At 69.0% G+C, this 57417-nt stretch carries 50 protein-coding genes and 1 pseudogene (2 of these 51 running past the window's edge); 34 read left to right on the forward strand and 17 right to left on the reverse strand.

The window, feature by feature from the left end; all coding sequences use genetic code 11:
* Window positions 1–1090 carry the 5' portion of an ATP-binding protein gene (locus GD429_RS18565; protein WP_152858793.1) on the reverse strand. It extends 287 nt beyond the left edge of the window, so only the first 1090 of its 1377 coding nucleotides appear in the window; the start codon lies at window positions 1088–1090; the stop codon falls past the left edge of the window.
* Window positions 1091–1816, reverse strand: coding sequence for a response regulator (locus GD429_RS18570; protein WP_152858795.1), 726 nt, complete (start codon window positions 1814–1816; stop codon window positions 1091–1093).
* Window positions 1817–2062: 246 nt separating this feature from the next.
* Between GD429_RS18570 and GD429_RS18575 the strand changes: the two genes are divergently transcribed.
* The gene (locus tag GD429_RS18575) at window positions 2063–2809 is read left to right on the forward strand and encodes a MipA/OmpV family protein (protein WP_152858798.1); all 747 of its coding nucleotides are present in this window, start codon (window positions 2063–2065) and stop codon (window positions 2807–2809) included.
* 321 nt (window positions 2810–3130) lie between these two features.
* Window positions 3131–3460, forward strand: a complete 330-nt coding sequence (locus GD429_RS18580; RefSeq protein WP_152858801.1) for a hypothetical protein — start codon at window positions 3131–3133, stop codon at window positions 3458–3460.
* Between the two features lie 46 nt (window positions 3461–3506).
* On the opposite strand, the gene GD429_RS18585 is transcribed toward GD429_RS18580, so the two are convergent.
* Window positions 3507–4739: a transglycosylase SLT domain-containing protein gene (locus GD429_RS18585; RefSeq protein WP_152858804.1), complete on the reverse strand. Its 1233-nt coding sequence runs from the start codon at window positions 4737–4739 to the stop codon at window positions 3507–3509.
* A gap of 429 nt (window positions 4740–5168) precedes the next feature.
* The gene (locus tag GD429_RS18590) at window positions 5169–6059 is read right to left on the reverse strand and encodes a LysR family transcriptional regulator (protein ID WP_152858807.1); all 891 of its coding nucleotides are present in this window, start codon (window positions 6057–6059) and stop codon (window positions 5169–5171) included.
* A 112-nt stretch (window positions 6060–6171) separates the two neighbouring features.
* Between GD429_RS18590 and GD429_RS18595 the strand changes: the two genes are divergently transcribed.
* Together GD429_RS18595 and GD429_RS18600 are read left to right on the forward strand one after the other, a co-directional pair.
* The gene (locus tag GD429_RS18595) at window positions 6172–6597 is read left to right on the forward strand and encodes a VOC family protein (protein WP_034183320.1); all 426 of its coding nucleotides are present in this window, start codon (window positions 6172–6174) and stop codon (window positions 6595–6597) included.
* A 121-nt stretch (window positions 6598–6718) separates the two neighbouring features.
* On the forward strand, window positions 6719–7309 hold the full coding sequence (locus tag GD429_RS18600; RefSeq protein WP_152858809.1) for a flavin reductase family protein: 591 nt from the start codon (window positions 6719–6721) through the stop codon (window positions 7307–7309).
* 33 nt (window positions 7310–7342) lie between these two features.
* Here the strand turns inward: GD429_RS18600 and GD429_RS18605 are convergent, their stop codons facing one another.
* Window positions 7343–8239, reverse strand: coding sequence for a LysR family transcriptional regulator (locus tag GD429_RS18605; protein ID WP_152858811.1), 897 nt, complete (start codon window positions 8237–8239; stop codon window positions 7343–7345).
* 97 nt (window positions 8240–8336) lie between these two features.
* Between GD429_RS18605 and GD429_RS18610 the strand changes: the two genes are divergently transcribed.
* Genes GD429_RS18610 through GD429_RS18620 form a run of 3 tightly spaced genes read left to right on the forward strand, consistent with a single transcriptional unit; the run spans window position 8337 to window position 11344 of the window.
* Window positions 8337–9635: a CitMHS family transporter gene (locus tag GD429_RS18610; protein ID WP_152858814.1), complete on the forward strand. Its 1299-nt coding sequence runs from the start codon at window positions 8337–8339 to the stop codon at window positions 9633–9635.
* A gap of 39 nt (window positions 9636–9674) precedes the next feature.
* Entirely contained in the window at window positions 9675–11033 is a 1359-nt protein-coding gene (locus tag GD429_RS18615) for an acyclic terpene utilization AtuA family protein (protein WP_152858816.1), read from the forward strand.
* Window positions 11033–11344 carry a hypothetical protein gene (locus tag GD429_RS18620; RefSeq protein WP_152858925.1) on the forward strand — a complete coding sequence of 104 codons (312 nt, stop codon included), beginning with the start codon at window positions 11033–11035 and terminating at the stop codon, window positions 11342–11344. The genes GD429_RS18615 and GD429_RS18620 overlap by 1 nt, the downstream gene beginning before the upstream one ends.
* A gap of 34 nt (window positions 11345–11378) precedes the next feature.
* On the opposite strand, the gene GD429_RS18625 is transcribed toward GD429_RS18620, so the two are convergent.
* Window positions 11379–11588: a hypothetical protein gene (locus tag GD429_RS18625; RefSeq protein ID WP_227791683.1), complete on the reverse strand. Its 210-nt coding sequence runs from the start codon at window positions 11586–11588 to the stop codon at window positions 11379–11381.
* Between the two features lie 154 nt (window positions 11589–11742).
* On the opposite strand from GD429_RS18625, the gene GD429_RS18630 reads away from it, so the two are divergent.
* Complete coding sequence (locus GD429_RS18630; protein WP_152858818.1) at window positions 11743–13572, forward strand: methyl-accepting chemotaxis protein; 1830 nt, start codon at window positions 11743–11745, stop codon at window positions 13570–13572.
* 102 nt (window positions 13573–13674) lie between these two features.
* Here GD429_RS18630 and GD429_RS18635 read toward each other — a convergent pair whose 3' ends face one another.
* Together GD429_RS18635 and GD429_RS18640 are read right to left on the reverse strand one after the other, a co-directional pair.
* Window positions 13675–14604: a phosphatidate cytidylyltransferase gene (locus GD429_RS18635; RefSeq protein WP_152858820.1), complete on the reverse strand. Its 930-nt coding sequence runs from the start codon at window positions 14602–14604 to the stop codon at window positions 13675–13677.
* 37 nt (window positions 14605–14641) lie between these two features.
* Entirely contained in the window at window positions 14642–15271 is a 630-nt protein-coding gene (locus GD429_RS18640) for a lysophospholipid acyltransferase family protein (RefSeq protein ID WP_152858822.1), read from the reverse strand.
* 463 nt (window positions 15272–15734) lie between these two features.
* On the opposite strand from GD429_RS18640, the gene GD429_RS18650 reads away from it, so the two are divergent.
* Genes GD429_RS18650 through GD429_RS18665 form a run of 4 tightly spaced genes read left to right on the forward strand, consistent with a single transcriptional unit; the run spans window position 15735 to window position 20018 of the window.
* Window positions 15735–16340 (forward strand): CDP-alcohol phosphatidyltransferase family protein, encoded by a 606-nt coding sequence (locus tag GD429_RS18650; protein WP_072436404.1) that lies wholly within the window; start codon window positions 15735–15737, stop codon window positions 16338–16340.
* 59 nt (window positions 16341–16399) lie between these two features.
* A complete protein-coding gene (locus tag GD429_RS18655) occupies window positions 16400–18169 on the forward strand; it encodes a bifunctional alpha/beta hydrolase/class I SAM-dependent methyltransferase (RefSeq protein WP_152858824.1) in 1770 nt (589 codons plus the stop codon).
* Window positions 18166–19566 (forward strand): phosphatase PAP2/dual specificity phosphatase family protein, encoded by a 1401-nt coding sequence (locus GD429_RS18660; RefSeq protein ID WP_152858826.1) that lies wholly within the window; start codon window positions 18166–18168, stop codon window positions 19564–19566. The genes GD429_RS18655 and GD429_RS18660 overlap by 4 nt, the downstream gene beginning before the upstream one ends.
* Window positions 19566–20018: a hypothetical protein gene (locus GD429_RS18665; RefSeq protein ID WP_152858828.1), complete on the forward strand. Its 453-nt coding sequence runs from the start codon at window positions 19566–19568 to the stop codon at window positions 20016–20018. The genes GD429_RS18660 and GD429_RS18665 overlap by 1 nt, the downstream gene beginning before the upstream one ends.
* Window positions 20019–20187: 169 nt before the next feature.
* Here the strand turns inward: GD429_RS18665 and GD429_RS18670 are convergent, their stop codons facing one another.
* Window positions 20188–20391 carry a hypothetical protein gene (locus tag GD429_RS18670; protein ID WP_152858829.1) on the reverse strand — a complete coding sequence of 68 codons (204 nt, stop codon included), beginning with the start codon at window positions 20389–20391 and terminating at the stop codon, window positions 20188–20190.
* A gap of 498 nt (window positions 20392–20889) precedes the next feature.
* Between GD429_RS18670 and bcsB the strand changes: the two genes are divergently transcribed.
* The 9 genes from bcsB (at window position 20890) to GD429_RS18715 (ending at window position 35923) form a co-directional block, all read left to right on the forward strand.
* Entirely contained in the window at window positions 20890–23226 is a 2337-nt protein-coding gene (gene bcsB, locus GD429_RS18675) for a cellulose biosynthesis cyclic di-GMP-binding regulatory protein BcsB (protein ID WP_152858831.1), read from the forward strand.
* A 3-nt stretch (window positions 23227–23229) separates the two neighbouring features.
* Window positions 23230–24459, forward strand: a complete 1230-nt coding sequence (gene bcsZ, locus GD429_RS18680; RefSeq protein ID WP_152858833.1) for a cellulose synthase complex periplasmic endoglucanase BcsZ — start codon at window positions 23230–23232, stop codon at window positions 24457–24459.
* Window positions 24444–28358, forward strand: coding sequence for a cellulose synthase subunit BcsC-related outer membrane protein (locus tag GD429_RS18685; RefSeq protein ID WP_321574706.1), 3915 nt, complete (start codon window positions 24444–24446; stop codon window positions 28356–28358). Before bcsZ ends, GD429_RS18685 begins: the two co-directional genes overlap by 16 nt.
* 294 nt (window positions 28359–28652) lie before the next feature.
* Window positions 28653–30623 carry a cellulose biosynthesis protein BcsE gene (gene bcsE, locus GD429_RS18690; protein ID WP_321574707.1) on the forward strand — a complete coding sequence of 657 codons (1971 nt, stop codon included), beginning with the start codon at window positions 28653–28655 and terminating at the stop codon, window positions 30621–30623.
* A complete protein-coding gene (locus tag GD429_RS18695) occupies window positions 30620–30841 on the forward strand; it encodes a hypothetical protein (RefSeq protein WP_111017312.1) in 222 nt (73 codons plus the stop codon). Before bcsE ends, GD429_RS18695 begins: the two co-directional genes overlap by 4 nt.
* Entirely contained in the window at window positions 30838–31617 is a 780-nt protein-coding gene (gene bcsQ / locus GD429_RS18700; protein WP_152858835.1) for a cellulose biosynthesis protein BcsQ, read from the forward strand. The genes GD429_RS18695 and bcsQ overlap by 4 nt, the downstream gene beginning before the upstream one ends.
* A complete protein-coding gene (gene bcsA, locus GD429_RS18705) occupies window positions 31614–34151 on the forward strand; it encodes a UDP-forming cellulose synthase catalytic subunit (protein ID WP_152858837.1) in 2538 nt (845 codons plus the stop codon). The genes bcsQ and bcsA overlap by 4 nt, the downstream gene beginning before the upstream one ends.
* Before the next feature lie 27 nt (window positions 34152–34178).
* Window positions 34179–35744, forward strand: a complete 1566-nt coding sequence (bcsG, locus tag GD429_RS18710; protein WP_152858839.1) for a cellulose biosynthesis protein BcsG — start codon at window positions 34179–34181, stop codon at window positions 35742–35744.
* A complete protein-coding gene (locus GD429_RS18715; RefSeq protein WP_152858840.1) occupies window positions 35726–35923 on the forward strand; it encodes a hypothetical protein in 198 nt (65 codons plus the stop codon). The genes bcsG and GD429_RS18715 overlap by 19 nt, the downstream gene beginning before the upstream one ends.
* 62 nt (window positions 35924–35985) lie before the next feature.
* Here the strand turns inward: GD429_RS18715 and GD429_RS18720 are convergent.
* From GD429_RS18720 to GD429_RS18735, 4 genes and pseudogenes are all read right to left on the reverse strand, one after another.
* Window positions 35986–36875, reverse strand: a pseudogene (locus tag GD429_RS18720) (pirin family protein).
* A gap of 33 nt (window positions 36876–36908) precedes the next feature.
* A complete protein-coding gene (locus GD429_RS18725) occupies window positions 36909–37301 on the reverse strand; it encodes an OsmC family protein (protein WP_152858842.1) in 393 nt (130 codons plus the stop codon).
* A 48-nt stretch (window positions 37302–37349) separates the two neighbouring features.
* Window positions 37350–38930 (reverse strand): cation:proton antiporter, encoded by a 1581-nt coding sequence (locus tag GD429_RS18730; RefSeq protein WP_152858844.1) that lies wholly within the window; start codon window positions 38928–38930, stop codon window positions 37350–37352.
* 25 nt (window positions 38931–38955) lie between these two features.
* On the reverse strand, window positions 38956–39216 hold the full coding sequence (locus GD429_RS18735) for a XapX domain-containing protein (protein WP_152858846.1): 261 nt from the start codon (window positions 39214–39216) through the stop codon (window positions 38956–38958).
* A gap of 281 nt (window positions 39217–39497) precedes the next feature.
* Here GD429_RS18735 and GD429_RS18740 point away from each other — a divergent pair, with 281 nt between their 5' ends.
* Window positions 39498–40184, forward strand: coding sequence for a hydrolase (locus tag GD429_RS18740; protein ID WP_152858848.1), 687 nt, complete (start codon window positions 39498–39500; stop codon window positions 40182–40184).
* Between the two features lie 59 nt (window positions 40185–40243).
* Here the strand turns inward: GD429_RS18740 and GD429_RS18745 are convergent, their stop codons facing one another.
* A complete protein-coding gene (locus GD429_RS18745; RefSeq protein WP_152858850.1) occupies window positions 40244–41167 on the reverse strand; it encodes a LysR family transcriptional regulator in 924 nt (307 codons plus the stop codon).
* 126 nt (window positions 41168–41293) lie between these two features.
* On the opposite strand from GD429_RS18745, the gene GD429_RS18750 reads away from it, so the two are divergent.
* The 6 genes from GD429_RS18750 (at window position 41294) to GD429_RS18775 (ending at window position 47027) form a co-directional block, all read left to right on the forward strand.
* Window positions 41294–41461: a DUF1427 family protein gene (locus tag GD429_RS18750; protein WP_152858852.1), complete on the forward strand. Its 168-nt coding sequence runs from the start codon at window positions 41294–41296 to the stop codon at window positions 41459–41461.
* A gap of 18 nt (window positions 41462–41479) precedes the next feature.
* Window positions 41480–43375 carry an amidohydrolase gene (locus GD429_RS18755; RefSeq protein WP_152858854.1) on the forward strand — a complete coding sequence of 632 codons (1896 nt, stop codon included), beginning with the start codon at window positions 41480–41482 and terminating at the stop codon, window positions 43373–43375.
* Between the two features lies 1 nt (window position 43376).
* Window positions 43377–43838, forward strand: a complete 462-nt coding sequence (locus tag GD429_RS18760) for a DoxX family protein (protein WP_152858856.1) — start codon at window positions 43377–43379, stop codon at window positions 43836–43838.
* 26 nt (window positions 43839–43864) lie between these two features.
* Window positions 43865–44779, forward strand: coding sequence for a glyoxalase (locus GD429_RS18765; protein ID WP_152858857.1), 915 nt, complete (start codon window positions 43865–43867; stop codon window positions 44777–44779).
* The gene (locus tag GD429_RS18770; RefSeq protein ID WP_152858859.1) at window positions 44776–45471 is read left to right on the forward strand and encodes a YoaK family protein; all 696 of its coding nucleotides are present in this window, start codon (window positions 44776–44778) and stop codon (window positions 45469–45471) included. Before GD429_RS18765 ends, GD429_RS18770 begins: the two co-directional genes overlap by 4 nt.
* 74 nt (window positions 45472–45545) lie before the next feature.
* Window positions 45546–47027, forward strand: coding sequence for an alginate export family protein (locus GD429_RS18775; RefSeq protein WP_152858861.1), 1482 nt, complete (start codon window positions 45546–45548; stop codon window positions 47025–47027).
* Between the two features lie 105 nt (window positions 47028–47132).
* On the opposite strand, the gene GD429_RS18780 is transcribed toward GD429_RS18775, so the two are convergent.
* Window positions 47133–48719, reverse strand: a complete 1587-nt coding sequence (locus GD429_RS18780; RefSeq protein WP_193727140.1) for an acid phosphatase — start codon at window positions 48717–48719, stop codon at window positions 47133–47135.
* Between the two features lie 222 nt (window positions 48720–48941).
* On the opposite strand from GD429_RS18780, the gene GD429_RS18785 reads away from it, so the two are divergent.
* From GD429_RS18785 to GD429_RS18795, 3 genes are all read left to right on the forward strand, one after another.
* The gene (locus tag GD429_RS18785) at window positions 48942–50291 is read left to right on the forward strand and encodes a cytochrome-c peroxidase (RefSeq protein ID WP_152858865.1); all 1350 of its coding nucleotides are present in this window, start codon (window positions 48942–48944) and stop codon (window positions 50289–50291) included.
* A gap of 142 nt (window positions 50292–50433) precedes the next feature.
* The gene (locus GD429_RS18790; RefSeq protein WP_072444405.1) at window positions 50434–50820 is read left to right on the forward strand and encodes an RT0821/Lpp0805 family surface protein; all 387 of its coding nucleotides are present in this window, start codon (window positions 50434–50436) and stop codon (window positions 50818–50820) included.
* Window positions 50821–50828: 8 nt separating this feature from the next.
* Window positions 50829–51302, forward strand: coding sequence for an NUDIX hydrolase (locus GD429_RS18795; protein WP_174420520.1), 474 nt, complete (start codon window positions 50829–50831; stop codon window positions 51300–51302).
* A 136-nt stretch (window positions 51303–51438) separates the two neighbouring features.
* Here the strand turns inward: GD429_RS18795 and GD429_RS18800 are convergent, their stop codons facing one another.
* Window positions 51439–53148 (reverse strand): glutamine--tRNA ligase/YqeY domain fusion protein, encoded by a 1710-nt coding sequence (locus GD429_RS18800; RefSeq protein WP_152858867.1) that lies wholly within the window; start codon window positions 53146–53148, stop codon window positions 51439–51441.
* A gap of 253 nt (window positions 53149–53401) precedes the next feature.
* On the opposite strand from GD429_RS18800, the gene GD429_RS18805 reads away from it, so the two are divergent.
* Complete coding sequence (locus GD429_RS18805) at window positions 53402–53611, forward strand: ornithine acetyltransferase (protein WP_006497729.1); 210 nt, start codon at window positions 53402–53404, stop codon at window positions 53609–53611.
* 167 nt (window positions 53612–53778) lie between these two features.
* On the forward strand, window positions 53779–54327 hold the full coding sequence (locus GD429_RS18810; protein ID WP_152858869.1) for an RBBP9/YdeN family alpha/beta hydrolase: 549 nt from the start codon (window positions 53779–53781) through the stop codon (window positions 54325–54327).
* Between the two features lie 34 nt (window positions 54328–54361).
* Here the strand turns inward: GD429_RS18810 and GD429_RS18815 are convergent, their stop codons facing one another.
* Window positions 54362–55582, reverse strand: coding sequence for a CaiB/BaiF CoA transferase family protein (locus GD429_RS18815; protein ID WP_152858871.1), 1221 nt, complete (start codon window positions 55580–55582; stop codon window positions 54362–54364).
* 254 nt (window positions 55583–55836) lie between these two features.
* On the opposite strand from GD429_RS18815, the gene alaS reads away from it, so the two are divergent.
* Window positions 55837–57417, forward strand: partial view of an alanine--tRNA ligase gene (gene alaS / locus GD429_RS18825; RefSeq protein WP_152858873.1) — the 5' portion only. The gene runs 1044 nt beyond the window's last position; the window shows 1581 of its 2625 coding nt (coding positions 1–1581); its start codon is at window positions 55837–55839; its stop codon lies off the right edge, out of view.

Raw genomic sequence — 57417 nt, forward strand, 5'->3', positions numbered from 1 at the left:
CGGGGCCGTCGTCGTCCACGCTCAGCACGAGTGCGCCGGACCGGTCGCGGGCTGCGGACAGCAGCACCTTGCGCGACGCGTAGCGCGCGCCGTTGCGGATCAGGTTCAGCAGCGCGCGGGCGACGAGCTTCGGATCGCACACGTGGGTCGCGGGTATGCCGAGCGTCGACACGTCGAGCGCGATTCCGCAATCGGCGATGTCGTTCGCGACGTTGCCGGCGACGCTGTCGATCAGCGCATCGACGACGATCTCCATCGGCACGAGTTGGCTCGCACCCTGTTCGAGCCGGCCGATCGTCAGCAGTTCGGTGACCAGCTCGTCGAGTTCGCGCACGTCGCGCCGCAGCGCGTCGCGGCGTTCGCGCATCCGCTCCGTATCATCGGGTTCGGCGAGTAGCGCGAGCCCGAATTCGAGCCGCGCGAGCGGCGTCTTCAGTTCGTGCGAGATGCCGTGCATCATGTCGCGCTGCTGCTTGATCGATGCTTCGATGCGCTCGGCCATGTCGTTGAACTGCTTCGACAGCTCGTCGATGTTCGACTTGCCCGACAGCTTCACGCGCGTCGACAGCGTGCCGGCTCCGAATGCGCGCGCGGCTTCCTGCAATTTGCGCAGGTCGCGCCAGTGATAGTGAATCCACAGCACCACCGCGAACAGCGTGGCGAGCGCGAGCAGCAGGTACGCATAGATCTTGATGTCGAGATCGGATGCCTCGATGGGGCGCGCGTGCAGCACCGAGCCGTCCGCGAGCGGCATGTAGTAATCCTTGCCGTTGTAGCTGATCGCGATCCTGCCGGCATCGAGATCGCGCAGCGGCGCGCCGCTCAGTTGCGCGCGGGCGTCGGCCATCGACAGGAAACCGAACCCTTCGTTGCCGTGTTTCGCGAGCTCGCGCAGCGCGAGCAGGCGCTGCCCGCCCGGATGGCGTTCGAGGTAGTCGTTGAGCACGAACGAGTAGGTCGTCAACGAATCGCGCTGCGCCTGCGTGACGCGCTCGTAGAAGATCCGGTCGAACGACAGCTGGATGAACACGATCGACGCGGCGACGAACAGGATCACGACGAGGTACAGCCTGATCAACGGACGCAGCATTTATTCGTCCCACGCGGAAGGGCTGAACAGGTAGCCGCGGCCCCAGATCGTCTTGATCTTGTGCGGCTCCGACGAAGCATCCTCGAAGCGGCGGCGCAGCTTCGAGATGCCGGAATCGACCGAGCGGTCGAGCCCGTCGAACTCGATTCCGCGCAACTGCTTCAGGATGTCGTCGCGGCTCAGCACGGTGCCGGCCGCACGCGCGAGGATCAGCAGCAGGTTGAATTCGGCGGTCTTCAGGTCGACCGGCTCGCCGCGCCACGTGACGGTGCGGTTCGGCGGCGAGATCGACAGTTCGCCGAACACGAGCGATTCGGGCGCGGCAGCCGGCGCCTCCACGGCGGCCGGCTGCGCGCGGCGCAGCAACGCGCGGGCGCGCGCGACGAGCACGCGCGGCTCGATCGGCTTCGTCACGTAGTCGTCGGCGCCTGTCTCGAGGCCGGCGACCTGGTCGTAGACGTCCGCGCGCGCGGTCAGGATCAGCACCGGAATATTGGTGAACGCGCGGATGCGCCGGCAGACTTCCATGCCGTCGAGGTTCGGCAGCATCAGGTCGAGTATCACGAGGGCCGGCTGGTGCTCGCGCACCGCCGCGACGGCGAGGTCACCGCGCCGCACGACCGTTACCGCGAATTCATAGCCGTCGAGGTATTCGCGGACGAGCTGCGCGAGGCGATCGTCGTCTTCGATCAGCAGTACACGGTATTTGAGCGGATTGTCGTTCATGGGCTCCTCAGGATGCACGCGCGATCTCGGACCCCGGCAGACCGGTATGCGGCGCGGCACGCGAATTCTATCCGGCGTACCGGCGGCAGTGGCAGCGGCACGACAATCTCGAACAATCGAACACAATTGAGCACAGATTCGCCGCAGATTCGGGACAGTCTCGGCGCAGGGCGACACCTAGACTGCGGGCTCCGTCACTCTTATCTCGATATTGTGCGCCCAATACTCCGCCGCTACCGTTATTGCATGCCGCTCGCCGGCCTGACCCTTGCCGCCGCCGCCCACGCGGAAAACCAGTATTCGATCTCGCTCGGCGGCGGTTTCGCGCCGCGCTACCAGGGCAGCAACCAGTATCGCGGCGTCGTCGCGCCGTCGTTTTCCGCGACGTTCGGCAATGGCTTCTTCATCGACGCTAAGCAGGGCGCCGGCTACCGGCTGGACCTGCCGCACGGCGTGTTCGTGTCGGCGGCCGTGAGCTACGATGCGGGCCGTGCGGACGAGAACCGCTTCGACCTGCCGGGCTCAGACTACCTGAAGGGCATGGGCCGGATTCCGGGCTCGGTGCTGGTCGGCGTACGCGCGGGCGTGACGCTCTTCAATGCGGCCGAACTGAGCGTCACGATCGACACACCGGTGACGCACACGTCACGCGGCGTGTCGGGGCACATGGATCTCGCGGTGCCCGTGTTCAAGACCGCGCAGCACGAGATCGTCGTGACGGGCACCGTGCATGCGGGCTCGGGACGCTATACGCAGACGTTCTACGGCGTGACCGACGCACAGTCGATGACGAGCCGGTTCCGGCCGTATTCGACGAGCGGCGGGATCGACAGCGCATCGATGGCGGTCGCGTGGAACTGGAACCTGTCGCGGCACTGGTCGGTGCTCGCGACCGGCGGCGTGACGCGGCTGCTCGGCCGCTACGGCGACAGTCCGATCGTCCAGTCGCGCAGCAACTACTACGGCATTGCGGGCGCGACCTACAAGTTCTGAACCGGTCGCCGATGGCGATCCCGAATGCCGCATTGCGTCGGCGTGCATGGGCAGGTGCGATCGATCCGCGCACACCGCGCAATGCGTCGGCGCCGCGCCGTGGCGGCCGATCGCGTGCGGTAACATGCAGGCGGTTTCGGCGTCAGGTCGAGCCCGCGACGCCGGTACGCCGAATCGGCGCGACCGGCGCGCGCGAGGCCGCGGTTCGCTGGCCGGCTCCGTCGGGAGATGGCCGGCGACGCGCGGAACCGATCATGCATGCGACGCCCGGTCGGCGAGGAACGCCGCATCTGTCCCGCCGGGTGCAAAAGGGAGAAATCGATGAAGAAGACGATCGCGATGATGATGGCACTGGTTGCGGGCGCAACGTTTGCGGGATGTGCGGACATGAACACGAAAATCACGAGCGCGGGCAACCCGCCGGCGAATGGCGGGCAGGCAGGTGCGTCGCAGGCATGCAAGGCGGATGCGGGGCAGGACGATGCGCTGGTCGGCAAGACCGAGGCCGATGCGGCCGCGCAACTCGGCGGCTGCCTGTGGCGCGTGCTCGAGCGCGACGGCAAGGCGTTGCCGGGCACGATGGATTACCGACCGGAGCGCCGCAATCTCGGCATTCGCGACGGGAAGGTGATCTGGGTGCGGCGCGGGTGATGGGGTGCGCCGGTGTGACGCGCGCGAATGCGCAAGCTAGCGCGCGTTACTTCGAGATGTACCACAGCGCATCGGTACTGACGCGCGAAGGCTGAGCCGTTGCAGCCGGTGCCTGCGCCGGTGCGGCCGGCGGCGTGTTCGACGTCACGGCCGTCGGCAGCGTGGCCGGAATATTCGATGTCGATGGCGATGCAGCCGCCGATCCCGACGTCGACGGCGTGTTCAGATACCAGAGCGCATCGGCCGAGGCCGTGCGTTTCGTTGCCGGATTGGCGGCCGTCGTCGCTGCCGCATCGACGGACTTCTTCGAATTCGACGCAGTAGCAGCAGCCGTCGCCGCACCGGGCCGCTGCGCCGTCGTACCCGTCTGCGCGGTCATGCCTGCGCCCCCGGCCGCGCCACGCTGCGCGCGCGCCTCGAACGGCCCGAGCTGGAAGATCAACGTTTGCGCGGGGCGCGTCAAAACGGCATACGGAAACTGCAGCTCCCACGACATCAGCACGCGGCCCGACGACGTTTCGGTGAAGATCGCCGGCACGTGCTTCATGTCGCTGAACTGCACGTAGATCCGAGCACCGTCGTCGAAGACCTGGGTCGGCTTCGCCTGGTCCGCGCCCGTGACCGACCATCCGAAGTTGTACGTACCGGCCGGGCCGGCGGGGCCGCCTTGCGGTGGCGGAGGCGGCGGGGCCGACGATATCGTGCGCGGACGCGTGACCTGCTGCGGGGCGGACACGCTCAGGCTCGCGAACGGGTTGTACGCCTGTTGCTGTTGCGGCGGCGTAAAGGACGGTGGAAGGATGGGCATGGGAGTATCCGGCGAATCCGGCATGGTCCGGATTGCATCATAGACCTTGCGCGCATACGCGAGGCGCTTGTCGGGCGACGCGGAGTTGTACGCGCCGATCGCGTTCCAGTTGGGGCCGAGCTGGCGGATGTTCTGCGACAGGATCCACGCGCCGACATACGCGTTCGTGCATGCATCGAACAGGCTCTCCCGCGTGATGCCTTCGCGCGCGAGCGTCGGCAGCCATGTGCTGTTGATCTGCATCAGGCCGATGTCGACCGTGCCGTTCGTATTGGTGTTGACGGCGTTCGGATTCATCCCCGATTCGACCTGCGCGATGCCGCGCATCAGGGCGACGCTCACGTGCTGGAACGCGGCCGCGTCGTCGAGGCAATCGGCGCGCGCGACGCCGTACAGCACGCACGACATCGCAATCGTCGAGGCGACCTTCAGCGTTTCGCGGCTGATCGAACGGGTTGTCTGACACGGCATGGCAGGATGGGGCGGAATCCGGCCGCCCGATGCAAGGAAATGACGAGAGACGCGAAGTGTGCCATAGCGAGCAGACAAATGGCTCGCGTCAAACTTTCCTTTGCAATTGCCCATGCGCTCGTCGCGCATTTTTATCGCGTCGGATCACCGGTCGTGACGAAGCTCGATCGGTAAAAATGGCCGTCTTTTCGGTGCATGCGAGTGCGTGGCGACGCCCGGAATAATGACGCGCCGCGTCAGTCATTCCGGGAAAACGGTGCTGAATCAAACGGGACGGGAATCGCCCGGCAGTCGGTATCCGGGCCGGAAAGGGCGATGAAAATGCTATCCAGAGACAACGGCGGCCGACGCCGCCGTGCGGGGGGAAGCGATTCCGGCCGGCCGCGCGGCGCTGATCCGCAACGACCACGGCGTCGCCGGGCGCGCGACTCAGGCCGCCCGCGACGGCGAGCGCCGCCGCGACGCCTCTTCAATCAGCCCGGCCAACAGTTGCGCCGGTTCCGACATCGTCCGCCGCGCGCGATGCACGAGCCCGATGTCGCGGTGGAACGTGTGGTGTCCGAGGTCGATCGCGCGCACGCCGGCCGGCCAGCGGCGATACACGGCGGTCTGCGGCACGATCGCGATGCCGACGCCGTGTTCGACCAGCTTGACGATCGCGTCGAGTTCGTCGAGTTCGCAGGTGTCGCGCACCGCGATGTGCATCTTCCGCAGGAAACGATCGACCTGGCGGCCGCCGAACGACGCGCGGTCGTAGCGCACGAACGGCTCGCTCGCGAGCAGCGCGGCCCATTCCTTGCCCTTCACGCCGCGCGGCACGATCAGCCGGAACGGTTCCTGCGCGAGCGTCGTCCAGTGCAGGTCGCTCTGCAGCGAAAACGGCGGCCGGATGATCGCGGCCATGTCGATCTCGCCCGCGTCGACGCGGTTGACCAGCTCGATCGACAGCCCCGGTATCACGCGCGTGCGGCACGCGGGATGCCCGCGATGGAACTCGGCCAGCGCGGCCGGCAGCAGCGTGCTCTGCACCGACGCGATCGCGCCGATCGTCACGCGCACGGTGGCCGGCGAGCCGGGCGCGGTCGAGCTCAGGTTCTCGTACAGGCCGATCAGCGCCTGCGCCTGGTCGAGCACGTGATGGCCCATCTCGTTGAGGCGAGCCGACCGGCCTTGCCGGTCGAACAGCGCAAAGCCGAGCTCGGCCTCGAGACGCTGCATCTGCGCGCTGACGGCTGCCTGCGTCAGCCCGATACGGTTGCCCGCGGCGGCGAACGTGCCTTCGCGGGCGACGGCGACAAGGGTTTTCAGCTCGCGGATCATTGATCAATTCCGTTTGTGAATCGCAAAACTATATATTGATTTAATTTTTGCTCGCCGTTGTCTACCATGGTGCCGTCCTCGCGCCACGCGAGCGTTCCTTCACGAGGCAACCATGAGTCTTTCCCCGTTTCACCTGGCGATTCCGGTCTACGACCTGCCGGCCGCGCGCGATTTCTACGGCCGCGTGTTCGGGCTGGAAGAGGGGCGTTCGAGCACGCAATGGGTCGACTTCGACTTCTACGGGCACCAGCTCGTGATTCACGAGCACCCGAAGACCGCATCGCAGGAAGGCGCGCATACGAATGCCGTCGACGGTCACGACGTGCCGGTGCCGCATTTCGGGATCGTGCTCGACTGGGCGAGCTGGGAAGCGCTGGCCGAGCGATTGAAATCGTTCGGCGTGACCTTCGCGATCGAACCGTATGTGCGGTTCAAGGGGCAGGTCGGCGAACAGGCGACGATGTTCCTGTTCGATCCGTGCGGCAATGCGCTCGAGTTCAAGGCGTTCCGAGACATCGGGCAACTGTTCGCGAAGTGACGGATCGGGCGAGTCTGCGCCGATCGAGAATGCGGCCTCGTACCGGGCCGCGCATAGGCGCGCCGGCAGGCGCCGCGCCGCACGGCATCCGTCCGTGCGCGCCGTTCTCCAAGGAACCCGTATGGACAGTCATATCGCTCCGGTGGAGCTGAAGAAAGCCTACCGTCTCCTCAATCACGGCCCGACCGTGCTCGTGTCGGCCCGCCACGACGGCGTCGACAACGTGATGGCCGCCGCGTGGGCGTGCGCGCTGGACTTCCTGCCGCCGAAGCTGACGGTCGTGCTCGACAAAGCCGCGAAGACGCGCGAGCTCGTCGAGCGCAGCGGCAGGTTCGTGATCCAGGTGCCGACGGCCGCGCAACTGCAGCTCACGCATGCGGTCGGCAGCCACAGTCTCGCGGAGCGGCCGGACAAGCTGCGCGAAGCGGGGGTCACGCTGTTCGATGTCGACGGCCACGACCTGCCGTTCGTCGCCGGCTGCTCGGGCTGGCTCGCGTGCAGGCTGATTCCCGAGCCGCACAACCAGCAGGCCCACGACCTGTTCATCGGCGAGGTGGTCGGCGCGTGGTCCGACACACGCGTGTTTCGAGACGGCCACTGGTATTTCGAATCGGCCGATCCGGCGCTGCGCAGCCTGCACTACATCGCGGGCGGCAATTTCTATGCGATCGGCGAATCGCTGCACGTCGATCCGGACGCGCAGCAAGCATAAAGCGAGTGTTCTTTCCCGACCCCGGCGCGCGGCTCACGCGCGCTTTTTCAATTCCGCCAGCATCGCTTCGGCGAACGCCTGCGCGACGCGCGGCAGCGTGCGGCCGCGTTTCGTGACGAGCGCGATCGGCCGCACGAACGCGGGATCGTCGATCGGCTTCGCGACCAGTTCCGGTTCGGCGCGCACCTCGCGCGCGGTCGCGGGCAGGATCGTCACGCCGAGGCCGCCGCGCACCATCGCGACCGCCGTCATCATGTAGGTCGGCTCGCACGCGATGTCGGGCGTGCAGCCGGCCGCTTCCAGCGCGGTGTCGACGACGCTGCGCACGCTGGTGCCCTGCGCGGTCAGCACGAGCGGCACGCCCGCGATGTCGGCGGTGCTCACGCGGCGCTTGCGCGCGAGCGGATGATCCTTCGGGCACACGGCGACGAGCCGGTCGGCGCCCGCATACAGCACTTCCAGCGATGCATCGAACGTGTCGCCGCCGGTCAGCCCGAGATCGGCTTCCTCGTTGCGCACGAGCGAGGTGACGAGGCTCGCGACGCCGTCGCGAATCTCGAAGCCCGCGCGCGGCACGTCGCGCCGGAACGACTGGATCAGCTCCGGCAGCACGCTGGACGCGAAGGTCGGCAGGCACGCGAGCCGCACCGTGCCGCTCGTGCCTTCGCCGAGCGCGCGCGCATCGCGCAGCACACGCTCCATGTCGTCGAGCGAGCGCTGCAGCAGCGGCAGCAGCTCGCGCCCGGTCTGCGTGAGCGCGACGCTGCGGCTGTTGCGGTCGAACAGCCGCGCGCCGACGATTTCCTCGAGCCGGCGGATCTGCACGGTCAGTGCCGGCTGCGACAGGTGCAGCCGCGCGGCCGCGCGCGTGAAGTTGCCGGCGTGCGCGACGGTGACGAACGCGCGGATGTCGCGAAGATTCAGATCCATAATGATTCGTGATTACTGCGATCAAATCATTTCAATTGTGCTATTGCTGCGCCGACCTTACGCTCGTCCTCAACAAAAGACAAGGTAGGAGACACGGATGCTGCCGTTACTCGGGCTTGGCACGATCGTCGTGCTGCTGGCCGCGATTCTGTCGAAGCGGATGTCGCCGCTCGTCGCGCTGATCGTCGTGCCGATCGCGGCGTCGCTGCTCGGCGGCTTCGGGCTGCACACCAGCAAGTTCGTCATCGACGGGCTGAAGGGCCTCGCGCCCGTGGTCGGGATGTTCGTGTTCGCGATCCTGTATTTCGGCACGATCACCGATGCCGGCACGCTCGACCCGATCATCGACCGCATCCTGCGCGCGGTCGGCACGCGGCCGACGCGCATCGTGATGGGCACGACGCTGCTCGCGCTGCTGATCCATCTCGACGGCTCGGGCGCCGTCTGCTTTCTCGTGACGATTCCGGCCGTGCTGCCGCTGTACGACCGGCTGAAGATGGACCGGCGCGTGCTGGCCGCGGCCGTGTCGATGGCCGCGGGCATCAACTTCCTGCCGTGGACGGGGCCGATGATCCGCGCGTCGGCGTCGCTGCACCTGCCGGTGTCGGCGCTGTTCAATCCGCTGATCCCGGTCCAGGCGATCGGGCTCGTGTTCGTGTTCGGCGTCGCGTACTGGCTCGGGCGGCGCGAGGAGAAGCGGCTCGGCCTCACGCGCGACGATGCGTCGATCCCGCTGCCGAAGCGCGAGCTGACGCCCGACGAGCAGGCGCTGCGCCGGCCGCACCTGTTCTGGTTCAACCTCGTACTGACGCTCGTCGTGCTCGGCACGATGGTCGTGATGGGCGAGAAGATCCCGCCGGCGATCATGTTCATGGTCGGGCTGTGCATCGCGCTGATGGTGAATTACCCGGACGTCGACATGCAGAGGAAGCGGATCGACGCGCATGCGCGCGCGGCGCTGATGATGGCCGGCATCCTGCTCGCGGCCGGCGTGTTCACGGGGATCATGCAGGGCAGCGGGATGCTGAAGGCGATGGCGCAGGCGGCGGTCGGTTTCGTGCCGCCGTCGATGGCCGGCCATATTCCGGTGGTGCTCGGCCTCGCATCGATGCCGCTCAGCATGCTGTTCGATCCCGATTCGTTTTACTTCGGCGTGCTGCCGGTGATCGCGGAGGTGGCCGGCCAGCTCGGCGTGCCGGCCGTACAGGTCGGACAGGCCGCGTTGCTCGGCCAGATGACGACCGGGTTTCCGGTCAGCCCGCTGACGCCCGCGACGTTCCTGGTCGTCGGCCTGTGCGGCATCGAGCTGGCCGAGCATCAGAAATTCACGTTCCCGCTGCTGTTCGGCGCCTCGATCGTGATGACGATCGCGTGCGTCGTGTTAGGCATCTTTTGATTTTTCCCGGCGGCGCTCCCGTCGGACGACGGTACGGACATGACAGCAAAGCAACCTGAACGGCGCGTGCGCATCGGCGCGGGCGCCGGCTACTCGGGCGACCGGATCGAGCCCGCGGTCGAACTGGCCGAACACGGGCAGCTCGACTATCTCGTCTTCGAATGCCTGGCCGAGCGCACGATCGCGATCGCGCAGCAGGCGCGCCGCAAGGACCCGGCGCTCGGCTACGATCCGCTGCTCGACGCGCGCATGCGTGCGGTGCTGCCGGTGGCCGTGCCGAAGGGCGTGCGCATCGTGTCGAACATGGGCGCGGCGAACCCGCGCGCAGCGGCAAGACGTACCGCGCAGATCGCGCAATCGCTCGGTATTGCTCAATTGAAAGTCGCGGCGGTCGAAGGCGACGACGTGCTCGACGTCGTGCTGCGCGGTGCGTTCCGTTTCGAGGAATCGGGCGACGAAGTCGCCGCGTATCGCGACCGCATCGTGTCCGCGAACGCGTACCTCGGTGCCGCACCGATCGTCGACGCGCTCGCGGCCGGTGCGGACGTCGTGCTGACCGGGCGCGTCGCCGATCCGTCGCTGTTCGCGGCGCCGCTGATCCATGCGTTCGGCTGGCGGATGGACGACTGGGACACGCTCGGGCAGGCGACGGTCGTCGGCCATCTGCTCGAGTGCGCGGGACAGGTGACGGGCGGCTATTTCGCCGATCCCGGCTACAAGGACGTGCCGGATCTCGCGCGGCTCGGGTTCCCGATCGGCGAAGTCTCGGCCGACGGCTCGGTCGCGATCACGAAGGTGCCGCACGCGGGCGGCCGCGTGAGCGCGGCGACCTGCAAGGAACAACTGCTCTACGAGATCCACGATCCTGCGCGGTATCTGCAGCCCGATGTCGTCGCGGATTTCACGCGTGTCGCGGTTGCCGAGGAAGCGACGGATCGCGTGCGCGTGACGGGCGGGCGCGGCACCGCGCGGCCCGATACGCTGAAGGTGTCGGTGGCGTACATCGACGGCTATATCGGCGAAGGCCAGATCTCGTACGGCGGCCCCGGCGCGCTCGAACGCGCGCGTCTCGCACTCGACATCGTCCGCGAGCGGCTGGCGCTGACCGGCGTCGCCGCGACCGAGTTGCGCTTCGACCTGATCGGCGTCGATTCGCTGTATGGCGATGCGACGCCGGCCGTGCGTGGCGAGCCGGCCGAGGTGCGCGTGCGGGTGGCCGGCCGTGCGGCGCGTGCCGATGAAGCGGCGCGGATCGGCAATGAAGTCGAGACGCTTTATACGAACGGGCCGGCCGGCGGCGGCGGCGCGTTCAAGTCGACGCGAGAGGTGATCGCCGTGCAGTCGGTGCTGCTGCCGCGCGCGGCCGTGACGCCGTCGTTTTCATTCGTGGAGGCATGATGCAACTGCGTGAACTCGCGCATGCGCGCACCGGCGACAAGGGCAATACGCTGAACGTGTCGGTCATCTGCCGCGATCCGCGTCATTACGACCATCTGCGCACGCATCTGGATGCGGCCGCGGTGAAGGCATGGCTCGCGGGCATCGTGCACGGCGACGTCGTGCGCTACGAATTGCCGGCGCTGGGCGCGTTCAATTTCGTGCTGCGCGATGCGCTCGGCGGCGGCGTGACGCGTTCGCTCGCGCTCGATGCGCACGGCAAGTCGGTCAGTTCGGCGTTGCTGGCGATCGAGGTGCCCGACCCGGCGTGACGGACGACGTCGCCGCCCGGGTGCGGGCACGAGGTCACGGAATCAGCAGCTCGCGACGCCCGTCAGCGTGCTCGATGCGCTCGCCGGCGATGTGCAGGCGCTGATCCTTTCGATAGTCGTAGACCGCGTGCGACGCGGCGAGCCGGTCGAAATCGAGTTCGACCGCGTGACGCGATTCGGTGCCGCCGGCTTCGAAGATCAGGTTGTCGAACGAACCGACCGCGAGGCTGCCGCCCGCGAACACGACATCGTGCGTGCTGTCGCCGGCCCGGTTTCTCTATTTTTTTCACCGGTCTGACCAGTCGAACCTCAAGTTGCGTCTCGCGCGGTCGTTAAGGACGATTGAGTGCCCATTTGACCAATCGACAACAACGCGGCAACCGGAGATCACCGTCATCATGCTGTCATCGATTCGCGCCCGAATTCTGGCGACCTGCGTCGCCATCGTGGTCACGGCCCTGGCCGTGACAGGCGGCCTTGTGTACTACGTCGTCAAGCAACACAACGACGCAACCATCGACCAGAACCTGCAGTCCGTCCTGACCGGCCACGCGCTCGCGCTCGACGAGTGGGTCGCGAGCCGCGCGCAGCAGACCCAGGCGCTCGCGGACACGCTGGCGCCGGGCGAAGGCGACCCACTGCCGGCGCTGACGCTGCTCGGCAAATCGGGCGGCTTCCAGGTGCTCACGCTCGGCCTGCCGGACCGCACGGCGTACTCGAACGTCCCGCTCGCGGCCGGCTACGATCCGACCGCGCGCCCGTGGTTCAAGCAGGCGGTCGAGGCCGGCCGCCTCGTCGTCACGGCGTTGTACCGCGATGCGTCGACCGGCAAGCCCGCCTTCGCGTTCGCCGCACCGATCGTTCGCGGCGGCACGCTGAAGGGCGTGCTCGCGGCGAGCCTCTACATGGAGCGCGCGAGCGCGATCGTGGCATCGATGCACCCGACGCCGTCGAGCTTCGCGTTCCTGGTCGACAAGAGCGGGCGCCTGATCGCGGGCGCGAAGACCGATCTGATCATGAAGCCGGCCGTCGAGCTGTCGCCCGAACTGACGCCGGAGCGCCTCGCCGGCCTGCAGGCGGCGACCGAGCCGGTGGCGATCGACGTGGACGGCGTGACCAAGCTGCTCCGCGCGCGCCCGATCGCCGGGACGGACTGGTCGCTCGTCATGGCGCTCGACCGGTCGGACGTGACGGCCGGCATGCGGGCCGTCGCGACGACGACGCTCATTGCGATCCTCGTCGTCGCCTGCGTCGCGGCAGCGCTCGTCGGCGCACTGACGAATGCGGCATTCAAGCGCGTGCTGCTCGTGCGCGACGCGCTGACCGACGTCGCGAGCGGGAGCGGGGACCTGACGAAGCGGCTGCCGGCCGACGGCGGCGACGAGGCCGCGCAGATCGCGCGCGCGTTCAACCTGTTCGCCGAAAAGATCAGCGCGATCCTGCTGCAGATTCGCGGCTTCAGCGAATCCGTGAACGTGGCGAGCGCGGAGATCGCGCAGGGCAACCAGGATCTGTCGAGCCGCACCGAACATGCGGCATCGAGCCTGCAGGAGACGGCGGCGGCGCTCGAGGAGATCGCCGGCACGGCGCGCAACTCGGCCGATGCGGCCACGCAGGTGAGCCAACTCGCGGAATCGGCGTCGGGCGTCGCCGTGCGCGGCGGCGAGGTGGTGAGCGAGGTGGTCGCGACGATGGACGAGATCACGAAGGCGTCGGCCGAGATCTCGAACATCATCGGCGTGATCGACGGCATCGCGTTCCAGACCAACATCCTCGCGCTGAACGCGGCCGTCGAGGCGGCGCGCGCGCACGAGCACGGGCGGGGCTTCGCGGTCGTCGCGGGCGAGGTGCGCACGCTCGCGCAGCGCAGCGCGGTGGCGGCGAGGGAGATCAAGCAGTTGATCCAGTCGTCCGTCGAGAAGATCGAGGGCGGTTCGGGGCTCGTGAAGACGGCCGGTGCGACGATGGACGAGATCGTCGAGGGCGTGCGCGGCATCACGAGCGTGATCGCGGAAATGACGGTCGCGGCGAACGAGCAGAGCACCGGGCTCGCGCAGGTGAACCAGGCGGTGTCGCAGCTCGATCACTCGACGCAGCAGAACGCGGCGCTCGTCGAGGAATCGGCCGCCGCCGCGGCGCTGTTGCGCGAGCAGGCGGCGCAGCTCGCGCAGACGGTCGGCGAATTCAAGCTCGCGGGTTCGCACCGGGCCGAGACGGCATCGGCGTGATCGGGCCGAGGTCGCCGAAGGCTGCAGGAAGGATGCAGGAAGGATGCAGGAAGGCGGTGAGAAGGGGCAGGCGAGAACGGGCGGCGTTGCGCCGCCCGCGCATCAAACGTACAGATAGCGCACCAGGTGGAAGAACACCGGCGCGGCGAAACAGATCGAGTCGACGCGGTCGAGCATCCCGCCGTGGCCCGCGATCATCGAGCCCCAGTCCTTCGTGCCGAGCGAGCGCTTGACGGCCGACAGCACGAGCCCGCCGACGAAACCCGCGATCACGATCGCGAGCGAGATCCCGAACGCCGCGCCGAAGCTGAACGGCGTCACGCGATACAGCGACGCGCCGCACAGCGTCGCGAGCAGGCCGCCGCCGACGAAGCCTTCGATCGTCTTCGACGGCGACAGCTGCGGCGCGATCTTGCGGCGCCCGAACAGCTTGCCGACGACGTACTGCAGCACGTCGCTGATCTGCACGACGACCAGGAAGAAGAACAGCAGCAGCGCGTTCTGCCCCGCGTAGCGCGGAATGTCGAGGATCAGCACGGCCGGCGCGTGGCTCAGCCCGTACACGCACACCATCAGCGCCCAGTTGATCTTCGCGTTGCGGCTCAGGAATTCGCGCGTGTCCTGCGTGAGCGCCGACACGAGCGACATCGCGAAGAACAGGTGCACGGGCACGAAGATCGAGTACATCCCGTACCAGTTGATCCCGAGCAGCAGGTACTGCACGGGGATCGCGACGAAGAACGCGATGAACAGCGTCGTGTGGTCGCTCGCGGTGGTCGGCGTGAGCGTGATGAATTCGCGCAGCGTCAGGTACGACAGCAGCGCGAACACGAGATACGTGACGTTGTTGCCGAGGCCGATCGCGATGGCCATGATCGCGATCATCGCCCACCACGCGCGGATGCGCTGGTTCAGGTTGACGATGGTCGAGCTCGTGCCGCCGCTGCGCGCGCCGAGGATCGCACCGATCACGGTGGCCACGACGAGCACGCCCGTGACGCCCGCGACCAGTTCCCAGAAGAGAGTTCGCATGGGGATATCCGGAAAAAGGGAGAGGAGGGCGCCGCGTTCAGCCCGCGGGCCGCTGCGGCGCGAGCGCGACGATCGCGTCGCGCATGCGGGCGAGGAACGTCGGCTTGTCTTCCTGGCTGCCGAGCGCATCGTTCGCGCCGAAATGCACCTTGCAGATCAGCGGCACGGGCCAGATCGCGCCCTTCGGCATGATGCGCTGCAGGTTCTCGAGGTAGACGGGCGCGAGCGCGACGTTCGGGAACTCGGTCGCGAGATGGAACAGCCCGCTCTTGAACGGCTGCGGCAGCACGTCGGCGCCGCGCGTGCCTTCCGGGAAGATGATGATCGAGTGGCCTTGCCGCAGCGCGTCGCGCACCGGTTCGAGCGGGTCGCCGCCGGATTCGCGGTGACGGTCGATCAGCACCACGTTCAGCAGCTTCTGCGCGATGTGGCGCTTCATGTCGCTGCTGTCCCAGTAGTCGCGCGCGGCGACCGGCCGCACGACCGCGCGCACGTCGCGCGGCAGCGCGGCGAGGATCGCGAGCGTGTCGATGTGGCTCGTGTGGTTCGAGAAATAGATCTTCTGCGTCGGGGACGGCGGCGCCTGATGCCAGACCGGATATGCGCCGGCGACGAGCCGCACGATGGACAGCAGGAAGTCGCGCTGCCAGACGTTGACGATGTTCATCGGCGCTGTGCCTCCTGCCTGCATGCCCGGCCGCGGGTGCGGCGGACGGGATCCCGGAATGCCGGCGCGGCAGGATGCGCGCCGGACGGCCCTTGTTTAAATTTTTTCAAGTTCGTGGCTGCCTGTCGCAGGTCCGCGATAATCGGACGGTTCGCCGTCACACGCACGTTGCGTAGCGGCGCATGTGCCGGTCGGCGGCGTGATGATCGGCTGTTGCACGAGTGCCCGTTTGCAGTTCGAATGGATCTTCGCTGCGATCGGGCCAGCGGATTATCGCGAGTTTCCGCCAAAAACGCCAGATTGGCGCCGCGCGGGCGGGCCGGGCGCATGCTTGACGCATCGGTGCTGCTCGGCGACGATGGGGGCCGTCCATTGAAGGCCGACGCAGGCCGTTTCGCCGTCCGGGGCATGGCGGCGGGAAACGTGTCCGACTGTGCCGCGCGAAAAATACGAATACGAAACGATGAGCCTCTACGCACTCAAACCCAAATTCCAGGACCGTCTGCGCCCGTTCGCGAATTCGCTCGCCGAACGCGGCGTCACCGCCAACCAGGTCACGCTGTTCGCGGCCGGCGGCTCGATCGTCGTCGGGGCGCTCGCCGGGCTCGGCGTATTCGCCCGCGTGCTGTTCCTGCTGATTCCGCTGTGGTTGTTCGCACGGATGGCGCTCAACGCGATCGACGGCATGCTCGCACGCGAACACGGGCAGAAGAGCACGCTCGGCGCATACCTGAACGAGCTGGGCGACATCGTGTCCGATGTCGCGCTCGTGCTGCCGTTCCTCGCCATTTCCGCGTTCGCTCCGGCGGACGTCTGGCTATTCGCGCTGACGGCGGTGATCGTCGAATGCGCGGGGCTGATCGGGCCGCTCGTCGGTGCCACGCGCCGCTACGACGGCCCGTTCGGCAAGAGCGACCGCGCGCTGGCCCTCGGCGCATTCGCGCTGTGGATCGGCTTCGGCCTGCCGGTCGGCAGCATCGCCGCGTGGCTGTGGCGCCTGCTGATCGTGCTGTCGATCGTGACGGTGGTGCGGCGCGTGCAGGCCGGCATCGCCGAAAAGGGCGGTTGACCTACGAGGCGCCGGAGGGCGGCGCCACATGATTCGAATAACGAAACGAGAGAGATCACATGAGCGCACGCACGGCCCGCGAGGCCGACTTCATCACGCACGACGGCGAAACGCTGTTCTATCGTCACTGGCCCGCGACGGGCCCGCGCTGCCGCGGCGCAATCGTGCTGCTGCATCGCGGCCACGAGCATTCGGCGCGCGTCGCGCACCTCGTCGACGAGCTCGACCTGCCGGATTTCGCGTTTTTCGCATGGGACGCGCGCGGCCACGGCCGCTCGCCCGGTGCGCGCGGCTACAGCCCGAGCGCGGCCGCATCGGTGCGCGACCTGCAGACCTTCGTCGAGCATATCCGCGACACGCACGGCATCGCGATCGAGGACATGGCCGTGGTCGGCCAGAGCGTCGGCGCCGTGCTCGCGGCGACCTGGGCGCACGACTACGCGCCGCCGATCCGCTGTCTCGTCGTCGCGTCGCCGGCGTTCCACATCAAGCTCTACGTGCCGTTCGCGCGGCCGGGGCTGCGGCTGATGCACAAGCTGCGCGGGCTGTTCTACGTGAACAGCTACGTGAAGCCGAAATTCCTCACGCACGATCCCGAGCGGATCGCCAGCTACGCGTCCGATCCGCTGATCACGCGGCCGATCGCGGTCAACATGCTGCTCGACCTGCACGACACCGCGCAGCGGATCGTCGCCGATGCGGCCGCGATCACCGTGCCGACGCAACTGCTGATCTCGGGCGCCGACTGGGTCGTGCATCGCGGCCCGCAGGATCGTTTCTTCGAACGGCTCGGCTCGGCGCGCAAGGAGCGCATCGTGCTGCCGGGCTTCTATCACGACACGCTCGGCGAGCGCGACCGCGCGCAGGCGCTCGCGCCGCTGCGCGCGTTCGTGCTGCGCGAGTTCGATACGCCGAGCCCGCGCGTGTCGCTCGCCGACGCCGACCGGCGCGGCGCGTTCCACGACGAATACGCGGCGCTCGGCCGCCCGCCCGCGAACGTGTTCGCGCGCGCGTACTGGGCGCTCACGCGCGCAGGCCTGAAGGCGGGCGGCGCGCTGTCGGACGGCATCGCGCTCGGGCTGCAGCTCGGTTTCGATTCGGGCTCGACGCTCGATTACGTGTACCGCAACCGCGCGCAAGGGCGGCTCGGTGTCGGCGCGCTGATCGACCGCACGTATCTCGATTCGCCGGGCTGGATCGGCATCCGCCAGCGCAAGGTGCATCTGCAGGAACTGATCGGCACGGCGATCGGCCGCCTGCGCGGCCACGGCACGCCGGTGCGGATCGTCGACATCGCGGCCGGCCACGGGCGCTATGTGCTCGACGCGATCGCGACGGCCGCCGAGCGCGACGGCGCGGCGCCCGACGACATCACGCTGCGCGACTACAGCCCGCCGAACGTCGAGGCCGGGCGCGTGCTGATCGCCCAGCGCGGGCTCGAGCCGATCGCGCGCTTCGAGCGCGGCGACGCGTTCGACGAGACGTCGCTCGCGACGCTCGAGCCGCGTCCGACGCTCGCGATCGTGTCGGGTCTCTATGAACTGTTCGGCGAGAACGCGCTGATCGAACGTTCGCTGCGCGGGCTCGCGCAGGCCGTGCCGCCGGGCGGCTATCTCGTCTATACGGGGCAGCCGTGGCATCCGCAGCTCGAATTCATCGCACGCGCGCTGAACAATCACCGCGGCGAGGCGACCTGGGTGATGCGCCGCCGCTCGCAGGCCGAGATGGACGAACTCGTCGCGCGCGCCGGCTTCCGCAAGCTCGACCAGCGGATCGACGAGATGGGTATCTTCACGGTCAGCCTCGCGCAGCGGGTCGACGCGTCATGAGCGCGCTCGGCGGCGGCGCGAGCGGCGTCGTCGAGCCGGCGGCCGGCGCGCGCGACGCGTCGTTCGCGCTGCGCTTCGGCTGGCTCGCGGCGATGGGCGCCGTGTTCTTCTCGACGTACGGCTTCGCGAACTGGCTCGCCGCGCACCGCGCGGCGGTGCCGACGTTCGCGTTCGGCTGGGAGCACGCGATCCCGTTCGTGCCGTGGACGATCGTGCCGTACTGGTCGATCGATATTCTGTATGCGCTGTCGTTCTTCTTCTGGACGCGCCGCGACGATCTGCTCGATCACGTGAAGCGCCTACTCACCGTGCAATTGGTATCGGTCGCATGCTTCATCGCGTGGCCCCTGCGTTTCGGTTTCGAGCGGCCCGACGCGGGCGGCGTGGCCGGCGCGCTGTTCACGCTGCTGATGGGCTTCGACAAGCCGTTCAACCAGGCGCCGTCGCTGCACATCGGGTTGCTGGTCGTGCTGTGGGCCGTCTATGCGAAGCACCTGCGCGGCACGATCGCGCGCGTCGTGCTGCATCTGTGGTTCGCGGCGATCGGCGTGTCGGTGCTGACGACCTACCAGCATCACGCGATCGACGTGCCGGCCGGCGCGGCCGTCGGCTGTCTCGCGCTGTTCCTGTTTCCGCTGCGCGATGCCTCGGGCCGGCTGCCGGGCGCCGATGCGTCGCCGGGCGCGGCCGGCCGCGCGCTCGCGCGTCGTTACGCGTTCGGCGCGGCGCTGGTCGCGCTCGTGGCGCTCTGGTGCGTGCCGCGCGCGCCGGGCTGGGCGCTGGCGGCGGGGTGGGTCGCGCTGGCGCTCGCGTGCGTCGCGTGGCTCTACCGACGCGGCGCGCCCGGCGCCTTTCAGAAGGATGCGCACGGGCGTTTCCCGGTCTTCATCCGCTGGCTGCTCGCGCCGACGATCGCCGGCGCGTTCGTCAATTCGCGGCTGTGGACGTTCCGGCAGCCGGCGCCCGTGCGGATCGACGAGCGCGTGTCGATCGGCCGCACGCCGACGACACGCGACGTGCGGCGCCACGGTTTCACGGCGCTGGTCGACCTGACCGCCGAAATGCCGCGCTGGGCGGCGGCCGATGCGTCGCTCGCGTATGCGGCCGTGCCGCAGCTCGATCTCGTCGCGCCGACGGCCACGCAGCTCGCGCAGGCAGTCGCGGCGCTCGAACGCCTGCACGGCGAAGGGCGCGACGTGCTGGTCTGCTGCGCGCTCGGCTACGGGCGCAGCGTGCTGTGCGCGGCCGCGTGGCTTGCCGCGCGGCGCGGGCTCGGCGATGCGCGCGACGCGTTTGCCGCGGTGCGCGAGGTGCGGCCGCAAGCGGTGTGGTCGGACGACGGCGTGGCCGTGCTGCAGCACTGGATCGATCGACGCCGCAGTGCGGGAGGCCTGTGATGCACGATCCGTCCGCGCCATTTCGGATTGCCGCCGCACGCGGCGCGCTCGATGCGGGCGCGTGGGCGATCGCGGCCGCGCTGGCCGCGGCCGGCGCGGGCTGGTGGATTGCATCGGGCTGGGCGCCCGCGACGATCGCGCGCGTGCTGCTGGCTGTCGTCAGCACAGGGGCGGGGATTGCGGCGCTGTGGTACGCGGTGCGTATCGAGATCGACCGCCGACTGTTCGCCGCGCTGGCGCGGGCGGCGGCGGGCGATGCGTCGGTCGATGACGGGCTTGCGGCGCTCGACAGCGCGCTCGCCGATCTCGGCTGGATCGACGCGTCGAAGGCAGGGCGCACGCTCGACGCGCGCGTGCGCGGTGCTGTCGGGCTGTGCCGGGCCGGCGTGCTGGTCGCGGTCGTGCAGTGGGTCGTGGTCGGGCTCGCGATCGCGGTGCCGCAGGCGGGGTAGCGCCTGTTCATGCTCACGACGGGCTGGCGAGCGTGGGTCGTTGCCGGCCATTCCCTCGGGGGCCAGCAACGATCGACGCTGCAATACGGCCGGCAACGCACGGTCCCCCAATTTGAAAAAATCGCCCGTGGGGCTGGCCGCCACGAGGGCCAGCGCCGCGTCATGCTTTTCACGAATACGTCGAGTATTCGCTTCGTCGCAATCCTTGCGCTCGGCCATTCGGGCGCCCAGCGCTACCCGCTATTGGTATGAACAGGCCCTGGGCCATCACGTTGCCGAGGTCGAGACCGAGCGTCGCAATCTCGGTCTGCACCGCGCTGCTGCGCAGCAGCGTGTCCGGGGACGCGGCGGCGGTGTCGACGATTTGATACAAGTCAGTTTTCCGTGAAAGAAAGCGCGTCCGGCTGCACGGGATTGCGGTAGCATACGCGCCGCCCCGCGGCAGCGCGGCCCCGGGCTCGGGCGTTCTGCAACGGATCGCCCCGCCGGCCAGCCGCACCGCGCCGGCAGCATGCCGTTCGGCCCGTTCGGCCCGTCAGGCGACAGCGGCGCAATTCTTACCATTCATGCCTCTCGCGTAGCATTTCCGACCGGATTGAGGCTTTTTTTGCTTCATCGTCGCGAATCGGGGTAAGTTTTGTCCTATTTTTGAGATAGTGTGACGAATGGGCGTGTGCCGGTGCCAGGTGCGCGCGCAAACACGACGACAGCCGATTAAAGAATGTGCTGCTTCATTTCGATAAACGAAGCAGGCCAGTTAGTTGATATGAGGGGAAGCAGTGGGGATGTTCACTCACGGGCATAGCTGCTTTGCGCGCGTCGGGTTCGATGCGACGGATGACCGGATGATCCCGACGAAACGGAGCGGCGCATGAAGCCGGCCGCGTCGCTGTTCGTCCTGTCGGTTGCCATGGTCGGCGCTTTCCACGCGGCCGCGCTGTCGGCCGCTCCGATGCCGGCGGTGCCGGCAGCCGCTGCGGCGCCCGGTGCCGGTAATGCGGCGTCGCCCGGCGACGCGTCGGCGCCGCTGCTCGCGGCTGCGCCGACGGCGGCCAGCGCGCCGTCCGCCGCGCTACCGGCGACGACCGTGCGCCTGCCGTTCGCGTCGCTCGGCGCGTTCGACCCGTTGCGCCTGCGCGGCGCCGACGATGCACGCACGATCCACGCGGGCGTGCGGCTCGACCGCGTGGTCACGGGCGCGCGGCTGCGCCTGACCTACGCGTATTCGCCGTCGCTCGTATTCCCGCTGTCGCACCTGAAGGTGTCGGTGAACGGCGAGGTCATCGCGACCGTCCCGTTCGACGCCGCGCGCGCGGGCCGCACGGTCACGCAGGACATCCCGATCGATCCGCGCTACTTCTCGGATTTCAACCAGATCGGCCTGCGCCTGATCGCGCACTACACGCTCGACCACTGCGAGGATCCGTCGAACTCGGCGCTGTGGGCCGACGTGAGCCCGACGAGCGAACTGATCCTCGACGAATCGCCGGTCCGCCTGCCGAACGATCTCGCGCTGCTGCCCGCGCCGTTCTTCGACCGGCGCGACAACGGCCGCTTGCGGCTGCCGTTCGTGCTGCCGGCGTCGCCCGATTCGGCGACGCTGCGCAGCGCGGGCGTGCTCGCGTCGTGGTTCGGCGCGCTGGCCGACTACCGGCATGCGCGCTTCCCGGTGTCGCCCACGCTGCCGGCCGACGACCAGGCGGTGGTGGTCGGCACGGCCGCGACGCTGCCGGCCGGCCTCGCGCTGCCGTCGGTCAACGGCCCGCTGCTCGCGGTCGCCGACAACCCGGCCGCGCCTGGGCGCAAGCTGCTCGTCGTCACGGGCCGCACGGCGGCCGAGGTCGACGACGCGGTCGCGACGCTCGTGCTCGGCCGTGCAGCGCTGTCGGGGCCGGCGGCGACGGTCGCGCACGTCGATCTCGGTGCGCCGCGCAAGCCGTACGATGCGCCGCGCTGGCTGCCGGTGAACCGGCCGATCACGTTCCGCGAACTCGTGTCCGATCCGCGCGAGCTGGAAGCGCGCGGCACGACGCCCGACGCGATCCGCCTGAACCTGCGCGTGCCGGCCGATCTCCATTCATGGAACGGCGCGGGCGTGCCGATCACGCTGCGCTACCGCTACACGGCGCCGACCGTGCAGGACAACTCGACGCTGGCCGTCGAGATCAACGAGCAGCTCGTGAAGTCGTACCGGCTCGGGCCGGCCCAGGCCGAGGACGCGCGCGGCCGCATGCAGCTGCCGCTGCTGTCGGTGCCGGAAGGGCGCGTGACGAGCGACGTCGACATCCCGGCGTTCCGCGTCGGCAGCGGCAACCAGCTGCAATTCCGCTTCACGCTCGACTCGCAGAAGACGGGCCTGTGCTCGAGCACGTCCACCGAGCCGCAGCGCGCGGCGATCGATCCCGATTCGACGATCGACTTCTCGCACTTCGTCCATTACGCGCAATTGCCGAACCTCGCGTTCTTCGCGAACAGCGGCTTTCCGTTCACGCGCTTCGCCGACCTGTCGCAGACTGCCGTCGTGATGCCCGACCGGCCGTCGCCGCAGGAGCTCGAGGCCTACCTGACGATGCTCGGCCACATGGGCGAGTGGACGGGGTTCCCGGCACTGCGCGTGCAGGTCGCGCGGCCCGGCGACGTCGCCGCGCTGTCGGGCAGCAAGGACCTGCTCGTGATCGACGGCTCGCCCGCGTCGCCGCTGCTCGCGCACTGGCGCTCGGCGCTGCCGCTCGTGATCGGCGAGCAGGGCGGTGCGGGCGGCGACGGCGCGAAGCGTGTCGCATTCACGGTCAAGGAGCGCTGGCGCAACGGCGTCGGCCTGGCCGACGGCGGCGCGCATATCGAGCAGACGGGGCCGCTCGCGGCGCTCGCCGGGTTCGAGCTGCCGGGCAGCCACGGCCGCAGCGTCGTCGCGTTGACGGCGACCGACCAGCCGCGCCTCGGCGATCTGCTGAACGTGTTCGAAAACGCCGGCCTCGTGTCGCAGTTGCAGGGCGACCTCGCGCTGGTGCGGCCGGGGCAGGTCGACAGCCTGCGCGTCGGCGAGCCTTATGTGGTCGGTTTCGTGCCGTGGTATGCGCGCGTCTGGACGCAGGCGGCGCGGCATCCGGTCGTGCTCGGCGCGGTCGGCGTCGTCGCGGGGCTGCTGCTCGCGCTCGGCGTGTTCAGCGTGCTGCAGAGAATCGCCGCGCGTCGACGGGGGATGTAACGGATGGCGCGGGTTATGGCGAAGCGACGGGCAACGCGGCCGCCGCGGCGCGTCAGCGCGGCACTCGCGCTGGCCGTCGCGCTGGCGTGCGCGGCAACCGGCACGGCCGGGCGCGCACAGGCCGCGGGAGCCAGCGCGACCGATACGGCCGACGCCGGATGCAGCGCGGCGTGGCCGCGCTGGGACGCGTTCAAGCGCGATTTCATCTCGGCCGACGGCCGCGTGATCGACGTCGGTTCGGCCGATTCACGCACGGTGTCGGAGGGGCAGGCGTATGGGCTTTTCTTCGCGCTGGTCGCGAACGACCGGCGCATGTTCGACACGATCCTCGCATGGACCGAGAACAACCTCGCGCAAGGCGACTTGAGCGCGCACCTGCCGGCGTGGCTGTGGGGCCGTGCGCCGGACGGCGCGTGGCGCGTGCTCGACGCGAACGCGGCGTCGGACGCCGACCTGTGGATCGCGTACGCGCTCGTCGAGGCCGGGCGGTTATGGCACGAGCGCAGCTACACGGCGCGCGGCGCGCTGCTCGCGAAGCGCGTGCTCGACGAGGAAACCGCGACCGTGCCGGGCCTCGGCGTCACGCTGCTGCCCGGGCCGACCGGGTTCAGGCTGCCCAACGGCCAGTGGCGCGTGAACCCGAGTTATTCGCCGCCGCAGGTGATCCGCGCGCTCGGCGCGCGCCTGCCCGACGACCGGCGCTGGGCCGCGCTGGCGTCCAGCACCGGGCGCGTGCTGCTCGACACGGCGCCGAAGGGTTTTTCGCCAGACTGGGCGCTGTATCGCGCGGGCACGGGCTTCGGGCCCGATCCGCAGATGCATGCGGAGAGCGCGTACAACGCGATCCGCGTGTACCTGTGGGCCGGCATGCTCGACCGCGCCGATCCGCTCGCCGCGCCGCTGCTCGCGCGTTTCGCGCCGTTTGCCGACCATATCGCCGCGCATGGCGCGCCGCCGGAGAAGGTCGATACGACGACGGGCGCCGCGGGGCCGAACGACGGCAACGGCGGGTTCTCGGCGGCGGCCGTGCCGTTCCTCGACGCGCGCGGCCAGCATTCGCTCGCGGATGCGCAGGCGGCCCGCGTCGACACGCTCGCGCGCCAGTCGGCACCCGGCTATTACACGAGCGTGCTGACGCTGTTCGGCCTCGGCTGGCGCGACGGCCGCTACAGGTTCGGCGCGGACGGCACGCTCGATGCCCGCTGGGGAGGCCGTTCGTGCGCCGCCCGCTGAAGCGCGCCGCGCCGCATGTCGCGGGATTCGCGTGGCTCGCGTCGTCGGTGTGTGCGGCGGCGCCCGGCACCGCAGCCGACGCGTCGATGCCGAAAACCGCCACGCCGGCTGCATCCGCTTCCGCTTCCACCGACGCGCAGCGCCAGCTCGACACCGCGCGGATGTGGGGCCTCAAGCATCGCGATGACCTCGCGCGCGATGCGCTGCGCAAGGGGCTGCTGATCGCGCCGGGCGATCCCGAACTGCTTGCCGAGCAGGTTCGCGTGCTACTGCGGCTCGGCGACGCGCAAGGCGCGCAGGCCGCGCTCGCGCGCCTGCGGGCGCAGTTGCCGAACGCACCCGCGACGCGGCGGGTGGCCGACGAATACCGCGTCGCGACGAGCGGGCGCGACGAGATGGCGCAGATCCGCCTGTTCGCGCGCAGCGGCCGCGCCGACGAGGCGGCACGGCGGATCGTCGCGCTGTTTCCGAACGGTGCGCCGTCGGGCGCGCTCGGCGCCGAGTATTACCAGATCGTGTCGAATGCGCCGGGCGGGCGCGAGCCGGCGATCGCCGCGCTGCGCCGCGCAGTCGCGGCCGATCCGCAGGACACGAGCGCGTCGATGGCGCTCGCGCGGCTGCTGAACCAGCGTGCCGACACGCGCCCGGAGGCGAACCGGATCGCATGGTCGCTCGCTAAGCGGGACGACGCCGACCATACGGAGGCGATGGCGCTGTGGCGGCGCGTGCTGCAATCGGCCGGCAACGATCCCGCGTATCTCGATGCGCTGCATGCGTATCTCGTGCTCGTGCCGGACGACGCCGAATTCCGCGACCGTGCCGCCGAACTGGACAGCCGGCGCGATGCGCAGCGCCGGCTCGAACGCGATCCCGGCTACATCGCGCAGCAGCGCGGCCTGCAGGCGCTCGCGCGCGGCGACCTGGCGGCCGCCGATCCGCTGCTCGCCCGCGCCGCGCATGCACGCGCGGACGACGCCGATGCGGTCGGCGGGCTCGGCCTGCTGCGTCTGCGCGAAGGGCGGCACGACGAAGCGCGCGCGTTGTTCGCGCGGGCCGCGACGCTCGCGACCGACCAGCGCGGCAAATGGCAGGGCCTGGCGCGCACCGCGCAGTTCTGGGGGCTGCTCGCGCAAGGCCGCGCGGCCGCCGCCGCGGGCCGGCCGCAGGATGCCGAACGCGCCGCGCGTGCCGCGCTCGCGATGCAGCCGGACAGCCCGGACGCGAAACTGCAACTCGCCGATGCGCTGCTCGCGCAGCGCGACTGGGCGCGCGCGGAGCCGCTGCTGCGCGAGTTGCTGGCCGCCCGTTCGCCGAACCCGTCGGCGGTGCGCGGCACGGCGACACTGTATGAAAACACCGGTCGCGCGGACCGGATCGGCCCGCTGCTCGATGCGCTGCAAGGGCGCGTGACGGGTCGCGACGATCGCCGCGCGCTCGACGGCCTGCGCGCCGACCTGTTCGCGAACCAGGCGCGCGCGCTCGCGGACAAGGGCGAACGCGGGCCCGCCGCGCAACGCTACGAGGCGGCCGTACGCGCGGCGCCCGACGCGCCGTGGACGCGCTTCGCGCTCGCGCGCCTGTACCGCGACATGGGGCTGCCGCAGCTTGGCCGCACGGTGATGGACGACGGGCTCGCGCAAAGCGATACGCCCGAGATGCGCTATGCGACCGCGCTGTACCGCAATTCGCTCGACGACATCGCGGGCGCGCAGGCCGTGCTCGCGCCCGTCGACGACGCGCATCGTTCGGACGGGATGCGCGCGCTGGTGCGCAAACTCGACGCGGAACGCACGCTGGCCGACGCGCGCGGCGCGCTCGGGCGCGGCGACCGCGCGGCATTCGCCGCATCGCTCGCGCATGCGCAGGCGAGCGCGCCGGACGATCCCGACATGCTCGCCGCGATCGGCGCGCAGTGGATCGATGCGGGCGAGCCTGAACGCGGCCTCGCGCCGTTGCGCGACTGGATCGCCGCGCATCCGCGCGAAGCCGACGCGGACGTGCGGTTGCGCTACGGCGACCTGCTCGGCAGCGCGGGGCGCGACGACGCGCTCGCCGCGTGGCTCGACGCGCTGCGCCGCGAACCGTCGCTGACGCCCGCGCAGACGGCGAGGCTCGAGGACCAGTCGCTGCGGCTCGTGCTGCGGCAGACGGACGATGCGATCGCGCGGCAGGACTATGCGCAGGCGCGCATGCTGCTCGATCGCGCGAGCCCGGCCGGCCGCGCGGACAAGCGCCATGCGCTCGAACTGGCCGATCTCGAACGCGCACAGGGCCATTACGGCGCGGCGCGCGACGCGCTCGCGCCGGTCGTCGCGCGCACGCCGGACGATGCGGATACGCAGCTCGCGCTCGCGCGCATCGACGAGGACAGCGGCAACCGCGCGGCCTCGCTTGCGCGGGTGCAGGCCGTGCTCGCACGCACGCCGGACGACGACGTCGACACGCAACTGTCGGCCGTGCGCCGGCTGAACGCGCTGCGCCGCCCGGACGACGCAGCGCAGGTGACCGACCGGCTGCAGGCCGCGTATCCGGCGCGTGCGGACGTGACGGTCGCGGCCGGACGCGTGGCCGAGGCACAGGGCCGCTATGACGACGCGGCGTCGCTGTACCGGCTGTCCCGGTCGCAGGAACGCACGGCGGGCGTGAGCCCGGGCCGCGACGGCCTGACGCCCGCGCAGGCCGCGTTCGCGGATCTCGAACAGCGGCGCAACCCCGAGATCGAGACCGGCTGGATGCCCGCGTACAAGTCGGGCGACGAAGGCATCTCGTCGTATCGCGCGCAGCAGGTGCCGATCTACCTGCAGATGCCGATCCGCTACGACGGGCATGTGTTCGCGCAGATCGACACCGTGCATCTGGATCCGGGCACGCTCGATACGAGCGACCCGAACGCGTATTCGCTGAAGACGTTCGGGACCTACGCGGCGCTCAGGGCATCGAGCGGGCTGCCGCCCCCGTTCCAGTCGAATCAGCAGGCCGCCGCGCTGATCGCGAATCCGCCGGGCTCGCTGCACCAGTCGACGACGGGCGTCGCGCTCGGCGCCGGCTATCGCACGGATGCGTGGCGCTTCGATCTCGGCACGTCGCCGCTCGGTTTCCCCGTGCATTACCTCGTCGGCGGCGTGCGCTACCGTTTCGACGCGGGCCCGGCGAGCTTCAGCGTGAATGCGTCGCGGCGGCCGGAAACGAGCAGCGTGCTGTCGTACGCGGGGATGCGCGACCCGTGGACGGGCGCGGTCTGGGGCGGCGTGCGCCGCGACGGCGTGAACCTGCGCGCATCGGTCGACGTCGGCCGCACGAACCTGTTCGCGGAGCTCGGCGCGGGCGTGCTGTCCGGCCGCAACGTCGAACGCAACGCGGAAGTCACGCTGCGCACCGGGTTCACGGTGCCCGTGTACGAGCGCGCGACGATGAAGGTCAGCACCGGGCTCGTCGGCAATGCGTGGCACTACGCGCAGAACCTGCGCTACTACACGTACGGGCAGGGCGGTTACTACAGCCCGCAGCGCTACCTGTCGCTCGGCGTGCCGATCGAATGGGCGGGGCGGCGCGACGCGCTGTCGTGGGACCTGACCGTCACGGGCGGGATCTCGAACAGCTACGAGAAGGATTCGCTGTTTTACCCGACGTTTTCGGACCAGCGGGCCGCGCAGGTGGCGGCCGGGTTCGTGTACGCGGGCAGCTCGACACGCGGCGTATCGTTCTCGTACGGCGTGAACGGCATCGTCGAGTACCGCGTGAACCCGCACCTGAGCGTCGGCGCGCAACTGCATGTCGACCGGTCGCACGATTACGCGCCGAGTTCGGCACTCGTGTACCTGCGCTATGCGTTCGATGCGCGCGCGCAGCCCAGCTGGCTCGTCACGCCGATGCCGGTGCGGCTTTATTCGGATTACTAGGGTCTGCTTGCATATGGAACGTACATGCGAATGCCCGAAATCGCTCGTAGGGCAAGAAGTGAGGAGCGCCGTTTGGCCGAGCCAAACAAGCGACGAGCGACGCCGCCATACGGGCGATTCCGGGCATTCCCCTGGAATGGATTTTTTAATTTGGGGTTGCCACGAGAACGGCCGCTCGCTGCGTTGCGCTCCTTGCGAATACGTCAGTATTCGCAGCGTCGCGCGCCTCGCGAGCGGCCGTTCTCGTGGCAACGCATGTGCGTTCCATATGCAAGCAGACCCTAGGGGAACGTCGTGAATACGGAAATCGATGCCACCCGTCCCGCGCTCGGCGCCGCCGGCCTGCTGGGCCGCCTGCGCGCGCTGCTGCGCACGGGGCCGGCCGGCGGCCGCGTCGGCACGCTGAGCCGGCTCGCGATCGATGGCTTGCCCGACGCATGGACGCAACTGGAAGCCGGCGGCCTGTACGCGATCTACGCGGCCGGCGGCACGCCGGCGTGCGACGCACTCGTGTGGGAAAGCGCGCGGCAGGCGCGCACGCGCGACGTCACGGTCGTGCTCGCACGCGACGCGGCACGCGTCGCCGAACAAATGCAGGCGCGCGGCTTCGCGGGCGGCGCGCAGCCGGCCGGCTGGCCGCGCAACCTGAGCGTGCTGGCGATGCCGGCGGCGGCCGAGCCGGCCGACGGAGAAGGTCCTGGCGCGACCGGCGACGCACCGCGCGGCGCGGCGCCGGGCCCGTTCGCGCGGCTGACCGGCGGCTTGCGCGCGATGAAGCGCTACGGCTTTCGTGCGCGTTCGCTGTATTTCGTCGAAGGCGCGCAGCGCTGGTTCAGCTGGGACGATCCAGGCGCGCTTGCCGACGAAGCGCACGCACTCGCCGACTGGTGCCGCACGCGCCGCATCGCGCTCGTGCTGCTGCTCGATCCCGAAGCGGCCCGTGCGGGCACCGATGCGCGCACCGACGATCCGCCGCTCGTGCGCGGTGCGGATCGCACGCAGCGCAGCGGCTTCCACGGTGTCTGCTCGGGCGTCGCGCAGATGCAGCGCACGCACGGCGAGCTGCTGTGGATCGTCGATTTCTGGCGCGCGGGCGACACGCTCGCGGCCGGCGAGGTGCGGCCGCTGCGCTTTGCGCCGGGCGGCCGGCTGTCGGCGAGCGTCGATGCCGGCGCGACCGAGCCGGCGCGCCGGCTGAAGCTCGCGATCGACGAGGATCGCGTCGTCGTCAGCCGCGCGGTGCTCGACGGCGTGAACCGTGCGCCCGGCGACTGGGAAATCGTCGACGACAACGCGGCCGTCGTCGCGGCCTGCGCGCATGCCCACGCCGCGACCGCGGTGCTCGTGTTCCGCTCGCATGCGCAGCTCGAAGCGTTGTGCGCGGACGTGCACGCGCTGCGCCGGCAGTGCGGCGGCGCGCTGAAGATCGCGGTCGTCGAGCGTGGCGGCGAGGTGCTGCGCCAGCAGTTCGAGATGCTCCTGCTGAGCGTCGGCGCGAACCGCGTCGTCGCGCGCGACCTGCCGGTGTCGCGGATGCAGGCCGCCGTGCACGCGCTGCGCGGCCAGCTCTATGCGCGGCCCGTCGCGGCCGACTATCGCGCGGCGCTCGCGGCCGCGCTCGGCGATTCTGTGCTCGGCTATCTGCCGGTCGGCGCGTTCTGCCTGCGGATCCGCGCGGTGCTCGATCGCGGCGCCGTGCTCGCGCTGCCGCACACGCTCGCGAAGCTCACGCTGCTGCCGGGCGTGTCGCACGTCGACGCGTTGCGGCACTGCCGGCCGCGCCGCGCGGGCGACGTCGTGACGGCCGATCCCGGGCACCTGTACGTGTTCCTGTTCGCCTGCGAGCCGGTCGATGCCGACGAAGCACTCGCGCGCATCTTCGACGTGCCGGTCGACACGCTGTCCGACCGCGTCTTGTGCCTCGGGCGGAGCAGCATCGACACGGAGCTCGACGCGCTGAAGGCCGAGAACCGGCGCGCGCCGATCGCCGACTACAGCGACCTGTTCGCGGCCACGCAGCCGGCCGGTGCTGCGCGCACATCGACTGCGCGCGCCGATTTCGGCGCGGCGTCGCCTGACGCGACCGAGGTGAGCGATGCGATCGATGCAATCGATGCAATCGTCTCGCTCGAGGCGATCGATGCGATGCCGGCGCTCGCGCACCTTGCCGCCGACGCACCGGCCCCGCATCCCGCCATTCCCGCCGCGCCTGCGCGCGGCGCCATCCGCAGCGCGATGCCGCTGCGCAAGCCGGAGGACGCATGATCGCCGAACTCGTCATCGGTTTCGTCGTCGGCATCGTGATCGCGGTGCCCGTCTGGATCGTCGCGCAGCACCTCGGCATCGGCCGCGGCTTTCAGGCGCCGCGCGGGATCGACCGACGCGACGCGGTGCCGTGCGAACTCGTGCCGGTTGCGCTGCGCGGGCGACTGCTGCCCGATGCAGAACCCGGCGCCGAGCGCGGCGACGAGGCGGCGCGATGAAGACGATCGCCATCACGTCGACGACGGGCGGCGCGGGCCGCACGACGCTCGCGGCCGCGCTCGCGGTGCTGCTCGCGCGCCGCGGCCGGCCGGTCGTCGCCGTCGAATTCGATGCGCAGAACCTGATGGGCGCGACGCTCGGCCTCGACTCGCTGGCCGAGCACGGCCTCGCGCAGAGCGTGCTCGGCGGCGCCGAGCCGTGGCACGCGCATACGTGGCGCAATGCCGACGGCGTGCTGTTCGTGCCATACGGGCAGGTCGACGCGGCCGGCGCGGCCGCGTGCGATGCGCGGCTCGCGGCCGACCCGGCATGGCTGTCGCGCGCGCTCGACGAGATCGCGCTGCCGGCCGACGGCGTCGTGCTGGTCGACACCGCGCGTTATCCGTCGCCGCAGGCCGAGCAGGCGATTCGCCGCGCGGACCTGACGCTCGTCGTCGTGCCGCCCGAACCGGCCGCCTGCGCGACGGTCGCCGCGCGGCTCGGCGCGCTGCGTGCCGGCGGCGGCGAACTGCAGATCGTCGTGAATCGGCTGAATCCGGCCCGTGACATGCAGCGCGACGCGATCGCGATGCTGCGCGCGGTCGCCGGGCCGGCGTCGATGCTCGAGCAGCGGATCCACGTCGATGCCGCCGTGCCCGAAGCGCTCGCGCGCGGCAGCTGGATCTTCGACGACGCGCCGTATTCGCAGGCGTCGCATGACCTGAACGGCATCGCGAACTGGGTCGATGCATGGCTGGCGGCGGCCGCCGCCGGTCGCACCGGAGCGGCGCGATGAAGGCCGCCTTCGCGCCGCGGCTGCGCGCGTTCGGCCGCCGCGCGACCGACTGGTTCGCGCGCGGCATCGGATTGCCGGCGGAGCGCACGCTGCTCGACTGGGTCGTGCGGCTGTTCTTCCACGCGCCGCCGCCGGGCCGGCCCGATCACGTGCGCCGCTGGGTGCGCTTCGCGTTCCGGCGGCTCGCGTACGAGTGGGGTGTGCTGCAGCCGCTCAGCCCGCGCGAATGGCTGTGGCGCTCGATCGTGCGCGCGCCGCGTGCGGCCGACGGCCGGCCCGCGCGCGATCCGCTCGCGTGGTTCGACACGTTCGTCGTGCCCGTCTATGTGGCCGGGCGCGCGGTCGGCCGGCGCATCGACGCGTTGCTCGAACGCCTGCCGTGGGCGCGCTGGGGCGGCTGGCTCGATGCGCGTGCGAACGGCGTCGGCCGGCGCCGCTGGCTCGCGCCGCTGCTGCTCGTGGCCGGCGCGCTGATGTGGATCGCGGCCGGGATGTCGCCGCTGATGCCCGGCGCGCAATTCGCGTTCTTCGCGATCGTCGCGGTGCTGGCGCTCGCGCTGCGCCGCCTGCCGGGCCACCTGCCGACGCTCGCGCTCGCGTCGCTCGCGCTGCTCTCGGCGGTGCGTTACGTGTGGTGGCGCACGACGCAGACGCTCGACTTCCGCAGCCCGGTCGAAGCGATCGCCGGCTACCTGCTGTACGGCGCCGAAGCCTATACGTGGATGATCCTGCTGCTCGGCTTCGTGCAGACCGCGTGGCCGCTCGACCGGCCGATCGTGCCGCTGCCCGACGATCCCGACACCTGGCCGACCGTCGACATCTACATCCCGACCTACAACGAGCCGCTGTCGGTCGTGAAGCCGACCGTATTCGCCGCGCAGAGCATCGACTGGCCGACGGCGAAGCTGCGCGTCTACCTGCTCGACGACGGCCGGCGCCCCGAGTTCGCGGCGTTCGCAGCCGAGGCCGGCATCGACTACCTGACGCGCGACGACAACCTCCACGCGAAGGCTGGCAACATCAACCGCGCGCTGCCGAAGACGCACGGCGAATACATCGCGATCTTCGACTGCGATCACGTGCCGACGCGCTCGTTCCTGCAGACGACGATGGGCGTGTTCCTGCGCGACCCGAAGTGCGCGCTCGTGCAGACGCCGCACCATTTCTTCTCGCCCGATCCGTTCGAGCGCAACCTCGGCACGTTCCGCGAGATCCCGAACGAAGGCAACCTGTTCTATGGCCTCGTGCAGTCGGGCAACGACCTGTGGAACGCGACGTTCTTCTGCGGATCGTGCGCGGTGCTCAAGCGCAGCGCGCTGGAAGAGGTCGGCGGCGTCGCGGTGGAAACCGTGACCGAGGATGCGCACACGGCACTCAAGCTGCACCGGCGCGGCTATACGTCGGCGTACCTGCCGACCGTGCAGGCGGCAGGCCTCGCGACCGAAAGCCTCGCGGGCCACGTGAAGCAGCGCACGCGCTGGGCGCGCGGGATGGCGCAGATCTTCCGCATCGACAACCCGTTCCTCGGGCGCGGGCTCGGCTTCATCCAGCGGATCTGCTACGGCAACGCGATGCTGCACTTTTTCTACGGGATCCCGCGGCTGGTGTTCCTGACGATCCCGCTCGCGTACCTGTTCTTTCACCTGTACTTCATCAACGCTTCGTCGCTCGCGCTCGCGAGCTACGTGATCCCGTATCTCGTGCTCGCGAACGTCGCGAACTCGCGGATGCAGGGGCGCTACCGCCATTCGTTCTGGGCCGAGGTCTACGAATCGGTGCTCGCGTGGTACATCGCACTGCCGACCACCGTCGCATTCTTCAGCCCGAAGCACGGCAAGTTCAACGTGACCGACAAGGGCGGCAAGATCGACGAAGGTTATGTCGACTGGTCGACGTCGAAGCCGTATCTCGTGCTGTTCGCGCTGAACGTACTCGCGATCGGCGCGGGCCTGTGGCGGCTGGCGGCCGACCAGGGCGACGAGGCGTCGACGATCCTGATCACGCTCGGCTGGACCGTGTACAACCTCGCGATGCTCGGCGCGGCGCTGGCCGTCGCGCGCGAGACCAAGCAGGTGCGCGTCACGCACCGGATCGCGATGCGCGTGCCGGCCACGCTGCTGCTCGCCGACGGAACGACCGCCGCATGCTTCACGAGCGACTACTCGACCGGCGGCCTCGGCCTCGAAGCCGTGCCCGGGCTGCCGCTCGCCGTCGGCGACACGCTCACGGTGTGCGTGACGCGCGGCGACCGGCCGTTCCCGTTCCCGGTGCGCGTGAGCCGCGTGACGCCGACCCACGTCGGCGTGAGCTTCGAGGAACTGACGCTCGAACAGGAGCGCCAGCTCGTGCAATGCACGTTCGGCCGCGCGGATGCGTGGCTCGACTGGCACGAAGGCACGCGCGTCGACACGCCGCTCGGCGGGTTGAAGGAAGTGCTGCGCATCGGCGTGAACGGTTATGTACGGATGTGGAAGGGTGCGGCGCGCGGCCTGCAGGCCATGCTGGCGCCGAAGCTCGACCGGGCGCGCGACTGACGCGGCGCTCATCATGGAGTGGGTTAGATGACGTTCTGGAATCTGTATTTCATCCTGAAGTTCGCGCTGTTCGCGACCGGGCACCTGCAGCCGCTGTGGCTCGCGAACCTCGCGTTCGCGGTGGCGCTCGCGGCGAGCGCGCCGATCCGGCGGCGGTCATGGCGCATCGTCCGGCAGCTCGTGGCGATCGCGATCGCGGTGCCGCTGCTCGCGCGCGAGATGCACGCGCCGCCGCTTGCACGCATCGTCGACGCCGCGCGCGAAGTGAGCACGTTCCGCGTCGACTACTGGATGGAACTGCTGCCGCGCCTGCTGCCGCCCGTGCTGGTGCTGACGGTAGCCGGCGCGCTGATCGTCTATTTCATCGTCAACCGCTGGCTGCGCGTTGCGACGTTCGTGCTGGCCGTGCTGATCGCGATGCCGCTGTGGCAAGCGGGCAGCGGCCTGATGGCGCGCGTGGTCGCACCGGCCACGCAGCAGGCGGACGCGGCGGGCACGACGACGACGCGGCGTGCCGACGGGCCCGAGGACCACAACGCCGCGCTCGCGACGTTCCGCGCGCAGGAGTCGCAGCGGCAGGTCGCGTTCGGCCATCCCGGCAACGATCCCGCCGCGCAGTTCGACGTGATCGTGCTGCACGTCTGCTCGCTGTCGTGGGACGACCTCGATGCCGCGAAGGTGCGCAATCACCCGATGCTGAGCCACTTCGACTACCTGTTCTCGAATTTCAGCACGGCCGCGAGCTACAGCGGCCCGGCGGCGATTCGCGTGCTGCGCGCGAGCTGCGGGCAGGAGGCGCACGCGGACCTGTACAAGCCCGCACCGCAGCAGTGCCAATTGTTCGCGCAACTCGCGGGCGCCGGTTACACGGTGCAGTCGCTGCTGAACCACGACGGTCACTTCGACAACTTCCTGCAGGTGATCCACGACAACATCGGCGTGGCCGACGCGCCGATGGTCTCGAACGCGGCCGCGCCCGTCACGATGCACGCGTTCGACGGCTCGGCGATCAAGGACGACTTCGGGACGCTCGCGAACTGGTATGCGCAGCGCGGGGCGGTGCAGGGGCCCGTCGCGCTGTACTACAACACGATCAGCCTGCACGACGGCAACCGCGTGGTCGGCAGTTCGGTGACGAGCATCGACTCGTATCCGCAGCGCGTGACGAAGCTGATGAGCGACTTCGACCGTCTCGCCGACCTGATCGCGCAATCGGGCCGCCGCGCGGTGATCGTGTTCGTGCCCGAGCACGGCGCCGCGCTGCGCGGCGACAAGAACCAGGTCGCGGGGCTGCGCGAGATCCCGACGCCGCGCATCGTGCACGGGCCGGTCGGCGTGCGGCTCGTCGGCTTTACCGGCAACCACGGCGCGACGACCGTGATCGGGCAGCCGACCAGCTTCCTGGCGCTCGCGCAGCTGCTGTCGAACCTCGTGTCGAACAGCCCGTTCAAGCCCGGCACGACGCTCGCGCAATATGCGGCGGACCTGCCGCGCACGCGAATGGTCGGCGAGAACGAGGGAACGGTAACGATGCAGACGGCCGCGGGTTACGCGGTGAAAACTCCGGACGGCGTATGGATCGACGAACAGTAATCCTTCCCGGCGACGGCGACGACGATCGCCTGTCGCAGCCGAACGACGTGCTCGGCCTCGCGCGGCATCTGCCCGCGCTCGACCCGGAGCGCTATGTCGACGAGCAGGCGCGCCGCGCGTTCATCGAGTCGCTCGAGCGCTGGCCGACGCTCGCGAAACTGATGGGATTGAAGCGGTAAACGAACGACGAAACGACGGCCGGCATGCGTGCCGGCCGTCGTTCGCTTGCGAGCGAATCCGCCTATTCTGCCGGTCGCGCCCTGCGTTCCGGCTGGCGCGTCCACTCGTCTTCCTCGCCCGGCACCTTGCCGAAGGTCTGCGCGGCCCATGCCGCGCGCGCCGCGTCGATCTTCGCTCGCTCGACACGAAATTCCATTCGATGAAACGCTCGCCCGGCAGGTGCGCACCGCCGAGCAGCATCACGCGCGCGCCGTTCGCGCTGGCGAGCGCCACGGTCGCGCCCGGTTCGAGCACGGCCATCGTCGCGGGGGCGAGCGGCGTGCCGTCGATGGTGAGGTCGCCGTCGACGAGATACACGCCGCGCTCGTGGTGCTCAGCATCGAGCGCGAGCCGGCCGCCCGCCGCGAATTCCGCATACGCATAGAGCGTCGGCGAGAACACGGCGACCGGCGACGTAAGCCCGAACGCGGTGCCCGCGATCACGCGCACGCTCGCGCCGTCGCGCGCGAACGACGGCAGCGTGTCGGCCGGATGATGGACGAATGCGGGCGCGGTGTCCTCGTGCTCGACCGGCAGCGCGACCCAGGTCTGGATTCCGTGGACCGGCTGTTCGCGCGGACGGTCCTCGTCGGGCGAACGCTCCGAATGCACGATGCCGCGGCCGGCCGTCATCCAGTTCACGTCGCCCGGCACGATCTTCTGCCGGAAGCCGAGGCTGTCGTGATGCATCAGCGAACCGTCGAACAGGTAGGTGACGGTCGCGAGCCCGATGTGCGGATGCGGCAGCACGTCGATGCCGCGGCCGGCCGGCAGCACGGCCGGGCCCATCTCGTCGAAGAAGATGAACGGGCCGACGAGGCGCGCGGCGCGCGCGGGCAGCACGCGGCGCACGACGAGGTTGCCGATGTCGCTTTCGCGCGGCGTGAGCAGGGTCTTGATCGATGCGGACATGGTGGGGGATCTTGTTGTCGAGGCGGCAGGCGATCAGGCGATCGCCGTGTCGATCGTGATCGGATGCGTGAGGATCTTGTGCACCGGGCACGCGTTCGCGATCTGCAGCAGGCGCTCGCGCTGCTCGCCGGACAGGTCGCCTTCGAGCGTGATGCGGCGCACGTTCGTGCTGCCCGCGCTGCCCGATTCGTGCGCGAGCTTCACGTGTACTTCGGCGAGCGGCCAGCCCTTGCGTTGCGCATACATCTTCAGCGTGATCGCGGTGCAGGCGCCGAGGCTCGACAGCAGCAGCGCGACGGGCGTCGGCGCCGTATCGCCGCCGCCGAGCGACGCCGGTTCGTCGGCACGCCACTGGTGGACGCCATCGCTGAAGTGGACCAGGTAATCGACCGAGCCGATGCTCGCTTCGACGGACAGTTCGCTCATTGCAGTTCCATAGGGGAGAAGGACGAGGGCCGGCGGCCTTGCCGGACGTTACGGTTCGAGCAGCCGCTGCAGCCGCAGTTCCTCGAAATCGAGCTCCGATTCGATCCGGTGCAGCACCGTGTCGTCGACCTTGCCGTCGCGATGCAGGTCGAGCAGTGCCTGGCGCGACACGCCGACGAGTTCGAGTTCGACGCGCAGCATCCGCGCGCGCATGTCGGCCGGCTCGGCGCCATGCCGATGCGCGCGTTCGTTGAACATGACGCGGTTCCGGTATTCGGCGAGCAGGCGGTCGAGAGACGGGCGCTCGAGATTCGACCCGCGCCGCTCGAGCGCGTCGAGTTCGGCGAGCGCCGCGCCGAACGTATGCGCGCGCGCCGCGTGCTCGGACATCGTGTGCCGCGCGGCCGGGCGCAGCTTCAGCACGCGGATCAGCGGCGCGAGCGTGGCGCCCTGCACGACGAGCGTCGCGATGATCAGCAGGAACGTGCTGAACAGGATCAGGTCGCGGCCGGGAAAGTTGCTCGGCAACGCGATCGCGGCCGCGAGGCTCACGACGCCGCGCATGCCCGACCAGCCGAGCACGACGGCCTCGCGCCACGACCACGGCGCGTGGCCCGCACGCGGCGCGCGCAGGCGGCCCGGCAGCCACATCGCGACGAACACCCACACGACGCGCGCGCCGATCGCGGCGGCGGTGGCGGGCAGCGCGACGCGCAGGCCGGCCATCAGCACCGCGCCTTCGTGGTTCACGCGCGCGAGGATCGCGTGCAGCGCGAGACCGATCAGGATGAACACGAGCGCATCGAGCACGAACACGATCGCTTCCCACGTCGCCTTCGCCTTGATCCGCAGGTCGGCGTCGAACACGCGATGCTGGCGCACGCCGAGCACAAGGCCGCAGGTCACCACCGACAGCACGCCCGAGCCGTCTACGGCTTCCGCGATGCCGTAGCTGCCCCACGCCATCGCGAAGGTCACGACGATGCCGAGCATCGGGTCGCGCAGGCGCGGCAGCACCCAGCACATCGCATGGCCGCACGTGAGGCCGACCGCGATGCCGATCAGCGTGAGCGAGAAGAACAGGCCGGTGGCGCTCGCGGCGGTGATCGACACGGCGAGCGCGGCCGACACGGCCATCTGGTACAGCAGCAGGCCCGATGCATCGTTGACGAGGCTTTCGCCTTCGAGCACCGCGACGAGCCGCGCGGGCAGCGGGTAGCGCTGCAGGATCGCCTTCGCGGCGACCGCGTCGGGCGGCGACACGATCGCGCCGAGCGTGAAGCACGCAGCCCACGGCAGCGCCGGGTTCGCGGCATGCACGGCCACCGCCACCGCGACGGTCGTGAACGCTACCGCACCGAGCGCGAGCGACGCGATCGATGCGAGCTCCTGCCTGAATTCCTTCCATGCGGTGTAGAACCCGCTCGACATCAGCAGCGGCGGCAGCACGGCCGCGAGCAGCAGCGCCGGGTCCATGTCGGGCACGCGCTTGCCGGCGATCGCCACCGCGCAGCCGCCGAGCAGCAGCACGACGGCTGGCGGAATCGAGATGCGTTCGGCGAGCCACGTGAGCGCGCCCGCGCCGCAGATCAACAGCAGCAGGTAGTGAAACAGCTCGACGTTGGTCATGCGCGGCTTGCGGCGGTGGTGTGCGTCACGACGGCTTGCGGTCGTTCGCGGCGCCGCCCGGCAGCGCGCCGAACATGTGCTGGCCGCATTGCGCGTCGCGCCATGCGGTATTCAGCCGGTGTCCGGAAAGCATCCGGCGCGCGACGGGCAGGATCTGTTCGCCGGCCAGCATGCCGAGCAGGCCGGTGAGTGCGATGATCGGCGGCGCCGGCGAATTCACGCCGAGCGCGCCGTAGATGACGCCGGCGAGAATACCGGCAAGCAGCGACAGGAAATACGGTTTCATGGTGAGCATCTCGTGATGGCCGACGGGCGGCGCAGGGCACGCCGTCAAGATTTCGAAAGGGTATCGGGTTTGCGTGAAGAAAAAAAGGGCGAGCCGCCCCGAACGGGCATCGATTCCGGAATCGGATCGATTCCGTTTCATGGGTGTTCGCGCCGCGCGTTTGCAGATTAAATGCTGCGAGCCGGGTGACGATCCCGATCCGGCGCAATTCACGCGCGGCGCCTCCCGTTCCGACGGTCGAGGCAGGCCCTCCTTTTTCCGTTTACAGGACGACACACGTCATGAGCAACCCGAAACTTGAAATACTCACCCCCCAGAACAGCCAGTTGATCTTCATCGACCAGCAGCCGCAGATGGCGTTCGGCGTGCAGTCGATCGATCGTCAGGTGCTGAAGAACAACGTCGTCGGGCTCGCGAAGGCCGCGAAGGTGTTCAACATCCCGACCACGATCACGACGGTGGAATCCGAGAGCTTCTCGGGCCACACCTATCCCGAGCTGCTGGACGTGTTCCCGAACCAGAAGACGCTCGAACGCACGTCGATGAACTCGTGGGACGACCAGAAGGTGCGCGACGCGCTTGCCGCGAACGGCCGCAAGAAGGTGGTCGTGTCGGGCCTGTGGACGGAAGTCTGCAATACGACGTTCGCGCTGTGCGCGATGCTCGAAGGCGACTACGAAATTTACATGGTCGCCGACGCATCGGGCGGCACGTCGCAGGCCGCGCACGACTTCGCGATGCAGCGGATGGTGCAGGCCGGCGTGGTGCCCGTCACGTGGCAGCAGGTCCTGCTCGAATGGCAGCGCGACTGGGCGCGCCGCGACAGCTACGACGCGGTGATGGCGATCGCGAAGGAGCACTCGGGCGCGTACGGGATGGGCGTCGATTACGCGTACACGATGGTCCACAAGGCTGCCGAGCGTACGCAGACGCCGCACGAGTCGATCCCGCCGTTGCCGGCGAAGTAACCGCCGGCCGCGATCGTCGCGATGGATCCGGCGATCGACTGCCGCCTACCGTCGCACGTTCAGGCCACGGGCAGCGCCCACGGCGCGTGCGAGAAGTGTTCGGCGAGGAACTCGAGCAGCGCCGTCACGCGCGCTGCTCGCAGCATGCCGGGCGGAGTGACGAGGTTGACGTTGATGTCGGCGATCGTCCAGTCGCTCATCACTTCCTCGAGCTCGCCGCGCTGCATCGCGTCCCACACCAGGAACTCGGGCTGCAGCGCGAGGCCGTGGCCGGCGACGAGCGCGGGGAGGATCACGTCCGCGTTGTTGGTGCGGATGCGTCCATGCACGGACACGCCGACTTCCTCGCCCGATGCCGCGTGACGAAAGCGCCAGTGCTCGGGTGTCGGCAGGTTCGTATAGGTGAGGCACACGTGCTGTTCGAGGTCGCTCGGGTGCATGGGGCGGCCGCGCCGGTCGAGGTATGCAGGCGCTGCGACTAGCGGCCGGCGCACCGCGCAGAGCCGGCGCGAGCGCAGCGACGAATCGCTGAGCTCGGCGATGCGGACCGCGACGTCGAAGCCGCCGGACACGATGTCGACGATGTGATCGGTGAGCACGAGGTCGATGTCGATGCGCGGATAGCGCTCGAGAAACACGGGAAGCACCGGCGACAGATGGCGCACCCCGAACGACATCGGCGCATTCACGCGCACGAGGCCGTGCGGTTCGAGCGCGTGCACGGACGCTTCGCTCTCGATTTGCTCCGCATCGGCCAGCAGGCGGATCGCGCGGTCGCGCAGCAGTTCGCCGGTCGGCGTGAGCGACAGCTTGCGCGACGTGCGGTACAGCAGCATCGCGCCGAGGCGCTTTTCGAGTCGCGCGATTGCCTTCGACACGGTCGGTTGCGACACGCCGAGCAGGTCGGCGGCCTTCGCGAACGAACCGGTTTCCGCGACACGGGCAAAGATGGCCCAGGCTTCGAGATCAGGAAGGTGTTGCATGGTCGGAACGGGTGGCAGGGAAGCGAAACCGATTCGGCGGCAGCGGATCGTGCCGCCGATGCGATGCACCGCGAAGGCGGGCGCGTCATGCAGGTGATTCTAATCCGGCCAGGGAGAAAAATCGTTATGGAATCTTATCTACTTTCGTTGGGCGCCGGCGTGTTGATCGGCGTCGTGTACAGCGTGATCAAGGTGCGCTCGCCGGCACCGCCGCTGATCGCGCTGGTCGGCCTCGCCGGCATGCTGATCGGCGCAGCTGGCATCGCGCCGGTCCGTCACTGGCTCGGCTTCTGACCGCATCGAGGACACACCATGAGCGCAATCGATACTCAACCCGATCTCATCCTGCACAACGGGCGCATCACGACGCTCGATCGTGCGAACCCCGTCGCCACCGCCGTCGCGATCAAGGACGGCCGCTTCGTCGCGGTCGGCGGCAATGCGGAGATCGTGCCGCTCGCGGGCCGCGCGACGAAGGTCGTCGATCTCGACGGCCGCGCCGTGCTGCCGGGCCTGATCGACAACCATACGCACGTGATTCGCGGCGGCCTGAACTACAACATGGAACTGCGCTGGGACGGCGTACGTTCGCTCGCGGTCGCGATGGACATGCTCCGGCGGCAGGTCGCGATCACGCCCGCACCGCAGTGGGTGCGCGTGGTCGGCGGCTTCACCGAGCACCAGTTTGCCGAGAAGCGCCTGCCGACGATCGAGGAGCTCAACGCCGCCGCGCCCGATACGCCGGTGTTCATCCTGCACCTGTACGACCGCGCGCTGCTGAACGCGGCCGCATTGCGTGTGGCCGGCTACACGAAGGACACGCCGGAGCCGCCGGGCGGCACGATCCTGCGCGACGCCGCGGGCAACCCGACCGGGCTGCTGCTCGCGAACCCGAACGCGACGATCCTCTACGCGACGCTCGCGAAGGGGCCGAAGCTGCCGTTCGAATACCAGTACAACTCGACGCGCCACTTCATGCGCGAACTGAACCGTCTCGGCGTGACGGGCGTGATCGATGCGGGCGGCGGCTCGCAGAATTATCCCGACGATTACGAAGTGATCCGCAAGCTGCACGACGCGGGCGAGATGACGATCCGGATCGCGTACAACCTGTTCACGCAGAAGCCGAACGCGGAGAAGGAAGACTTCGTGAACTGGACCAAGAGCGTCAAGTATCACGACGGCACCGATTATTTCCGCAACAACGGCGCGGGCGAGATGCTGGTGTTCTCGGCGGCCGACTTCGAGGATTTCCGCGTTGCGCGCCCGGACCTGCCGGCGCAGATGGAGGACGATCTCGAAGGCGTCGTGCGCGTGCTCGCGCAGAACCGCTGGCCGTGGCGCATGCATGCCACGTACGACGAAACGATCAGCCGCGCACTCGACGTGTTCGAAAAGGTGAACCGCGAAATTCCGCTCGACGGGTTGAACTGGTTCTTCGATCATGCGGAGACGATCTCCGAAAAATCGATGGATCGTATTGCGGCGCTGGGCGGCGGCATCGCGGTGCAGCACCGGATGGCGTACCAGGGCGAATACTTCGTCGAGCGCTACGGTGCACAGGCGGCCGAGGCAACGCCGCCCGTCGCGAAGATGCTCGACAAGGGGCTCAAGGTGTCGGCCGGCACCGACGCAACGCGCGTCGCGTCGTACAACCCGTGGGTGTCGCTCGCATGGCTCGTGACGGGCAAGACGGTCGGCGGGCTGCGCATGTATCCGCAGCGCAACCTGCTCGATCGCGAGACCGCGCTGCGGATGTGGACCGAATACGTGACGTGGTTCTCGAACGAAGAGGGGAAGAAAGGGCGCATCGCGGTCGGGCAGCTTGCCGACCTGATGGTCCCGGATCGCGATTTCTTCACATGCGCGGAGGACGATATCGTGGATACGACCGCGTTGCTGACGGTGGTCGGCGGCAAGATCGTATGGGGCGCGGGGCCGTTCGCATCGCACGACGCGCCGATTCCGCCCGCGATGCCGGACTGGTCGCCGGTGCGCGAGTACGGCGGCTACGGCGGCTGGGGTGCGACGCAGCGCAACGGCGCGCCGCTGCAGCGTGCGGCTGCTGCCGCTGCAGCGATGTGCGGCTGCGCGAGCGCGTGCAACGTGCACGCGCATGCACACGCGAGCGCATGGGGCAGCACATTGCCGACGTCGGACGCGAAGGGCTTCTGGGGCGCGTTCGGTTGTTCGTGCTGGGCGGTCTGACATGGCGGCCTCGACCAATTCCGGCGGCTTCCGCAACCCGGCGTGGGTCCGCGCGCTGCTGGCGCAGCCGTGGGTCCTGCCGCTCGTGCGCCTCGCGCTGGTGTCCGCCTACCTGATCGGCGGCGTCAACAAGGCGATGCACTTCGGCGATGCGATCGCGGAGCAGGCGCATTTCGGCCTGCATCCGGCCGCGCTCTGGGCGGCGCTCGCGATCGCGGTCGAGATCGCCGGCTCGCTGTGCGTGGTGTCGAACCGCTTCACGTGGTTCGGCGCCGGCAGCCTCGGCATGCTGACGATCGTCGCGATGCTGGTGGCGAACGATTTCTGGAACCGCACGGGCGCCGATCATTTCATGGCGCTCAACAGCTTTTTCGAGCATCTCGGGCTGATCGCAGCACTCGTGCTCGCGACCGTGCTCGCCGATGCGAAGCATCCGGCCGGCGACGGCCGTACCGCTCGATGACGATGAAACAACAAGGAAATCCTGTGATGAAAACGATCCGTTCCGCCTTGCTCGCGCTTGCGATCGCCGCCGGCCTCGTCGCGGCGCCGGCGTCGTACGCGAAGCCGCCCGTGCCGCCAGCGGCCACGCCGACGCTTGCCGTCGGGCCGCAATACGACACGACGCACGTATACGTCGCCCCCGAGGATTTCGATCGCTTCACCGACAGCTTCGTCGCGACGTTCGGCGGCAGCAAGTCGAAGCAGGGCGTGTTCCAGGTCACGCCGACCCCGAGCCAGACGATGTCGCAACTCGTCTTCACGCCGTCGGGCACGATCTCCGTGTTCGGCTTCAAGACGCCCGTGCCCTGGCCGTTCGGCGCGGAGCGCACGGGTTATCTCGTCACCGACATGGACGCGGCGATGAAGGTGGCGCGCGAGCATGGCGCGGAAGTGATCGTCGACACGTTCCCCGATCCGATCGGCCGCGATGCGGTGATCGCGTGGACGGGCGGCGTGACGATGCAGCTGTACTGGCACACGCAGGCGCCGAATTACGCGGCACTGCAGACGATCCCCGAGAACCGCGTGTATGTGTCGCCGCAGAGCGTGCGCAAGTTCGTCCACGATTTCGTCAAGTTCTCGAACGGCAAGGTGGTGTCCGACAACCTCAAGGCGCCCGGCATCGAGATCGGCCGGCCGAACGACACCTATCGCCGCATTCGCATCACGTCGGGCTTCGGCAAGATGACCGTGCTCGTGACGGACGGCCAACTGCCTTACCCGTACGGGCACGAGATGACCGGCTACGAAGTGCCGGATCTGGCTGCGACGCTGAAGAAGGCGCAGGCCGCGGGCGTGAACGTGCTCGTGCCGTCGTACACGGCGGACGGGCGTGACGCGGCGCTCGTGCAGTTCCCGGGCGGCTACGTTGCCGAGATCCACGCGGGCGCCACGCGATGAAGCACGAGGACACGATCCTTGCCGCGGTGGCCGGCTTCGTTGATACGCTGAGCTTCGTCGCGCTGTTCGGACTGTTCACCGCGCACGTGACCGGCAACTTCGTGCTGATCGGCGCGGGCGTCGCGGGGTTCGGGCAGGGCATCCTGCTGAAGCTCAGCGTGTTTCCCGCGTTCGCGTGCGGCGTCGTCGCGAGCAGCCTGATCGCGCGCGCGCTTTCCGCGCGGCCCGCATGGCAGGGCGCGCGAGCGCTGCATACGGTGCAGGCCGTGCTGCTGCTCGGCTTCTGCGCGGCCGGCGTGTGGGCGACGCCCGTCACGCAATCCGACAGCCTGCCGGTATTGGTGGCCGGTTTCGTCGGCACGTTCGCGATGGGCGTGCAGAACGCGCATCCGCGCGTGATCGGGCGCGCCGGCGTACCGAACACGGTGATGACCGGCAACGTCACGCAGGCGATCCTCGATGTCGTCGACCTGCTGTCCGCCGGCACGGCCGACAGCGTGCGCACGACGGCACGCGCGCGCGTCGCGAAGATGCTGCCGGCGATCGTCGCGTTCGCGCTCGGCGCGGTGTGCGGTGCGCTGGGTTATCGCCACGTCGGGTTCTGGGCGCTGCTTGTGCCCGTCGCTGCGCTCGCGGTGCTGGCGGCATGCTCGGGGATGTCCGCCCGTACCGTTACGCAGGGAGATGCATGATGATTCGGCGTGGAGGGACGCGTCGCGACCGCGGGGAGCGTGCGGGCCGGACCGATGCAAGCGGTCGCGAACGGATGGCCGCGACAGGCGGGCAACGCAGCGCGACGACACGAGGCCGCCGCTTCGACCGGGTCGCTCGCGCGTCGGTTGTCGCGGGGCTGCTGCTTGCGGGTGCCGATGCGGCGTTCGCGGACACGGCGACTGCACCGGCGGCGGCCGGCAGCGCACCCGCATCGACGTGCACGGCCAAGCGGCCGACCGTGCTGTTCAACCGCTGGCAGGAAGACTGGTCGGTGCTTGCGAATCCATGCGTGCCGCGCGCGCCGCTCGACGGGTTGAAATACATCCCGCTCGGCAACGATCCGTCATCCTATCTTTCACTCGGCGTGAACCTGCGCGAGCGTCTGGAAACCAACGACGCGCCGTTGTTCGGAATCGGCTCCGCGCAATCGGACACGTACCTGATCCAGCGCGTCGAAGTGCATGCCGATGCGCATCTCGGCCAGCACTGGCAGTTCTTCGTGCAGTTGCAGGACGACCGTGCGTTCGGCAAGAACACGATCTCGCCGGTCGACAGGAACCCGCTCGATCTCGAACAGGCGTTCGCGACCTACACGGGTGCGCTCGGCGGCGGCACGTTCAAGTTCCGCGTCGGCCGCCAGGAGATGGCGTTCGACTTGCAGCGCTTCATCGCCGCGCGCGACGGCCCGAACGTGCGGCAGGCGTTCGATGCGGTGTGGGCCGACTACGAATATCAAAAGTGGCGCTTCATCGCGTATGCGACGCAGCCCGTGCAGAACCGCACCGTGTCCGCGTTCGACGACGTGTCGAACCGCAACCTTACGTTCAGCGGCGTGCGCTTCGAACGGCAGTCGGTCGGGCCCGGCGACCTGTCGGGCTACTGGTCGCGCTACAACCGCAGCAATGCGCGCTTTCTCGATGCGAGCGGCGCCGAGCGCCGCGACGTGTGGGACTTGCGCTACACGGGCACGCAGGGCCGCTTCGACTGGGATCTCGAAACGATGCTGCAGACGGGGACGGTCGGCAGCAGCTCGATCCGTGCCTGGGCGGTGGGTTCGATCGCCGGCTACCGGCTCGACGCACCGTGGTCGCCGCGCGTCGCGCTGCAGGTCGACGCGGCGTCGGGCGACCGGCATCCGCACGACGGCCGCATCGGCACCTTCAATCCGCTGTTTCCGAACGGCTATTACTTCACGCTCGCGGGCTTCACCGGTTACTCGAACCTGATCCACGTGAAGCCGTCGGTGACGCTGAAGCCGTCGCCGAACCTCGCGCTGCTCGGCGCGCTCGGTTTCCAGTGGCGCGAGACGACCGGCGACGCCGTCTACCAGCAGGGCAACGCCGTGGTGCCGGGCGCGGCCGGCAAGGGCGGGTTGTGGACGGGGATGTACGTGCAGCTGCGGGCGGACTGGACGATTGCCGCGAACCTGATCGGCGCGGTCGAGGCCGTGCATTTCCAGGTCGGCGATGCGATCAGGCAGGCGGGCGGGCACAACGCCGACTATGTCGGCGTCGAGCTGAAGTACGGGTGGTGACGAAGGGGCGCGACAACAACCCGCACTCGTGAAAAAGGGCGGCCGCGAGGCCGCCCTTCGTTCGTCCGGGCCGGCAGCGCCGCCGGCCTGTCCGTCGCGATGCCGTTACAGGTTCGGCGACAGCGTGAGCGCGTTCGTCAGGTCGCCCATCGGCTGCGCGCCGTTGGCCTTCAGCGCGTCGTCGCGCTGTTGCAGGCCCGCGAGGCGCGGCAGCGAGTAGCGGCGCGTGATGAAGCGCAGGATCGAGCCCGTGTCGTACTGCGTGTGGTCGACGAAGCCCTTCTTCGCGAACGGCGACACGATCAGCGCCGGAATGCGCGTGCCCGGACCCCAGCGGTCGGCGGTCGGCGGCGCGGCGTGATCCCAGAAGCCGCCGTTTTCGTCGTACGTGACGACCACGACCATGTTCTTCCACTGCGGGCTCGCCTGCAGGTGCGCGATCACGTCGGCGATGTGCTGGTCGCCCGACGTGACGTCCGTGTAGCCCGGGTGCTCGTTCAGGTTGCCCTGCGGCTTGTAGAACGTCACCGCCGGCAGCGCGCCCGCGTCGATCGCCTGGATGAACGTGGCGCCGTTCGCGCCGCCGTCGAGCAGGTGCTGCGCGCGGCTCGCGGTGCCCGGCGCCTGGTTCGCGAAGTAGTTGAACGGCTGGTGGTGCGGCTGGAAGTTCGGCGTCGACAGGTCGGCGCCGTAGATCACGTTCGACGTGCCGTTCTGGCTCGCCTGCAGCGCCTGGCCCCACGCGCCGCTATACCATGCCCACGACACGTTCGCGCTGGTCAGCAGGTCGCCGATGTTGGTGGCCGTCTGCGCCGGCATCGTCGACGCGTTGGCCGGGTCGGCGAGCAGCGGGTCGCCGCCCGTGGCCGCCTTGTTGCCGCTCGGCTGATACGGCGGCTGCATCGTGTTGACCGCGAAGAAGTCGGGCGTGATCGCGCCGTCGTTGACGAACTTCGGCGGGCCGCTCAGCGCGGAGGCGGGCGAGTTCGCGGCGACCTTCAGCGACTTGCCGTCCGCGTTCAGCACGGCGATCTTGCCGGCCGCGGGGCTCGTGTTCGCATTCGCGTAGAACGGCGCGCACGCGCAGATCAGGTACTGGTGGTTCAGGAACGAGCCGCCGAACGCGCCCATGAAGAAGTTGTCGGCGAGCACGTACTGCTGCGCGATCTTCCACAGCGGCAGCTTCGACGGGTCCGGCGTGTAGTGGCCCATCGTCAGGCCGCCGGCATCGGTCCACGCGGCGTACATGTCGTTCTTGCCGCCGTTGATCTGCATCTGGTCCTGGTAGAAGCGGTGCACGATGTCGCGCGTCGCGATGCTCATCGGCTGGTTGAAGCCGTTCGGATCGTCGATCGCGAACGGCGCGTTCGGCAGGTTCGCCGTCATCGCCTCGGTGAGCGCCGGCGTGATGCCGGTCGCGGTCAGGCCGCCCCAGACCTTCGGCAGCGTCGCCATCGTCGAGCCGTCGCGATCCTTCTGCACCGAATTCGCGGCCGTCGCGTTCTGCAGGCCGTTCGCGCCCGGGAAGTTGCCGTACAGGTTGTCGAAGCTGCGGTTTTCCGCATAGATCACGACAACGTTCTTGACGGCCGACAGGCCCTGTTGCGTGACGTCGTCGCCGCCGCAGGCGGTCAGGCTGAGCGCGGCCGCGAGGGCGATCGGCGTGTAGCGAATCCAGGCGTGCTTCTTCATGCGATGTTCTCTCTTTCGTCGTTGGTCGCGTGTGGGAACCGGGTTGGCGTAGGGCCGGCGCAACAGGCTCCGGGCGCCGACCGGCTGCGCGCATTATCTGGAACCCATTTGACAGGCGGGTGTAGGGGTGCTTTCAATTGACTGTCGGTTGAACGTCACGCGACGGTCACGGAACTGACATAAGCTCCGGCCGATTGCCCACCGCTACCAAATAGAACGACGATGCCCACCACCCCGAAATCCCTTGCGTCCGCGCGATCGTTGATCCATGCCGCGGCGGTCATGGCGCTGGCTGCCGGGCTCGCGGCGCTCGCCGGTTGCGATGCGCGGCCCGGCGCGAATTCGCCGGCCGCGTCCGTCGTGCCGGCCGCCCAGGCCGCGCCGGCCGCGCCCGCGGTCGCACCGGCCAGCCAGCCGCAGACGCGTGCGCAGGTGTTCGAGGGCGTGAAGCAGATGACGGCGCTCGGCAAGCAACTGTTCTTCGATCCGTCGCTGTCGGGCTCCGGCAAGCTCGCGTGCGCGACGTGCCACAGCGCCGAACATGCGTTCGGGCCGCCGAACGCGCTGTCGGTGCAGCTCGGCGGCGACGACATGCATCGCACCGGGTTCCGTGCGGCGCCGTCGCTGAAGTACTTGCGCGGCATCCCGCCGTTCAGCGAGCACTTCCACGATTCGCCCGACGAGGGCGACGAAAGCATCGACGCGGGCCCGACCGGCGGGCTGACCTGGGACGGCCGAGTCGACACCCGCGACGCGCAGGCGCGCATTCCGCTCCTGTCGCCGTTCGAGATGAGCAGCTCGCCGGCGCGGGTCGCGCAGGCGGTGCGCGCGGCGCCGTATGCGGACGCGTTCCGCAAGGCATTCGGCGAGCGGGTGCTCGGCGACGATCAGGCGGCGTTCGACGCGGTGTTGCGTGCGCTCGATGCGTTCCAGCAGCAGCCGGCGCTGTTCGATCCGTACACGAGCAAGTACGACGCGTACCTGGCCGGCCGCGCGCAGCTCACGCCCGCCGAATTGCACGGGCTGCAACTGTTCAACGACGAGAAGAAGGGCAACTGCGCGAGCTGCCACATCAGCCAGCGCACGCTCGAAGGCGGCCCGCCGCAGTTCAGCGATTTCGGGCTGATCGTGATCGCGGTGCCGCGCAACCGCGCGCTGCCCGTCAACCGCGACCCGCGCTTTTACGATCTCGGCGCGTGCGGCCCCGAGCGCACCGACCTGAAGGGCCGCGACGAATTCTGCGGGCTGTTCCGCACGCCGTCGCTGCGCAACGTCGCGCTGCGCAAGACGTTCTTCCACAACGGCGTATATCACTCGCTCGAGGACGTGATGCGCTTCTACGTCGAGCGCGACATTCATCCGGAGAAGTTCTACCCGGTCGTGCACGGCAAGGTGCAGATCTACGACGATCTGCCGAAGCGCTACTGGCCGAACATCAACCGCGAACCGCCGTTCGACCGCAAGCGCGGCGAGCAGCCGGCGCTGAATGCGGCCGAGATCAAGGACGTGATCGCGTTTCTGGGTACGTTGACTGACGGATATCAACCCGCTTCGACGCAGGCGGCCCGCTAGGGCTTGTTCCCGCTGATAACGGGAACAGGCCCAAAAGCGTCGTACGCGGCACGCATGCTATGCTCGCTCGCTGACGGGCGTGGCGCGTGCCGGTTCGCCGGCATGCACCGCGCCGTTCGATCGAACATCCAAGGAGAACAACATGTCGATGCGTGCATCCCTTTCCGTCGTCACGCGTGTGCTGGCCGGTGCCGCGTGCGTTGCCGCGATGCTGCCCGCCCACGCGCAGAACAACCTGAACTTCCTGAACGACACGCCGCTCAGCTATTTCAGCAAGGCCGACACCGCGTCGCTGTCGAAGGCCGCCGCGAAGGTGCGCGACGAAGGCAAGGACGGCGAGACGACGACGTGGCAGAACAGCGGCAGCCGCACGCAGATCGAAGCGAAGCTCACGCCGACCACGACCGAGACGGACGGCAAGACCTGCCGCGAAATCACCACCGACATCACCGCGAAGGGCCAGACGATGACGCTCAAGCCCGTCTACTGCAAGACGGCCGCGGGCAAGTGGCAGTTGCAGAAGCGCTGAGCACGCGCGTGACGAAGCGGGGCGACGCGCCGCGCACGGTGTCGTGCGGCGTCGTGATCCTCGATGCGGCCGGCCGCGTGTTCCTCGCGCACGCGACGGACACCACGCACTGGGACATCCCCAAGGGGCAGGGCGAGCCCGGCGAGACGCCGGCCGACGCGGCGCTGCGAGAGCTGCTCGAGGAAACCGGCATCGAGTTCGCGCCGGCCCGGCTGCTCGATCTCGGCCGCTTCGCGTACCGGCACGACAAGGACCTGCACCTGTTCGCGGTGCAGGTGGCGGACGGCGAGATCGATCCCGCGCTGTGCACGTGCACGTCGCTGTTCCCGAGCCGTCGCGACGGCTCGATGATCCCCGAGATGGATGCGTACCGCTGGACCGCGCCGGGCGATATCGACGCGTATGCGAGCCGCAGCCTCGCGCGGCTGTTTCGCACGAAGCTGTCGCTGGCGGAACTGCATCGGCGGCTGTCGGGCGCGTGAATGAGCGCGGTGGCTTCCGTCGCCGCGTCGTTTGGCTTCGCTTCGCTGCAGGCAATAAAAAACCGGCCCTCGAGCCGGTTTTTTCATGGTCGCGCGACGTCGGCCCGAGGCCGCGCGCCGCACGCGGAGCAGGCCGTCAGGCCGGCTTGCCCCAGCTGTCGCGCAGCCCGACGATCCGGTTGAACACGGGCTTGCCCGGCTTCGAATCGACGCGATCGGCAACGAAGTAGCCGTGCCGCTCGAACTGCAGGCGCGTTTCCGGCGCGATGTCGCTGTTGCCCGGCTCGACGTACGCTTGCACGATCTTCTTCGAATCGGGATTCAGCGCCTCGAGGAAGTTCGCGCCGCCCGCGTCCGGATGCGGCTCCTTGAACAGGCGGTCGTAGATCCGCACTTCGGCCGGCTGCGCATGCTTCGCGCTGACCCAGTGGATGTTGCCCTTGACCTTGTACGTGTTCGCGCCTTCGGTGCCCGACTTGCTGTCCGGGAAGTAGTTGCAGTGCACGGCCGTCACGTTGCCGTCGGCGTTCTTGTCGAAGCCCGTGCACTCGATCACGTAGCCGTAGCGCAGGCGCACCTTGTTGCCCGGGAACAGGCGGAAATAGCCCTTCGGCGGGTTCTCGACGAAATCCTCGCGCTCGATCCACAGCTCGCGCGAGATCGGGAACGTGCGCACGCCGCGCTCCGGGTGATGCGGATGCACGGGCGCCGTGCACGCTTCTTCCTGGCCTTCCGGATAGTTGTCGATCACGAGCTTCAGCGGATCGAGCACCGCGACCGTGCGCGCCGCCTTGGCGTCGAGGTCGTCGCGCAGCGCGCCTTCGAAGATGCTCATGTCGATCCACGAATCGATCTTCGTCACGCCGATCCGTTCGCAGAACAGGTGGATGCTCTCCGGCGTGAAGCCGCGGCGGCGCACACCGACGATCGTCGGCATCCGCGGGTCGTCCCAGCCGTCGACGTGGCCTTCGGTGACGAGCTGCAGCAGCTTGCGCTTGCTGGTGATCGCGTACGTGAGGTTCAGCCGCGAGAATTCGATCTGCTGCGGCAGCGGGCGCGTGAACACGCCGGCTTCCGCGAGTTCGTTCAGCACCCAGTCGTACAGCGGGCGGTGATCCTCGAACTCGAGCGTGCACAGCGAATGCGTGATGCCTTCGAGCGCATCCGAGATGCAGTGCGTGTAGTCGTACATCGGATACACGCACCACGCGTCGCCGGTGCGGTAGTGATGTGCGTAGCGGATCCGGTAGATCACCGGGTCGCGCATGTTCATGTTCGGCGAAGCCATGTCGATCTTCGCGCGCAGCACGTGCTCGCCTTCCTTGAACTCGCCGGCCTTCATGCGGCGGAACAGGTCGAGGTTCTCGTCGGGCGTGCGGTCGCGGAACGGCGACGGCTTGCCGCCTTCCGTCAGCGAGCCGCGGTTCGCGCGCATTTCGTCGGCGCTCTGGCTGTCGACATATGCCTTGCCGCGCTTGATCAGCAGCTCGGCGAACTCGTACAGCTTGTCGTAGTAGTCGCTCGCGAAATACTGGTGGTCGACCGCGTCCTTGCGCCAGTCGAAACCGAGCCAGCGCACCGCGTCGACGATCGAGTCGACGTACTCGACGCTTTCCTTTTCCGGATTCGTGTCGTCGAAGCGCAGGTGGCACACGCCGCCGTAGTCGCGCGCGACGCTGAAGTTCAGGCAGATGCTCTTCGCGTGGCCGATGTGCAGATAACCGTTCGGCTCGGGCGGGAAGCGCGTTTCGACGCGGCCGCCCCATTTGCCGGTGCGGTTGTCGTCGTCGATGATGTTGCGGATGAAGTTGGAAGCCGCGGGGGCGTCGTTGCGTTCGGTGCTCATGCGGTTGGCGTCAGGTTGTGTCGGCGCGTCGCGCCGGTTTAATCCTGTAATTCTACCTGACCGGGGTCCGTCCCGCGCGGCTTGCGGGTGAAGGGCGGTGCGTTCGCGATGCGTACCGCAATATCTCGATAGTGTGTCCGCTGTAACACGACGTAAATCGGATTGCTCGCGCCGTTTGGGTTTTCCTATGATGGCTTCACCGATTCAATGCCGCCGTTCGCGTAATTGCGTGGCGGGAGGAAGCCAAGAAATCATGATGAAGAAGACCACTTTTCTGGTTCGTACCGCGGTGATCGTCGCGGCACTGTCGCAACTCGGCGCATGCGCGATGACGCATACGCAACGTAATGCCGGTATCGGCGCGGCCGCGGGCGGCGCGCTCGGCTACCTGATCACGGGCGGCCCGGTCGGCACGGTTGCCGGCGCGGCGGCAGGCGGCCTGGTCGGCGCCGGCGTGCGCTGATCGAAGCCGGCGCGACTGAGCGCCGGCCGGTCGTGACATCGTCCCGAGCGCGTCACGACCTTTCTGCACACTCCTCCGGTTTTTTTGACAGGCAGCATCAGGGAGAGGAGGGTGTGCGACACTTCGTCGACATCACATAACGACACCATTCGTCGACGAATCCTTCCATGAGCACCCCCCTCGTTTTCGTCCTGCCGGGCTACGGCAATTCGGGCCCGCTTCACTGGCAAAGCCGCTGGGAGCGCGCCGATGCGCGTTTCTCGCGTGTCGCGATGCCCGACTGGGACCGCGCGTTCCGCAACGGCTGGTGTCTCGCGCTCGATCGCGCGGTCGAAGCCGCGTGCGGGCCGGTGCTGATCGCGGGCCACAGCCTCGGCACGCTGACCACCGCATGGTGGGCGACGCGCTATGCGCGTCCGGCCGCGCTCGCGAAAGTGCGCGGCGCGCTGCTCGTCGCGCTACCCGATCCCGGCGGGCCGGCATTTCCGCCCGACGCGCACGGCTTCGGGCCCGTGCCGCACGAGCGGCTGCCGTTTCCGACCTGTGTCGTCGCGAGCAGCGACGATCCGTATGGCTCGCTCGCGTTCGCGCGCGGCTGCGCGCATGCGTGGGGCAGTGAGTTTCGCGACATCGGCCCGCGCGGCCACATCAACGCGGACAGCGGGCTCGGCGACTGGCCGGCCGCGCGCGGCTGGCTGGACGCGCTCGCGCGGTAGTCGCCGCCGCGCGAGCGCCTGAAGCGGCCGTTCGTCAGATCGCCTGCTTCGCCTTCAACGCCGCGATCCGTTCGTCGTCGTAGCCGAGCATGTCGCGCAGCACGTCGTCGGTCTGCGCGCCGAGCAGCGGCGGGGCCGTGCGCGCGTCGGGCGGCGTCGCGCTCATCCGGATCGGGTTGCGCACGAGCTGCACGTCCGCGCCGCACGGGTGCGGCAGCGACACCTGCATCCCGCGCGCGACGACCTGCTCGTTGTCGAACACTTCCTCCAGATCGTTGATCGGCCCGCACGGCACGCCGGCCGCTTCGAGCACGCCGATCCAGTCGGCCTTGCCGCGCGCCTTCACCATCTCCGCGAGGATCGGCACCAGCGTGTCGCGGTGGCGCACGCGCGACGGGTTCGTCGCGAAGCGCTCGTCGTCGGCCAGTTCGGGCCGGCCGCCGGCCTCGACGAACTTGCGGAACTGCCCGTCGTTGCCGACCGCGACGATGATCCACCCGTCGCTCGTCTGGAACGTCTGGTACGGCACGATGTTCGGATGCGCATTGCCCCAGCGCGCCGGCGGCTTGCCGCTCGCGAGGAAGTTGGTGTTCATGTTCGCGAGCAGCGCGATCTGCACGTCGAGCAGCGCCATGTCGATGTACTGGCCTTCGCCCGTACGGTCGCGGTGCGCGAGCGCGGCGAGCACCGCGATCGTCGAGTAGAGGCCGGTCGCGAGATCGGCGATCGCGACGCCGGCCTTCTGCGGGCCGCCGCCCGGCTCGCCGTCGCGCTCGCCGGTGATGCTCATGAAGCCGCCGATTCCCTGCACGATGAAGTCGTAGCCCGCGCGGTGCGCGTACGGGCCGGTCTGGCCGAAGCCGGTGACCGAGCAGTAGACGAGATCGGGTTTCACCGCGCGCAGCGATTCGTAATCGAGCCCGTATTTCTTCAACTGGCCGACCTTGTAGTTCTCGAGCACGACGTCGCTTAACGCGGCGAGTTCGCGCACGATCTGCTGGCCTTCGGGCGTCGCGATGTCGATCGTCACCGAGCGCTTGTTGCGGTTCGCCGCGAGGTAGTACGCGGCCTCGGCGGTATCCGCGCCGTCCGCGTCCTTCAGGTACGGCGGCCCCCAATGGCGCGTGTCGTCGCCGGCGCCGGGGCGCTCGACCTTGATCACGTCCGCGCCGAAATCGGCGAGGGTCTGCGCGCACCACGGGCCCGCAAGCACACGGGTGAGGTCCAGCACGCGGATATGGCTCAGGGCACCCATCGTCGAATCGTCTCCTTTCATGGCTGGCCTTCCTTGTCGGGCAAGACCGATTGGCATGCCGAGCATCTTAAGGCGAATCGGCCATCCGGGTGGCCCAGCCGGGCCGTCCGGATGGCCGAGCCGCTTTGCCGGCGCTTTGCCCGGAAGCCGGCCCCGATCCCGTATAATCGATCATTTCCGAATCCATGCCGCCGCGCGCCCCGCCTGGGGCGCCGGCGTTTGAAGCCGTCTTTGCCAGACTGTCCCCGCACGCCATGAAAGCTGCCGAAATCCGCGAGAAATTCCTCAAATTCTTCGAATCGAAGGGCCACACGATCGTCCGCTCGTCGAGCCTCGTGCCCGGTAACGACCCCACGCTGATGTTCACGAACTCGGGCATGGTCCAGTTCAAGGACGTCTTCCTCGGCACGGACCCGCGACCGTATTCGCGCGCCACGACGGCGCAGCGCAGCGTGCGCGCGGGCGGCAAGCACAACGACCTCGAGAACGTCGGCTACACGGCGCGCCACCACACGTTCTTCGAGATGCTCGGCAACTTCTCGTTCGGCGACTACTTCAAGCACGACGCGATCCGCTTCGCGTGGGAGCTGCTGACCACGGTCTACCAGCTGCCGAAGGAAAAGCTGTGGGTCACCGTGTACCAGGAAGACGACGAGGCGTACGACATCTGGGCGAAGGAAGTCGGCGTGCCGGCCGAGCGCATCATCCGGATCGGCGACAACAAGGGCGCGCGCTACGCGTCGGACAACTTCTGGACGATGGGCGATACGGGCCCGTGCGGCCCGTGCACCGAGATCTTCTACGATCACGGCCCGGACGTGTGGGGTGGCCCGCCGGGGTCGGCCGAGGAAGACGGCGATCGCTACATCGAGATCTGGAACCTCGTGTTCATGCAGTTCAACCGCGACGCGCAGGGCAACATGACGCGCCTGCCGAAGCAGTCGGTGGACACCGGCATGGGCCTCGAGCGCCTCGCCGCGGTGCTGCAGCACGTGCACAGCAACTACGAGATCGACCTGTTCCAGAACCTGATCAAGGCCGCCGCGCGCGTGACCGAGATCAGCGACCTCACCAACAACTCGCTGAAGGTGATCGCCGATCACATCCGCGCGTGCTCGTTCCTGATCGTCGACGGCGTGATCCCCGGCAACGAAGGCCGCGGCTACGTGCTGCGCCGGATCGTGCGCCGCGCGATTCGCCACGGCTACAAGCTCGGCCGCAAGGGTTCGTTCTTCCACAAGCTGGTGGCCGACCTCGTCGCCGAGATGGGTGTCGCGTATCCGGAGCTGAAGGAAGCCGAACAGCGCGTGACCGACGTGCTGCGCCAGGAAGAAGAGCGCTTCTTCGAAACGATCGAGCACGGGATGTCGATCCTCGAGGGCGCGCTGGCCGACGTCGAAGCGAAGGGCGGCAAGGTGCTCGACGGCGAACTCGCGTTCAAGCTGCACGATACCTACGGCTTCCCGCTCGACCTCACGGCCGACGTGTGCCGCGAGCGCGGCATGACGGTCGACGAGCCAGCATTCGACGACGCGATGGCGCGCCAGCGCGAGCAGGCGCGCGCGGCCGGCAAGTTCAAGGCCACGCAGGGCCTCGAATACACGGGCGCGAAGACCACCTTCCACGGCTACGAGGAAATCGCGTTCGACGACGCGAAGGTCGTCGCGCTGTACGTCGACGGCTCGTCGGTCAGCGAAGTGAAGGGCGGCCAGGATGCGGTCGTCGTGCTCGACCACACGCCGTTCTACGCGGAATCGGGCGGCCAGGTCGGCGACCAGGGCGTGCTCGCGAATGCGTCGACGCGCTTCGCGGTGGCCGACACGCTGAAGGTGCAG

It is taken from the genome of Burkholderia sp. BE17, assembly GCF_009362305.1.
In the GTDB taxonomy this organism is placed as follows: Bacteria; Pseudomonadota; Gammaproteobacteria; order Burkholderiales; family Burkholderiaceae; genus Burkholderia; species Burkholderia pyrrocinia_C.

Coding starts and splice junctions, on each gene's coding strand:
- GD429_RS18805 (WP_006497729.1), top strand. CDS start 53,402: ATGATGAAGAAGACCACTTTTCTGGTTCGTACCGCGGTGATCGTCGCG.
- GD429_RS18640 (WP_152858822.1), bottom strand. CDS start 15,271: ATGAACATCGTCAACGTCTGGCAGCGCGACTTCCTGCTGTCCATCGTG.
- GD429_RS18760 (WP_152858856.1), top strand. CDS start 43,377: ATGGCGGCCTCGACCAATTCCGGCGGCTTCCGCAACCCGGCGTGGGTC.
- GD429_RS18810 (WP_152858869.1), top strand. CDS start 53,779: ATGAGCACCCCCCTCGTTTTCGTCCTGCCGGGCTACGGCAATTCGGGC.
- GD429_RS18780 (WP_193727140.1), bottom strand. CDS start 48,719: ATGAAGAAGCACGCCTGGATTCGCTACACGCCGATCGCCCTCGCGGCC.
- GD429_RS18785 (WP_152858865.1), top strand. CDS start 48,942: ATGCCCACCACCCCGAAATCCCTTGCGTCCGCGCGATCGTTGATCCAT.
- GD429_RS18740 (WP_152858848.1), top strand. CDS start 39,498: ATGAGCAACCCGAAACTTGAAATACTCACCCCCCAGAACAGCCAGTTG.
- GD429_RS18735 (WP_152858846.1), bottom strand. CDS start 39,216: ATGAAACCGTATTTCCTGTCGCTGCTTGCCGGTATTCTCGCCGGCGTC.
- GD429_RS18775 (WP_152858861.1), top strand. CDS start 45,546: ATGGCCGCGACAGGCGGGCAACGCAGCGCGACGACACGAGGCCGCCGC.
- GD429_RS18615 (WP_152858816.1), top strand. CDS start 9,675: ATGACAGCAAAGCAACCTGAACGGCGCGTGCGCATCGGCGCGGGCGCC.
- GD429_RS18585 (WP_152858804.1), bottom strand. CDS start 4,739: ATGCCGTGTCAGACAACCCGTTCGATCAGCCGCGAAACGCTGAAGGTC.
- GD429_RS18750 (WP_152858852.1), top strand. CDS start 41,294: ATGGAATCTTATCTACTTTCGTTGGGCGCCGGCGTGTTGATCGGCGTC.
- bcsA (WP_152858837.1), top strand. CDS start 31,614: ATGAAGGCCGCCTTCGCGCCGCGGCTGCGCGCGTTCGGCCGCCGCGCG.
- GD429_RS18815 (WP_152858871.1), bottom strand. CDS start 55,582: ATGGGTGCCCTGAGCCATATCCGCGTGCTGGACCTCACCCGTGTGCTT.
- GD429_RS18620 (WP_152858925.1), top strand. CDS start 11,033: ATGCAACTGCGTGAACTCGCGCATGCGCGCACCGGCGACAAGGGCAAT.
- GD429_RS18665 (WP_152858828.1), top strand. CDS start 19,566: ATGCACGATCCGTCCGCGCCATTTCGGATTGCCGCCGCACGCGGCGCG.
- GD429_RS18715 (WP_152858840.1), top strand. CDS start 35,726: ATGGATCGACGAACAGTAATCCTTCCCGGCGACGGCGACGACGATCGC.
- GD429_RS18605 (WP_152858811.1), bottom strand. CDS start 8,239: ATGGATCTGAATCTTCGCGACATCCGCGCGTTCGTCACCGTCGCGCAC.
- GD429_RS18580 (WP_152858801.1), top strand. CDS start 3,131: ATGAAGAAGACGATCGCGATGATGATGGCACTGGTTGCGGGCGCAACG.
- GD429_RS18790 (WP_072444405.1), top strand. CDS start 50,434: ATGTCGATGCGTGCATCCCTTTCCGTCGTCACGCGTGTGCTGGCCGGT.
- GD429_RS18655 (WP_152858824.1), top strand. CDS start 16,400: ATGAGCGCACGCACGGCCCGCGAGGCCGACTTCATCACGCACGACGGC.
- bcsG (WP_152858839.1), top strand. CDS start 34,179: ATGACGTTCTGGAATCTGTATTTCATCCTGAAGTTCGCGCTGTTCGCG.
- bcsQ (WP_152858835.1), top strand. CDS start 30,838: ATGAAGACGATCGCCATCACGTCGACGACGGGCGGCGCGGGCCGCACG.
- GD429_RS18725 (WP_152858842.1), bottom strand. CDS start 37,301: ATGAGCGAACTGTCCGTCGAAGCGAGCATCGGCTCGGTCGATTACCTG.
- bcsB (WP_152858831.1), top strand. CDS start 20,890: ATGAAGCCGGCCGCGTCGCTGTTCGTCCTGTCGGTTGCCATGGTCGGC.
- GD429_RS18630 (WP_152858818.1), top strand. CDS start 11,743: ATGCTGTCATCGATTCGCGCCCGAATTCTGGCGACCTGCGTCGCCATC.
- GD429_RS18610 (WP_152858814.1), top strand. CDS start 8,337: ATGCTGCCGTTACTCGGGCTTGGCACGATCGTCGTGCTGCTGGCCGCG.
- GD429_RS18695 (WP_111017312.1), top strand. CDS start 30,620: ATGATCGCCGAACTCGTCATCGGTTTCGTCGTCGGCATCGTGATCGCG.
- GD429_RS18595 (WP_034183320.1), top strand. CDS start 6,172: ATGAGTCTTTCCCCGTTTCACCTGGCGATTCCGGTCTACGACCTGCCG.
- GD429_RS18770 (WP_152858859.1), top strand. CDS start 44,776: ATGAAGCACGAGGACACGATCCTTGCCGCGGTGGCCGGCTTCGTTGAT.
- GD429_RS18635 (WP_152858820.1), bottom strand. CDS start 14,604: ATGCGAACTCTCTTCTGGGAACTGGTCGCGGGCGTCACGGGCGTGCTC.
- GD429_RS18730 (WP_152858844.1), bottom strand. CDS start 38,930: ATGACCAACGTCGAGCTGTTTCACTACCTGCTGCTGTTGATCTGCGGC.
- bcsZ (WP_152858833.1), top strand. CDS start 23,230: ATGGCGCGGGTTATGGCGAAGCGACGGGCAACGCGGCCGCCGCGGCGC.
- GD429_RS18600 (WP_152858809.1), top strand. CDS start 6,719: ATGGACAGTCATATCGCTCCGGTGGAGCTGAAGAAAGCCTACCGTCTC.
- GD429_RS18570 (WP_152858795.1), bottom strand. CDS start 1,816: ATGAACGACAATCCGCTCAAATACCGTGTACTGCTGATCGAAGACGAC.
- GD429_RS18660 (WP_152858826.1), top strand. CDS start 18,166: ATGAGCGCGCTCGGCGGCGGCGCGAGCGGCGTCGTCGAGCCGGCGGCC.
- GD429_RS18755 (WP_152858854.1), top strand. CDS start 41,480: ATGAGCGCAATCGATACTCAACCCGATCTCATCCTGCACAACGGGCGC.
- GD429_RS18575 (WP_152858798.1), top strand. CDS start 2,063: ATGCCGCTCGCCGGCCTGACCCTTGCCGCCGCCGCCCACGCGGAAAAC.
- GD429_RS18650 (WP_072436404.1), top strand. CDS start 15,735: ATGAGCCTCTACGCACTCAAACCCAAATTCCAGGACCGTCTGCGCCCG.
- GD429_RS18590 (WP_152858807.1), bottom strand. CDS start 6,059: ATGATCCGCGAGCTGAAAACCCTTGTCGCCGTCGCCCGCGAAGGCACG.
- GD429_RS18765 (WP_152858857.1), top strand. CDS start 43,865: ATGAAAACGATCCGTTCCGCCTTGCTCGCGCTTGCGATCGCCGCCGGC.
- GD429_RS18745 (WP_152858850.1), bottom strand. CDS start 41,167: ATGCAACACCTTCCTGATCTCGAAGCCTGGGCCATCTTTGCCCGTGTC.
- GD429_RS18800 (WP_152858867.1), bottom strand. CDS start 53,148: ATGAGCACCGAACGCAACGACGCCCCCGCGGCTTCCAACTTCATCCGC.